The organism is Kineococcus rubinsiae, assembly GCF_011839805.1.
Classification (GTDB): Bacteria; Actinomycetota; Actinomycetes; order Actinomycetales; family Kineococcaceae; genus Kineococcus; species Kineococcus rubinsiae.
Window position 1 is genome coordinate 1 of sequence record NZ_VWPY01000007.1, and the last position, 57,671, is coordinate 57,671.

Below are 57,671 nucleotides of genomic sequence, written 5' to 3' on the forward strand. Positions count from 1 at the left end.
GGCTGCGGGCTGCGGGCGGCGGGCTGCGGGCTGCGGGCTGCGGGCGGCGGCACCGGTTCGCCCGCCGTGCGCCGCGCTGGGACGCTGGGGCCATGTCGTCGGTCCCGGACTTCTCGCAGGCCCCCGCCTCTGCCGCCGTCGAGGACGTCACCCCGCCGGGGAGCGAGCCCCTCTCCACCACGGAGTCGGAACCAGGCGCCGAGGACGCCGCCGAGCCCGCGCCTGACGCGTGAGCCGGGAGGCCACACCGCGCGAGGCCCTCGCGCTGTACTACGACGACTCCGCCCCCTCCTACGTCGCGGGGTGGCGCACGCTGGAGCACTACAGCCCCCTCGTCGCGGAGTTCCTCCTGCACGCCGTGGCGCCGGGCCGCCGGGTGCTCGACGTCGGGTGCGGGCCGGGGCAGCTGACGGCGGAGCTCCCGCCCGGCGTCTCCGTCACGGGCTTCGACGTGTCGCCGGGGATGCTCGCCGCGGCGCGCGCGCGGCGGCCGGACGGCACCTACGAGCAGCACGACCTCCACGACCCGCTGCCCGCGGGGTGGGGCCGCTTCGACGTCGTCGTCGCGGTCGGCTGCCTGGAGTTCTGCCGCGACCTCCCCGCGACCCTGCGCCACCTCGCGGCCGCGTGCGCGCCCGGGGCGCGGCTCCTGGTGGGCGTCGTCGAGGACCGCCGCGCGCCGGCGGGCCGCTCCCGGGAGGCGTTCTCCGACGAGGGCCTGCCGGGGGTGCCGATGTACGCCTACGACGTCACCGCCCAGCTGGCCGCGGTGACGGCCGCGGGGCTCGCCCCGTCGTCCTACCGCGACGTCCCGGCCTGGCGGCACGACGAGTACTCCCGCACGGTGCGCTACGGCCTGTGGGAGCTGCGCGCCGGCGAGGGGACCCCGGGTGCGTGACGTGCTGCCCGCGGTCCTGCGCTGGGCCGGCGAGGGCCGCGGCTGCGCCGTGGCCACCGTGGTCCGGACGTGGAACAGCTCCCCGCGGCCCGCGGGGGCCTCGATGGCGGTCGCCGCCGACGGCGAGGTGGTCGGCAGCGTCTCCGGCGGGTGCGTCGAGGGGGCCGTGCACACCCTCGCGCTGGAGGTCGTCGCGTCGGGGCAGGCCGTCGCCGTCACCTACGGCGTCTCCGACGACGAGGCCTTCGCGGTGGGCCTGACGTGCGGTGGCGTGCTGGAGCTGGTGGTCGCTCCCGTGACGGCGGACGACGTGCCGCTGCTGCAGGCGCTGCAGGACGACCTGACCGGCGAGCGCGCCGCGGCCCTGGTCACGGTGGCGGGCGGGGCCGGGGCGCTCGGCGCGCGCCTCGTGGTCGGGGAGGACGCGACCGCGGGCTCCCTCGGCTCGGCGCGCCTGGACGCCGCGGCCGCGGACGCGGCCCGGGGCCTGCTGGCCGCGGGACGCACGGACGTCGTCCACCTCGGACCGGACGGCGAGCGCCGGGGCGACGAGCTGGCGCTGTTCGTCGAGTCCTGCGCGCCGCCGCCGCGGATGCACGTCTTCGGCGCCATCGACTTCGCGGGGGCCGTCGTGCGGATGGGCAAGTTCCTCGGCTTCCGGGTCACGGTGTGCGACGCGCGGCCGGTCTTCGCGACGGCGGCGCGCTTCCCCGACGCCGACGAGGTCGTCGTGCAGTGGCCCCACCGCTGGCTCGCGACGGCCCCGGTCGACGACCGCACGGTCATCTGCGTGCTGACCCACGACCCGAAGTTCGACGTGCCGCTGCTGGAGGTCGCGCTGCGCACGCCCGCCGCCTACGTGGGGGCGATGGGCAGCCGCCGCACGCACGAGGCGCGGCTGGCGGCGCTGCGCGAGGCGGGGCTCACCGAGGCCGAGCTGGCCCGGCTGTCCTCGCCGATCGGGCTGGACCTGGGCGGGCGCACGCCCGAGGAGACCGCGGTGTCGATCGCCGCGGAGGTGCTGGCCCTGCGCTGGGGCGGCAGCGGCCGCCGGCTCAGCGACGTCCCCGGCCCCGTGCACACCGCGCCCGCGCACGCCGGGCCCGCGCCCGCGGGTCCTCCGGGCGCGGCCGCTCCGGGCGGCGGGGAGCGGCCCGGCGGTTAGGCTCGCCGCGTGGTGAGCCTCCCTGGTCTGAAGAACGTCCTCGATCGCAGCAGCGCCGACGAGACGGTGCCCGCGCGCCGCACGGCGCGGCTGACGGGGTGGGGGCGCACGGCCCCGACGACGGCGACGGTCCTGCGCACGGCCGACCTCGACGTCCTCGCGGAGGCCGTGCGCACCGCCGGCCCGCGCGGCGTCATCGCCCGCGGCCTGGGCCGCAGCTACGGCGACCCGGCGCAGAACGCCGGCGGCCTGGTCATCGACATGACGGCGCTGAACCGCATCCACCGCATCGACGTCGACGAGGCCGTCGCCGTCGTGGACGCGGGGGTCTCGCTGGACACCCTGCTGCGCACGGTCGTCCCGCACGGGCTGTGGGTCCCCGTCCTGCCCGGCACCCGCCAGGTCACCGTCGGCGGCGCGATCGGCGCCGACATCCACGGCGGCAACCACCACACGCAGGGCACCTTCACCCGCCACGTCCTGTCGATGGACCTGCTGACCGCCGACGGCACGGTGCGCACGCTGACGCCGGACGGCCCCGAGCGCGAGCTGTTCCTGGCCACGACGGGCGGCATGGGCCTGACCGGGATCGTGCTGCGCGCGACCATCCGCCTCGACCGCGTCGAGACGTCCTACTTCCTCGCCGACGTCGAGCAGGCCCCGGGCTTCGACGAGCTCCTCGAGCGGCTGCAGCGCAACGACGAGAAGTACACTTACTCCAAGACGTGGTTCGACTCCGTGACCAAGGGCGAGCACATGGGGCGCGGGTTCCTGCTGCGCGGCTCCAGCGCGAAGCTCGAGGACCTGCCGAAGAACCTCCGCAAGGACCCGCTGAAGTTCGACGCCCCGCAGCTCGCGTCCTTCCCCGACCTGTTCCCGTCGGGGATGCTGAACCGGCTCTCGGCGAAGGCGCTGAACGAGTTCTACTACCGCAAGTCCCACACCGAATCCGGTGTGGTGCAGAACATCACGCAGTTCTACCACCTGCTCGACCTGTTTGCGGACTGGAACCGCGCCTACGGCCCCAACGGGTTCCTGCAGTACCAGTTCGTCGTGCCCTTCGGCCGCGAGGACGTCCTGCGCGCCAGCATGGAGGCGATCGTCGAGTCCGGGCACATCTCGGCGCTGAACGTCCTCAAGCGCTTCGGCCCGGGCAACGACGCGCCGCTGTCCTTCCCCACCGAGGGCTGGACGCTGGCCGTCGACCTGCCCGCGCGCGAGGGCCTGGACCGGCTCTGCGACACCCTCGACGAGATGGTCCTGGACGCCGGCGGCCGCCTGTACCTGGCCAAGGACTCCCGCACCACGGCCGAGCGCTTCGCCCGGATGTACCCGCAGCTGCCGGCGTGGCGGAAGGTGCGCGACGCAGTGGACCCGGAGCGGAAGTTCGCCTCCGACCAGTCGCGGCGGCTGGACCTCGTCGTCGGCTGAGGCGCGTCGTCGGCTGAGGCGCACGTCACACCCGGCGCGCCTCGAGGAGCGGCGCCGGGTGGCCGATGGTCCCCTGGAGAGGACGACCGTCGACCGGGGAGGTGCGCGTGCTGGCTGCTGTCGCCCCGGCGCTCCCAGTCGCCGGCCCCTACGACCGCGCGGCCGCCCGCCGCGAGGTCGACGACCTGCTGCTGCGCGTGGGCCTGGACCCCGAGCCCTGCCTCGTGCGGGCGCGGGCGCTGCTCGCCGTGGCCCAGGAGGCCGACGACGACGACGTCGTGGTGCACGCCCTCGTGCTGGAGGCCGACGCCCTGCACCGCCTGGGCGGTGTCGCGGACGCCGCCCGCATCGTCACCGCGGTGCGCGAGACCCGCCCCGACCTCTCGGCGGAGCACCGCGTCCGCACGGGCTGGGTCCTCATGCGGGTCTGCTCGAACATCGGGGACAGCGCGACCGCGCTGGAACACGCCGTCGAGACCGCCCGGTGGCTGGGCGACGACATCCCGCCGCGGCTGCGGATCCAGTTCACCATCAAGTACGGCGACGTCCTGGACGCCGTGGGCGACGTCGAGGGCGCCCGCGAGCGCTACGAGCAGGCCGAGCAGCTCGCCGTCGGCGACCCGGAGCTGCACCTGCGCGCGGTGAATAACCGCGCCTACACGGAGCTGTCCCTGGGCGACACCGAGCGGGCCGTCGCGGGGGCCGAGCACCTGGTGGAGCTGGCGGAGCGCTACGGCCACCCCCTGAACTCCGACGAGCTGGACACGCTCGCGCACATCCACCTCATGCAGCACCGCCCCGAGCTGGCCGTCGCGGCCGCGCAGGAGGCCCTGGGCCTGCTGACGGTCAAGGGGAACAAGGGCCGCGACGACCTGCCGGAGATCCTCCTCACCCTGGGCATCGCCCACCGCCACCTCGGCGACCTCGACACGGCCGCCGGCCACCTCGGCCGGGCCCGCGAGATCGTCGCCTCGCACGGGTTCTCCGAGCTGACGGCCCGGGTCTTCGAGGAGGAGGCCGAGCTGCTGGCCGCGCGCGGCGACTTCCGCGGGGCGCTGGAGGCCCACAAGGCGTTCCACCTGGCCGACAAGGAGCTCGTCTCGCTGCAGCGCGAGGCGCAGTCCCGTGCGCGGCAGGCGATGTACGAGTCCACGCAGGCCCGCGCCGACGCCGCCCGCTTCCGCGAGGAGGCCCGCCGCGACCCGCTGACCGGCCTGCACAACCGGCTGGCGGTGGGGGAGCGGCTGCCCGCGCTGCTGGACGCCCGCACGCGCGGCGGGATGCTCGTCGTCGCCGCCCTGTTCGACCTCGACCACTTCAAGGCCGTCAACGACGTCTACTCCCACGAGGCCGGCGACCACGTCCTCGTGACGTTCGCGGAACTGCTCGCCGCCTCCGTCGCGGACCTGCCGGAGGGTTCCGGCCTGGCCGCCCGGCTGGGCGGTGAGGAGTTCCTGCTGGTGCTGGCGGCGACGACCGCCGCCGAGGCCATGCAGCGCATCGGCGCCGTGCGCCGGGCCGTCGAGGAGCACGACTGGTCCTCGACGACCCCGGGCCGCAGCGTCACCGTCAGCGCGGGCGTCGCGGTCGCCGACGACGACAGCACGCACTTCAGCCTGCTGCGCCGCGCCGACGTCGAGCTGTACGCGGCCAAGGCCGCCGGGCGCAACCGGGTCTGCGGCGGCGTCTGAGCCGACTCGCCGGCGGGGCGGTCGGGCTTTGGTCTCAGACGGTCGCGGTCTCAGACGGTCGTGAAGTACGACGTCGCGAGGTCCTCGAGCAGGCCGGCGTGCGTGGGCCGCCCGCCGAGGAGCTCCTGCGTGCGGACGGAGGACGCGGACAGGTCCGCCGCGAAGAACAGCCCGATCCACCCGAAGTGGGCCGCGGCCTCCTCAGGGGCGACCGACGCGGTCGGCACGCCGAGGTGCTGCCCAATCGCCTCGGCGATCTCCCGGGTGCCCACGCCCTCCTCGGCCACGCCGTGCAGCGTGCTCCCGGCGGGCGCCGCCTCCACGGCCAGGCGGAAGAGCCGGGCCGCGTCGAGCCGGTGCACGGCGGGCCAGCGGTGGGTGCCGTCGCCGACGTAGGCGGAGACGCCGGTCCTGCGGGCGACCTCGACGAGGGTGGGCACGAAGCCCCGGTCCCCGCGGTCGTGGACGGTCGGGGCGAGCCGGACGACGGAGGAGCGCACGCCGTGACCGGCCAGCGCCCGGGCGGCGCGCGCGCTCGTGGCGCGGCCGCCGGCGGGCCCGTCCTCGGCCGGCTGGTCCAGCTCGGTGCCGGGGCGGCCCGTGGCCAGGCCGAGGGTGCCACCCACGATCACGAGCGGCCGGTCGCTGCCGCGCAGCGCGTCGCCGAACGCCTCGACGGCGGCCAGGTCCGTGCGCGCGGCGCCTGCCATGTCGGAGAAGTCGTGGCGGAAGGCCAGGTGGACGACGCCGTCGCTGGCGGCGGCGCCGGCACGCAGAGCGTCGAGGTCGTCAAGGTCGCCCGCGAGCACCTCGGCACCCGCGGCGGTCAGAGCGGCGGCCGAGGCCTCGGAGCGGGCGAGCCCGACCACCTGGTGGCCCGCCGGCGAGGAGTTCGGGGACGACGGCGGAGCCGACGAAGCCGGAGGCTCCGGTGACGAGGACGCGCATGAGCTGGACTCCCGTGGTCGGTGGGCAGGTCTGATGTCACCTGGTGACATGACGGTACACGGTCATGTCACCGGGTGCCATCGCTAAGGTGGGCCCGTGGGTCGATGGCAGCCGGACGCCCGGAACCGGTTCCGGCAGGCGGCCGTGGAGCTCTTCGACGAGCAGGGCTTCGAGGACACGACCGTCGTGCAGATCGCCGAGCGCGCTGGCCTCACCAAGCGCACGTTCTTCCGGCACTACGCCGACAAGCGCGAGGTGCTGTTCGAGGGCTCCGCGCGGCTGCAGGAGCTCATGGTCACCGCGCTCGTCGGCGCCCCGGACGGGGCCACGCCCCTGGAGGCCGTGGTCGCGGCCGTGCACGCCTCCGCCGCGTACTTCCTCCAGGACCGCGACGCGGTCCGGCGGCGGCACGCGGTCGTGACCTCGACGCCGGAGCTGCAGGAGCGGGAACGGGTCAAGCTCGCCACCCTCACCGCGGCGCTCGCCGACGCCCTCCGCGGCCGCGGTGTCCCGGAACCCACCGCGACCCTCGCGGCGGAGTCGGGCGTCACCGTGTTCCGGCTCGCGTTCGACGCGTGGGCCACCCGGGCCGATCCGCCGCCCCTCACCGTCCTCGCGGACGAGCTGTTCACCGCGCTGCGGGGCGTCGCCGCCCCTGGCTGACAAGTGACGGCGACGCCCTTGTTCGGCGGGGGCGGGAACGGTAGGATCGAACACGTGTCCACTACTCCCGCAGCGTCTCCGGTGAAGGAGCTGCGAAACGCGGTCGAGGCGGTGGACCTCTCCGTCCAGTGCGGTTCGTCGGACGCCGAACTCGTCGACGTGATCGCGGCGGCGGAACTCGCGAAGCGGGCACTGGCCGCGGTGCAGGCCCGTGCGACCGCGGTGTTGTCTCGTTCGGTGCGTACCGCTGAGGCGGCGGCCGGAGTTCCCGCGGCGAAGCGGGGGAAGTCGGTGGGCCCGCAGGTCGCGGCCGCTCGACGGGTGTCGCCGCACCAGGGTGGGCGTCTCGTCGGTGCCGCTCTCGCCCTCGTCGATGACCTGCCGGAAACCCTGGCGGCGCTCCGGTCGGGGGTGGTCGAGGAGTGGACCGCGACCAAGGTCGTGCAGGCCACCGTGTGCCTGGCACGGGAGGACCGAGCTCGTGTCGACGCGGCCCTGGCCGGGGAGTTCTCCCGGCCCGGAATCGGTGCCGCCTCGGTCATCGGGTCCGCGCGGGCCCTGGCCCAGCAGGTCGACCCGGCCTCCGCGGTCGCGCGGGCGAGGAAGGCGGCGAACGAGCGCTGCGTCTCGATCCGCCCCGCGCCGGACACGATGACGTACGTGACCGCACTGCTGCCTGTCGCCGACGGGGTCGCGGTCCACGCGGCTCTGCTGACGGCCGTCTCGAAGCACGCCGCCTCCCGGGAGCCCGGCGACGAGCGAGGTCGGGGTCAGGTCATGGCCGACACCCTCGTCCAGCGGATCACCGGCCGGAACCCGCACACCGACCCCGTGCCCGTCGTCGTCCACCTCGTGATGCCGACGGACACCCTCCTCGACGCCGGTGACGTCTCGGCCAGCGTCCCGGGTCACGGACCGGTGCCGGCCGCCATCGCCCGCGAACTCCTCGCCTGCGCCGCCGAAGCCGGCCAGGCGTGGGTGCGGCGGTTGTTCACCAGCCCGGACAGCTCGCAGCTGGTCGCGTTGGAGTCCAGACAACGGGCGTTCCCCGCCGGCCTGGCCGCGTTCCTGCGCGCCCGCGACCAGCGCTGCGCGACCCCGTTCTGCGACGCCCCGATCCGCCACCTCGACCACGTCCAACCCCACGCCCGCGGCGGCCCGACCACCGCGGACAACGGACAAGGGCTCTGCGAGGCGTGCAATCACACCAAGGAACTCCCCGGATTCCGCTCTGTCCGGGATCCCGTCAGCGGCGTCACCACCCTGACCACCCCCACCGGCCACACGTACGCGAGCTCACCCCCACCGGTGCTCGGTCACTCTGTCCTGCCGCCCGAGCGGTACCGGTCGGGCATCGAGGCGGACCTGCGCCGACGCCTAGACCTCGCCGCCTGACGCGTGAGCCGCCGGCTCGCGACCCCGTCAGCGCCCGACGGTGGAGTCCCGCACCACCAGCCGCGTCGGCATCGTCGTCGTCCCCACGCTCGGGCGGCCCGCGACGGCGTCGAGCAGGAGCTCGCCGGCCCGGCGACCCATCGCCTCGAGGCCCAGGGCCACGGTCGTCAGCGGCGGGCGCGAGGCGAGCGCGATGACGTCCCAGTCGTCGAAGCCCACGACGGCGACGTCGTCGGGGACCCGGCGGCCCGCGTCGCGCAGCCCGTCGCACACGCCGCGCGCGATCTGGTCGCTGCCGCAGGTGATCCCGTCGACGTCCGGGTGGCGGCGCAGCAGGATCTCGGCGGCCGTGCGGCCCCAGCGCTCGCTCCAGTCCCCGTGCAGCGCCGGGGCGACGAGGGTGTCGCCCGCCGCGGCGACGGCCGCCTCCCGCCGCACGACGGAGGCGTGGTGGTCGGCGGGGCCGGTGACGTGCGCGAGCCGCGTGCGGCCCAGGTCCAGCAGGTGGCGCACCGCGCTCTGCGCGCCACCGGCCTGGTCGACGACGAGGGAGGTGTCCGCCGGCGACTGCGACGGCGTGAACGCGTAGACGACCGGCAGGTGCTCCGGTGCCGCGACGGGCGTGCGGGGCTCCGTCCGGCGGCCGGTGACGATGATGCCGTCGACGCGGCGGGCCAGCAGGGTCCGCAGGTAGTGCTGCTCGCGCACCGGGTCGTCGCGGCTGTCGCACAGCAGGACGACCATCTCGCCCGCCCCCAGCGCGTTCTCGGCGCCGAGCATCACGGGGATCGAGAACCGCCCGAAGCTGTCCGTCGTGATGAGCCCTACCGTGTAGCTGCGGCCCGAGGACAGCCCGCGGCCCAGGGAGTCGGGCGTGAACCCGAGCTGCTCGGCGGCGCGGCGGACGCGCTCGCGCGTCTCGGCCCGCAGCTGCCCCGTGCCGTTGAGGGCCTTCGACGCGGTCCCGGGCGCGACGCCCGCGAGCGCAGCGACGTCGACGATCCGGGCCGGAACACCGATTTCCGTCACGTTCCGCCCCTCGTCGTCGCGCCCGAAGCGTCATCGTAGCGTCCGGGAGGCGCGAGCTGGGCCGGGGCTGGGAAGTGGCTCCGGTGCCTTGACGGTCCGGAGCCGCGGGCCTACCGTCGTCGCAGAAAACGTGTTCCGTACGTTCCGCGACGTCCTCGTCGCTGCGACTCGATGGAGAGCTCGATGACCACCACCACCTCGGCCGGGCGCACCGCCGTCGCCCCCGCCGCCCCCACCCGCGCCGCGTCCGTCGTGCTGCGCCCCGTCCCGCTCGGCGCCGCGCGCATCGCCGGCGGCTTCTGGGCCGAGCGCCAGGAGGCGAACCGCCGCCAGGCGATCCGCACCGGCTACGAGAAGCTCGAGACCGCCGGCAACCTGCAGAACTTCCGCATCGCCGCGGGCGTCGCCACGGGCGAGGTCCGCGGGCCGATCTTCATGGACTCCGACGTCTACAAGTGGCTCGAGGCCGCCGCCTGGGAGTACGCCCGCGAGGCCGACGAGGAGGTCCTCGGCTGGATCCGCGAGGTGACGAAGGTCGTCGCCGCGGCGCAGGCCGACGACGGCTACCTCGACTCCGTGCAGCAGGTGCGCGGCGAGGGACGGCGCTACACCGACCTGCCGTGGAGCCACGAGCACTACTGCGCGGGCCACCTGTTCCAGGCCGCGGTCGCCATCGTCCGCGGCACCGGCGAGACCGGGCTGCTCGACGTCGCGGTGAAGCTCGCCGACCACCTGGTCGCCACGTTCGGCGAGGGCCGCACGGTCGACGTCGACGGTCACCCCGTCGTGGAGATGGGCCTCGTCGAGCTCTACCGCGAGACGGGCACGCAGGCCTACCTCGACCTCGCGCGCTGGTTCGTGGACGCCCGCGGCCACGGCATCATCGAGAACCACGGCAAGGCCCCGACCTACTTCTCCGACCGGGTCCCCGTGCGGGAGCAGACGACCGTCGAGGGTCACTCCGTGCGCGCCGTCTACCTCACCGCGGGCGCGGCCGACGTGGCCGCCGAGACGGGGGACGCGGAACTCCTCGCGGCCCTGACCACGCAGTGGGAGGGCATGCTCGCCACGAAGACCTACGTCACGGGCGGCATCGGGGCCCGCTGGGACATGGAGCAGTTCGGCGACCACTACGAGCTCAGCCCCGACCGGGCCTACGCCGAGACCTGCGCCGCCATCGGCAGCGTGCAGTGGACGTGGCGGATGCTGCTGGCCACGGGTGAGGCGCGCTACGCCGACCTCGTCGAGCGCACCCTCTACAACGCGTTCCTGCCGGGCGTCTCCCTCGCCGGCGCCGAGTACTTCTACGTCAACGCGCTCCAGCTGCGCGACGGGGCCCACCCCGACGAGGAGCGCAGCGTCGCCAACGGCCGCCGCCCGTGGTTCGACTGCGCCTGCTGCCCCCCGAACATCATGCGCACCCTCTCCAGCCTCGACGCCTACCTCGCGACGAGCTCCGCGGAGGGCGTGCAGCTGCACCAGTTCGCGACCGGCACCGTCCGCGCGGACGTCGCCGGCGGGATCGCCTTCGGCGTCACCACGGACTACCCGTGGGACGGCACCGTCCGCGTCGAGGTGACGGAACCCGGTGCGGGGGAGTGGGAGCTCGCCGTGCGCGTCCCGGCCTGGGCCGAGGGCGCCACCGCCACCGTCGCGGGTTCCTCCGTCGCGGCGACGCCCGGTGAGTACCTGCGCGTCACCCGGGCCTGGGCGGCCGGGGACGTCGTCGAGCTCGTGCTGCCGCTGCAGGTGCGCGTCCTGGAGGCCGACGCCCGCGTCGACGCCGTCCGCGGCGCCGTCGTCGTCGAGCGCGGCCCGCTCGTCTACTGCGTCGAGCAGCCCGACCTGCCCGCCGACCTGTCCGCCGACGACGTGCGGGTCCGCGTCGCGGAGCTGCGCACCGCGGACGCCGAGCACCGCCCCGACCTGCTGGGCGGCGTCACCGTCCTGCGGCTGCCCGTGCGGCACGCGGCCGGCGCCGCGAGCGGCCCGCTGTACCGGCCGGCCGGCGACGAGGCCCCCGCGGCCTCCACCGGTGAGGCCGTCACGGTCGACGCCGTCCCGTACTACGCGTGGGCGAACCGGGACCTGGGCGCCATGCGCGTCTGGCTCCCGCGCGCCTGAGCACCCCACCCGGACCTGGAGGAGACGCGATGGAGCTTTCCCGCAGGAACGTCCTGGGCCTGGGAGGGCTCACCGCGCTCACCGCGCTGCTGCCCTCCTGCGCCTCCACCCTCCCCGAGGCCGACGTCAGCGCGGCCGGCTTCGGGGAGGGCGCCACGGGCACCGTCCGCCTGTGGTGCCGCGCCGCGACCGTCGTGGGCGTGCGGCAGGTCGTCGACGCGTTCAACGCGTCGCAGGACCGCCTGACGGTCGAGGTCACCCCCGTCCTCGACGCCCAGTACGTCACCAAGCTGGCCACCGCGATCCGCGGTGGGAACGTCCCGGACATCGTGGACATCGACGACATCAACTCGATGCTCTTCATCTACCGCGACTCCTTCACCGACCTCACCCCGCTGGTGCAGGGGCTCGACTTCGCGGACAGCATCAACCCCGGGCAGCTCGGGCTGGCCGTCCGCGACGACCGCAACTACGGCGTCCCCTACATCGCGGACAACTCGGCGCTGTTCTACAACACCGAGCTGTTCGACCGGGCCGGCATCGACCCGGTCACGGCGACGGCGGACTTCGACGGGATCCTCGAGGCGGCCCGCGCCATCCACGGCCTGGGGGACGGGACGTTCGGCTGGTCCGTCGACGGCAACGCCGCCGGCATCCTCGGCTTCGTCGTGCAGCCGCACATCTGGGCCGCGAAGTCGCCGAACGTCGTCGGCGAGGTCGGCGCCCAGAAGGGCGACGTGGCCGGCAACGACGCGGTGCGCCGCACGTTCGAGCTCTACCAGACCATGTGGAAGGAGGGCCTCATGCCGCAGACGAACTTCTCCGGTGATGGTTCGCGCTGGGGCGCGGACTTCCGCGAGGGGACCGTCGGGATGTTCCCCGGCAACTTCTCCGTCGCCGCGCTCAACGCGACCCCCGAGATGCGCGCCAAGACGGGTGTCGTCCTGCTGCCCGGCCCCGACGGCGGGCGCGCCACGTTCGCCGGCGGCGACAACCTCTGCATCCCGCGCGGTGCGGGCAACGCCTCCGGCGCGTGGGAGTTCGCCCGCTTCGCCCTCGACCTGCCGCAGCAGACCAACCTGCCGGCCGGCGGGTACATCCCCGTCCGCTCCGACGCGGCGACGCTGGAGTACCGGGCGGAGTTCCCGCTCGCCGTCGCGCCGCTGGAGGACATCGAGGCGGCGTACGCGCCGGTGACCCTGGCCTACAACCTGCTCTTCAACCAGCAGGACTCGCCGTGGATCGCGGCGTTCCGGCGGGCCGTCTTCGACGAGGACCTCGACGGTGCCCTGGCGCAGGGCCAGAAGGACTTCGACCGCATCCTCGAGCAGGCGCAGCTGTGAGCGTCGTCGCGGGTCGTCCCGCCCCCGCCGCCCCCCGCGTGCGCAGCACCCCCGCCGGGAAGCCGGCGTCGCTGACCCACCCGCCGCGCACCGGGGTCCTGCTGACGCTGCCCGCGCTGGCCTTCGTCACCGTCTTCGTCCTGGTGCCGCTCGTCTTCGCCGTCTACATGTCGCTGACGAACTGGCCGCTCATCGGCTCCTACGACTTCGTCGGGTTCTCCAACTACGCCGGTGTGGCGAAGGACCCGGTGTTCTGGAAGTCGGTCGGCTACACCGTGCTCTACACGGCCGTCGTGACGCTGCCCATCCTCGTGCTCGGCTACCTGCTGGCCGTCGTGGTGCGCTCGAACCGGCGCGGCTCCACCCTGCTGCGGACGCTGTTCTTCCTGCCCTACGTCATCGGGCTCACGACGCTGAGCTTCCTGCTGGTCCTCGAGGCGCAGCCCAGCTCCGGGGCCGTGAACCTCGTGCTGCAGGGCCTCGGCATCACCGACGGGACGACGGCCTGGCTGGCCGACGGCCCGCTGGCCACCGGCCTCATCATCGTGATGATCGTGTGGGCCGTGTCCGGGCTCACGATGGTCCTGCTCATGGGCGGCATGCAGGGCATCCCGCGCGACGTCTACGAGTCGGCCGAGATCGACGGCGCCGGCTGGTGGCAGCGCGAGCGGAGCATCACGATCCCGCTGCTGCGCCCGACGATCGCCATAAGCCTGGTCATCTCGGTCATCGGCTCGCTGCTGGCCTTCACCCAGTTCTACGTGCTCACCCGCGGCGGGCCCGGGACGGACACCCAGACCGTCGTCCAGTACGTCTACCAGCGAGGGTTCGTCCAGCTCCAGCTGGGCGCGGCCTCCGCCCTGTCGATCGTCCTGGTCGTCGTCATCGGGCTCGTGACGGCCGTCCAGTTCCGCCTGCTGCGCGAGAAGGACTGAGGAACCCCGATGGCGACCCTGACCGAACGCCCCGCCGCAGTCCGCCCGCGGCGCACCCCGCACGTCGGGACCCGCAGCGACCAGACCCGCTCCGAGAGCCGCACCAAGACCGTCCTCTACGTCGTCGGCGGCGTGCTGGCGGCCCTCGTCTTCGTCGTGCCGCTCGCCTGGTCGATCCTGCGCTCGTTCCAGCCCAACGACGCGATCATCGCGACCGACCCGACGTGGTCGTCGCTGTCGAAGCTCACGACCGCGAACTTCACGGGCCTGTTCTCCGGGGACGCCGACATCTGGCGGGCCGTCGGGAACAGCCTGGTCGTGGCGGTCTCGACGGCCGTCCTCACCGCCGTCCTGGCCACGCTGGCCGGCTACGGGTTCGGGCGCTTCCACTTCCGGGGCAGCAAGTGGCTGTTCGGGCTCGTGGTCGTGACGATGATGGTGCCGTTCCAGGCGATCATCACGCCGCTGTACCTGCAGATGAACGCCATGGGCCTCACGGACTCCCGGCTCGGCCTGGTGCTCTTCTACTCCACGGTCAACCTGCCGTTCGGCGTGTTCGTGATGCGCAACGCGTTCGAGGGCATCCCCGCCGAGATCGAGGACTCCGCGCACGTCGACGGCGCCGGCACCTTCCGGACGCTGTTCTCGGTGCTGCGCCCGCTGCTGGTGCCCGGCATGGCGACCAGTGCGCTGTACGCCTTCCTGGCCTCCTGGACGGAGTTCCTCGGGGCGCTGACCTTCCTCACCGACGACCGGCTCTACACGCTGCCGCTGTCACTGGTGAACCTGCAGTCCGGCGCGTACGGGGCGGTCAACTACGGCTACCTCGTCGCCGGCGCGGTCGTCGCGATGATCCCCTGCGTCATCCTCTACGTCGCGCTGCAGCGCTTCTACGTGGCGGGCCTCGCGTCGGGCGCCGTCAAGGGCTGACCCCCCGCACGACGAGGGCGGGTCCACCGGGACGACCGGTGGGCCCGCCCTCGTGCGTGCCGGGCCGGCGCTCAGGACGGGGGCGGCGCCGTCGTGCCCCGCACGACCAGCCGGGTGGGGAACGGCCCCACGGTGCGCGGGGCCCGGCCCGCCAGGAGGTCGAGCACGACCTGCGCGGAGGCCCGACCGAGGGCCCCCGGGTCCTGCGCGACGGTGGTCAGGTCGGTGAGCTCGGCGAGGGGGTGGTCGTCGATGCTGACGACCGAGAGCTGCCGGGGCACGTCGATGCCCGCCCGCCGCAGGCTGCGGATGGCGCCGAGCGCGACCTCGTCGGAGAAGGCGAACACGGCGCTCGGCGACCGCCGGCCGGACAGCAGCCGGTCCATGCCCTCGGCGCCCCCGCGGGAGCCCTCGGCCCAGGAGACGACCAGGTCCTCGTCGACGGGCACGCCGGCCGCCGCCATCGCCGTCCGGTAGCCGGCCTCCCGGTCGCGCTGGGCCTGCCACGCGCGGTCGGTCGCGGCGATGGTGTTGAGCAGCGCGATGCGCGTGTGGCCCAGCTGCAGGAGGTGGTTCACGGCCTGCTGGGCGGCCAGCTCGTCGTCGATGGCGACCGAGGGCACGCCGTCGCTGTGGCTGCCGGCGGCCACCACGGCGACCCCCCGGTCGTGGAGCTTCGCCAGCTCCGACGGCCGCAGGGCGATGGCGATGACGACGACCGCGTCCACCTTGCGGCGCAGGGGGATCTCGGCGAAGAAGTGCACCCGGTCGTCGGGGTCGTCGACGCAGCGGACGAGGAGGTCCAGGCCGGCGGGCCGCAGCTCCCGCTCAAGGCCGACGATGAGCGAGCTGCTGTACCAGGTGGGCAGGTCGTGGGTCACCACCGCGACCCGGCCCGTGGCCCGTCCGGACAGGGCCGACGCCTCGGGGCTCACGACGTAGTCGAGCTCGGCGGCGACCTCCCGGATCCGCTCGCGCGTGCCCTCGCTGACGCCCTCGAGCCCGCGCAGGGCCCGCGACACCGTGGACAGGGACACCCCGGTCCGCGCGGCCACGTCGGCCATCCGGACCTCCGTCGCCGGGCCGACCGGTCGGCGCAGGGGCCGGGTGGGGTGTCGCGTCGGTGCGGGCATGGCGCGATGCAACACCACGGGGACACCGCCGGTCCAGTGCCGTCGCGGAGCCGCCCTTGCCGCTCGGTGATCCAGTGTTACCACATTGCAACAAAAACGTTTGCGTGCCCCTGACGTGCAGGAACGGTCGAGCAAGCGTTTGCTTGCTTGCGCGTTGCTCGTTGACGGAGGGGGGCCCGGGGTGTTCCATCTCCTCGGTCGGACCGGGCTCGCAGACGAGCCCGGACGGGGACCCGCGCGAGCCACCGGACGTTCCGGTCACGGCCCGCAGGCGCCTCCGCCGACACTCGATGAAGAGGAGAACGCTGTGTTCGGCAAGTCCATGCTCTCTCGCAAGGTCACCTTCGCCGCGGCGGCCGCGGCCACCGGCGTGCTCGTCCTGTCCGCCTGCGGGGGAGGGGGCGACGACGGGGGCAGCGCCACCGACGCCGCGGCCGCCGGCGCCGCGACCGGCCCGATCACCTACGTGCAGGGCAAGGACAACAGCAACATCGTCCAGCCCGCCATCGACAAGTGGAACGCGGCGCACCCCGACGAGAAGGTCACGCTCAAGGAGCAGACCGACCAGGCCGACCAGCAGCACGACGACCTGGTGCAGAACTTCCAGGCGAAGAACGCCGACTACGACGTCGTCAGCGTCGACAACATCTGGACGTCGGAGTTCGCCGCCAAGGGCTGGCTGCAGCCGCTGACCGGGGACTACGCGCTGGACACCTCCACGCTGCTGCCGGCCACCGTCACCGCCGAGACCTACAACAAGACGCTCTTCGCGGGCCCCACGAGCTCCGACGGCGGCCTGCTCTACTACCGCAAGGACCTCGTGCCCACCCCGCCGAAGTCCTGGGACGAGCTGATGTCCATGTGCGACATCGCCACCCAGAACGGCATCGACTGCTACGCGGGGCAGTACGCGCAGTACGAGGGCCTGACCGTCAACGTGGCCGAGGCGATCAACACCTTCGGCGGCTCGATCCTGTCCGAGGACGGCAAGACCGCCACCCTGGACACCCCCGAGGCCAAGAAGGGCCTCGACGCGCTCGTCAAGGGCTTCGCCGACGGCGACATCCCCAAGCAGGCCACCACCTACCAGGAGGAGCAGGGCCGGCAGTCCTTCGAGGACGGCAAGCTGCTCTTCCTGCGCAACTGGCCCTACGTCTACAGCCTGGCCAAGACCGACGGCTCCTCCACGGTGAAGGACACCTTCGGCGTCGCGGTGCTCCCGGGCGACGGCGACGGCAAGCCCGGCGCGTCGAGCCTCGGCGGTCACGCTGCCGGCATCAGCGTGTACTCCGACCACAAGAAGACCGCTCTGGAGTTCATCAAGTTCCTGCAGTCCGAGGAGATCCAGAACGACTGGCTGACCCAGGGCTCCGCGGCCCCGGTCATCGCCTCGCTCTACGACGACCCCGCCCTGGTCGAGCAGTTCCCGTACCTGCCGGAGCTGAAGACCTCGATCGAGAACGCCGTGCCGCGGCCCGTGACGCCGTTCTACCCGGCCGTCACCAAGGCCATCCAGGACAACGCCTTCTCCGCGCTCTCCGGCAGCAAGACCACCGATGCCGCGCTGACCGACATGCAGGCCGCGGTCCAGAACGCCATCAGCGGCGGTCAGTGACCCGGACCCACGCACCGGGGGCGGGACGACGTCGTCCCGCCCCCGGCGCCGAGTCCTGAGGAGGACCCATGAGCACCACCTCCGGTGTGGTCACCGGCGAGTTCGCGCAGGGCAAGCCCCCGCTGGACCCGGGGGCGAAGCGCAAGAGCCTGCACGACGGCTCCGGCCGGCGCGCCGCCGTCCTGATCGCCCCCACGATCGTGCTCCTCGCGATCGTCATCCTCTACCCGGTCGTCACGGCCGTCTCGCAGTCGTTCACCAAGGACGCGGGCCTGGACCCGGCGACGGGGCTCTTCGTCGAGGGCGGCTTCGCCGGGGTCGCCAACTACAAGCTCTGGCTCCTGCAGGACTGCGGGTCCGGCGCGTTCAGCTGCCCCCCGGGCACCCTCGGCTCGCAGTTCTGGACGTCGACCGGGGTGACGTTCCTCTTCACGGTCGTGGCCGTCTCGCTGGAGACCCTGCTCGGGCTGGTCTTCGCCCTCGTCATGAACCGGAACTTCAAGGGCCGCGGGATCCTGCGGGCCAGCGTCCTGGTGCCGTGGGCGATCCCCACTGCCGTGACCGCGAAGCTCTGGTACTTCATCTTCGCCTACGACGGGATCGCCAACAAGGTCCTGGGCACCAACATCCTGTGGACCGGTGACGGCTGGCCGCCCAAGGCGGCCATCATCATCGCCGACACCTGGAAGACCGCGCCGTTCATGGCGCTGCTCATCCTCGCGGGCCTGCAGGTCATCGACGGCGGGGTGTACGAGGCGTCCAAGATGGACGGGGCCTCGGCCTGGCAGCGGTTCCGGTTCATCACGCTGCCGCTGGTCCGCCCCGCGCTCATGGTCGCGGTCCTCTTCCGCACCCTGGACACGCTGCGGATGTACGACCTGCCGAAGATCCTCACCGGCGGGGCCGGCGACACCTCCACCCTGTCGATGCTGGTGGTCGACCAGGTCAGGTCGGGCTTCAACGCCGCCTCGGCGCTGTCGACCCTGACGTTCCTCATCGTGTTCGCGGTGGCGTTCATCTTCATCAAGTTCCTGGGCGCCAACGTCACCGAGCAGCGGGCCCCGAAGACGAAGAAGGCGGGCTGAGATGGCCACCACGACGAGCACCACCAAGGGCGGGTCGCGGAACCGGACGGTCACCAGCTCCGGTGTCCAGATCGTCCAGCGCCGCGACGTGCGCGGTGGGATCCTCACCTACGCCGGTGTCGTCCTCATCTGCCTGTGGGGGCTGCTGCCGTTCTACTGGATGATCGTCACCAGCTTCCGCGACGTGGGCTACACCTTCGACACCACGCCGTGGCCGACGCACACGACGCTGGAGAACTACGCCACCGCGTTCTCGACGTCGCGCGGCAACCACTTCGGGCGCGCCCTGCTCAACAGCGTGGTCATCGGGGCGGCCACCACCGCGGTCGGCCTCGTCGTGGGCGTCTTCACCGCCTACGCCCTGGCCCGGTTGGAGTTCCGCGGGAAGTTCTACGTCCTGGGCCTCATCCTCGGCGCCTCGATGTTCCCCGGCGTCGCCCTGGTCACGCCGCTCTTCCAGCTGTTCACCGACCTCGGCTGGCTGAACACCTACCAGGCCCTGATCATCCCGAACATCTCCTTCGTGCTGCCGCTGACGGTGTACACGCTCACGGCCTTCTTCACCGAGATGCCCTGGGAGCTGGAGGAGTCGGCCCGCATGGACGGGTGCACCCCCGGTCAGGCCTTCGTCAAGGTCATCCTCCCGCTGGCCGCCCCGGGGATCTTCACGACCGCGATCCTGGCCTTCACCGCGGCCTGGAACGAGTTCCTGCTGGCCAGCCAGCTCGGCGGGGACAAGGTGCAGCCGGTGACGGTGGCCATCGCCAGCTTCGCCGGCGCGCAGCCGCACCAGGAGCCGTACACCGCCGTCATGGCCGCCGGGACGATCGTCACCGTCCCGCTGATCATCATGGTGCTCGTCTTCCAGCGCCGCATCGTCTCCGGCCTCACGGCCGGCGGCGTGAAGAGCTGACAGACCCCGAGGAGGAGACCGCCGTGTCCACACCCCGCGACCGCCAGGGCGTCGGCCGGGACCTCGTCCGGGCCCGCCGCAACGCCCAGCACCTCGAGACGTTCGGCGGTCTCCTCGTCGCGATGACGCTGCTCGTCCTCGGCGTCACCGTCCACGCCGAGCTCACCGGCCGGCCCGCCCTCGCCCTCGTGGGCGTGCTCGTCCTCCTGCTGGCGGCCGACGTCGTCGTCGTCAAGGCCGCCCGCGGTCAGCGGCGGCGCGGGACGCCGTCGTGAGTCGCAGCCCGTCCTGAAGCGAGGCCCGTCCTGAGCCGCAGGCCGCCGACGGGGGCGGCCGGGCCCGCCGGGCGGTAGCGTCGCGCCCGTGCCCTACTTCGTCGCCACGTACCAGTACACCGCCGACACCGACACGCGCGACACCGTGCGCCCCACGCACCGCGAGTGGCTCGGGGACCTGGGGGAGACCCTCGTGATCTCCGGGCCGACCGACGCCGACGGCGCCTTCCTCGTGTTCGAGGCGGCGGACGCCCAGGCGGTGCGGACGGTCCTCGAGGAGGACCCGTTCGCCCTGCAGGGCGGGATCATCGCGGAGACCACCGTCGTGGGGTGGACACCGGTCCTGGGCCGGTTGCGCGACTCGTTCTGACGGCCACGCCGGACCGGCCGGTGGGCACCCCCTCGCGGGGGCACCCACCGGCCGGTCGCGTGGTGAGGGGATCAGCCGCTGACGCGGACGTCCCCGTTGACGCCGGCCGGGAAGAACCCGCCGCGGTCGACCTTGCCCGGGTTCAGGTAGACGACGTTCAGCACCTGGCCCGGGGTCCGGCTGAACGCGATGCCGTTCTTGTCGGTCGGCACGATGTTCACCACCGCCTTCTTCCCCTTGCCCAGCACGACGCCCTGGTCGAGGTCGCTCGAGCCGTCCAGGGAGTCGCGCGCGTCGGAGATCTTCACGGTGGCGTCCGCGAGGCCGACGTCGTACAGCACGCCGCGGACCGTGGCCGCGTGGTAGGCCTCGACGGCGAGGATGCCCGCCGCCGCCTCGAGGTAGGTCTTGTTCGTGATCAGCGGCGCCGCGCCCTTGTAGGCCGTGACCCCGACGTCCTCGAAGATGAACGCCGCGAGCAGGAAGTTGTTCTCGTTGGCGTAGGGGTCGAACACCTGCCCCTTGCCGATGAGGCCCGCCGCCTGCGCCGCGGCCGTGAAGCTGTCCCGCAGGTCGATGGCCGGGCGCGAGACCGCGGAGCGCCCGAGGGCGCTGCGCAGGAACTTCACGTGGGCGACCTCGTCACCCGCGATCTCCTTGGCGTACGCGGCGATCTTCTTGCTCTTGAAGGGGACCTGACGGCCTCCCGTCACCCGGCCGCGCTTGCCGGTGCCGGTGGTGCTGGAGTCGTCGAGACCGCGGCCGTACGCGGCGAAGGAGTAGAACTCCGCCTCGAGGTACTCGAGGTTGAGGGCGAAGTTCAGGACGGTGGCGTCGCTGGGACCGCCGCCCCCCGTGGTGGGGGAGGACGCGGACGCCGCGTCGGCGGTACCGGTGCTGACCGCGGCGGCGCCGAGGACGCCCATCCCCATGAGGCCTGCGCCCCGGAGGAACTTGCGTCGGTCCGCGGGGGTCTCTGCGCTGCGGTCGACCATGTCGACGACCAGGTTCTTGCCGAACATCCTGCCACCTCGTCCTTGAGTGAGACGACGCCCGCGTGCGGCGTCGTCCGGCTGCGAGCTCCCGGTGGTTCCCGCGGAGTGCGGGCCGGTGAGCTCCCTTCGGAACGGGTGGACGGGTGGATGGGCCGAACGGGTGAGAACTTCGCTGTGCGACCGACGTTCACGGTTGCGTGACGACGGGTCCCGGGCCGGCCCTGCCCCGGCCCGGGACCCCGAGGTCAGCTCCCGGCCGAGAACGCCGAGGCGTCGACCCGCACGACCTGACCGGCACCGGACTGCCCGAGGAACGCGCCCGCGACGCTCCAGGCCGTGGAGTACAGCGCCCCGTCGGCCCAGCGCAGGCCCAGGGGCATGGTGACCTGGGCGACCGAGCGCGCGCCATCGGGCGCGACGCGGACGATCCGGCCGACGGTGGAGAGGTCGAAGCCGGCAGGGGGAGGCCCCTCCCCGGGAGGTGCTCCCTCCAGCAGTTCCGAGACGTAGACGGAACCGTCGTCGCCGACGGCCACCCCGGTCGGGCCCGACAGGCCGGTGAGCGTGCGCCGCAGCTCGCCGGTGCGGGCGTCGAGGACGTAGACGCGTCCCTCGCCCGGGACCTGGCTCGTCAGCGCGGAGACGTACAGGGAACCGTCCGGCCCGAACGCGAGCCCGGTCGGCACCGCGTCGCACCCCGTGTGCTCCGGGTCGTTGTTGGGCGCGCCCGCGCAGCCCCCGCTGGTCACGACGGGCGGGACGAAGAACGTGCTCACCGTCCCGTGCCGGTCGACGGCGAGCACGGCGTTGGCGCCCGCGTCGGCGACGTAGGCGAACCGCTCGTGCCCGCCCCGGCCGCCGAGGACGGCGAAGGGGTTGCTGAGGGCGTCCAGCGGCTGGCCGTCGTCGCCGAACTGCCGCTGGCCGTCGGGGTTCTCGGCGAGCTCGTACGCGGCCAGGTCGGCCAGCGGCCGCGGCGCGCTGCTCGGTGAGGAGACGTAGAGGGTGGAGGCGCCGGCAGTTCCGGGTTCCCCCTCGCCGGTGACCGTGAGCAGGTCGTGCGCGGTGCGGTCGACGCCGGCGGGACCGGCGAAGCCGCTCGCCCGCACGACGGGTCCGCTGCCGCCGCGGACGAAACCGCTGACCTCCCCGGTGGTGTTCTCGGCCGCGTAGAACTTCCCCGCGCGGAACGAGAGGCCGTACGGGTCGTCGAGCCCCTGCGCCACGACGGTCAGGGGTGGGGGAGCGGGTGTCGGTGGCGCCGCCGTCGCCGGGGCCGCGAGCGCGGCGCCCGCGACGGCGGCGAGCGTGATGACCAGTGCTGAACGACGACGGTGCGACATGACGCCTCCGGTCCGCGGGGCCTCCGTCGGCCGCCGCTGCGGGCGGGACGCTACTCCGACCGGGTGACGCCCCACCAGGAGTTCTGCTGAGTGCCGACTGTGGGTCACCTGTGCTGGACGCTCGGTGTCCGGTGGACGTGCCCGCGCGGTCGGAGCGGGTCCGCCCGCGTCAGCCGCGCAGCAGCGGCGGGTGCAGGGAGGTGGCGGGACCGCGGCGGAACAGCTGCGCGGGGCGGCCGCCGTCGCGCGCGGTGGTGGCGCCGACGGGTTCGAGGAACCCCGCCGCGCCCGTCACCTTGCGGTGGAAGTTCCGCGCGTCCAGGGCCCGGCCCCAGACGGCCTCGTAGACGCGCCGCAGCTGCGCGACCGTGAACTCCGGGGGGCAGAACGCCGTGGCCAGCGGCGTGTACTCCAGCTTCGCGCGGGCGCGCTCGACCGCCTCGGCGAGCAGCCGGGCGTGGTCGAAGGCCAGGGGTCCCGCTTCGGCCAGCGGAACCCAGCGGGCGTCGGCGGCGTCGGTGCCGGCGACGGGGAGCGGGAGGTCGGGGGCCAGCGCCAGGTAGGCGACGGTCACGACCCGCTGGCGGGGATCGCGGCCCGGTGCGCCGTAGGTGGCGACCTGCTCCAGGTGGACCGTGCCCGCGGGCAGGCCCGTCTCCTCGGCCAGCTCGCGGTCGGCGGCCTCGGGCAGGTCCTCGTCGGCGCGGACGAAACCGCCGGGCAGGGCCCAGCGGCCCGCGAAGGGCTCCTCGCCGCGCTCGACGAGGAGCACGGCGAGCCCGCCGTCGCGGACGGTCAGGACGACGAGGTCGACGGTCACGGCGAAGGCGGGGAAGCCGGGCACGCCGTCAGCCTAGCTCCTTCTCGTCGTCTTGACGACAAGCGCGGGAGCCACTTATCGTCAACCCGACGACAACAACCCCAGGAGGACCCGATGGCCGACATCACGCGCTACCCCTTCACCCGCCACCTGCGCAGCACCCCGACGGCGCACGTCATCCACCACCGCGCCGGCCGCCTCGCCCACTCCGGCACCGGGCAGGCCTTCTGGTTCCGGCCCCTGGTCGCGGTGCTCTCGGAGGTCCCCGTCGACGACCGCGAGCTGCCGCTCGTCGTCCACGCCCGGACGGCCGACTTCCAGGACGTCACCGTCCAGGCCACCGTGACCTTCCGCATCGCCGACCCCGAGCTGGCCGCGACCCGCGTCGACTTCTCCCTCGACCCCGGCACGGGCCGCTGGCGCGCGGCGCCGCTGCAGCAGGTCGCCGGGCTGCTGACCGAGACGGCGCAGCAGCACGTGCTGGACGTCCTCGCGGGGATGCCGCTGCGCGAGGTCCTGCTCACGGGCGTCGCCCTCACCCGCGAGCGCATCACCGCGGGCCTCACCGACGACCCCCGCCTGGCGGGGACCGGGATCGCCCTCGTCGACGCCCGGGTCGTCGCCGTCCGCCCCGAACCCGAGGTCGAGCGGGCGCTGGGCACCCCGACCCGCGAGCAGCTGCAGACCGAGGCCGACCACGCCAGCTCCCAGCGGCGCGCGCTGGCCGTCGAGCGCGAGCGGGCCATCAGCGAGAACGAGCTGCAGAACCAGATCGAGCTCGCCCGCCGCGAGGAGCAGCTCGTCGCCCAGCGCGGCGCCAACCAGCGCCGCACGGCCGAGGAGGCCGCCGCCGCCGACACCGTCCGCGCCGCGGCCGAGGCCGAGCGCGAGGAGCGCCTGGCCCAGGCGCACGCCACCGCCGCCCGCCTGGTGGGCGAGGCGGAGGCCGGGGCGGAGGCCGCCCGGCTGGCCGCCGTCGCCGGCACGTCGCCCGAGGTGCTGCTGGCGCTGGCGGTCCGGCAGCTGGCGGGTCAGCTGCCCGACATCGGCACCCTCGTGCTCAGCCCCGACGTGCTGACCACCGCGCTGGCCCGCTTCGGCGCCGCCCCCGGGACCGCCGCGTGAGCCTCGCCCCGCGCGTCGTCCTCGTGCACCGGCGCACCCCGTACGCCGACGCGCTCGCCCGCCACGGCACCCGCGGCCAGGCCGAGTTCTTCCTGCGCAGCCGCGGCCGCGAGCTCGGCGACCTCGAGGCCGCCGACGAGCGGCAGCGCGACGTCCTCGCCCGGGTGGCCGCGGCCGTCCCGCTGGACTGGCGCTCCGGGCGGGTGGAGCGCGCCGACCTGCCGCGCTTCCTCTTCGCCCCCGAGGACGTCGTCGTGGTCGCCGGGCAGGACGGCCTCGTCGCCAACGTCACCAAGCACCTGCAGGGCCAGGTCGTCGTCGGGATCGACGCCGACCCCGGCCGCAACCCCGGCGTCCTCGTCCCGCACCCCGTCGACCGGATCGCGGACCTGCTGCGCCGCAGCGTCTCCCGCCCGGCCTGCGAGGAGCGGACCATGGTGCGCGCGGTCACCGACGACGGGCAGGAGCTGCACGCCCTCAACGAGGTCTACGTCGGGCACCGCAGCCACCAGACGAGCCGCTACCTGCTGACGACCCCCGGCGGGCGCAGCGAGGAGCAGGCCTCCAGCGGCGTCGTCGTCGGCACCGGCACGGGGGCCAGCGGCTGGCTGGCCTCGCTGGCCCGCCAGCGCGGCGGCGACGTCGCCCTGCCGGGCGCGACCGAGGACCGCCTGGCGTGGTTCGTCCGCGAGGCGTGGCCCTCGCCCACCACGGGCGCGGACCTGACCGCGGGGCTCCTCGACGGCGACGACGGCGCCGACCTGGTGCTCGACGTCCTCAGCGACGAGCTCGTCGTCTTCGGCGACGGCCTGGAGGAGGACCGCCTGCTGCTGACCCGCGGGCAGCGCCTGCGCGTGGGCCGGAGCCCCCGCCGGCTGCGGCTGCTGCGCTGAGCGGCCGCCGTCAGCCGCCGAGCCGGCTGACGGTGAAGGCGACCAGGAAGCCCAGCGTCGTGATGAGCCCCGTGAACAGCTGCGTCCGCTCGAACGCCTCGGGGATCATCGTGTCCGCGACCATCGTGAGGATCGCGCCCGCGGCGAGCGCGGTGATGCCGGCGACGAGCTCGGGCGGAGCGCCGCCGAGGGCGGCGTTGCCGACGGCGGCCGCCACGGCGCTGATCAGCGCGATGCCCGTCCACACGCCGAACACGTAGCGGGCGCTGCGCCCGGCCCGCTTCATCCCGGCCACGCTCGAGAGGCCCTCGGGCACGTTCGAGATCACCACGGCGGCGACCACGGCGGCGCTGACCCCACCGCCGCCGAGCAGGCCCACCCCCAGGACGACCGACTCGGGGACGCCGTCCAGCAGGGCTCCGACAGCGATCGCCGCCCCGCTGCCGCCCTGCTGCCCCTCGGAGGGCTGCTGGGCCCCCGAGCGCTTGCGGTGGCGGGCGCCGCGGCGGGCCAGCACGGCGTTCGCGGCGACGTACAGCAGAGCGCCGGCGAGGAAGCTCAGCGTCGTCGCGACCAGCCCGCCCTCGTCGGCGGCCTCCTCGGCCAGGTCGAAGGCCAGGGCGGAGATCAGGACGCCGGCGCCGAAGGCCATGACGGCGGCCACGACCCTCGACGGCACCGTCGCGAACCACGCCACGGCGGCGCCCACCACGAGCGCGGCCCCGCCCAGCAGGCCCCACCCCCCGGCTTCGAGCCACTGCGGCACGCGTGCCTCCTCCGTCGCGGGCCGCCCGGCGCGGGTCCCGGCGGGGGGGTACCCGCTCACGCGCCTGCGGAAACGGCCGGGCGCCACCGGGGTGTGCCCACCGTCACGCGGGGAGCCGGCGGTCGGCGTCGGCGAGGACGCGGGCTGCTTGCGACACTGGGCACGTGACGCTCACCGAACCCGCCCCCGTGCGCAGCGACGCCGCTCCGGACGCGCTCGGCGCCCGCCTCGTCGCCGCCCTGGGGGCCGGCGGGGCCGAGGTCGTCGACGTCAGCACCCGCCGGCGCGCGGAGTACACCTCCGACGCCTCGAACTACCGGGTCGTGCCGGGTGCGGTCGTCTTCCCCCGCAGCGCCGCCGACGTGGAGGCCGTCTTCGCCGTCTGCCGCGAGCTCGGCGTCCCCTTCACCAGCCGGGGCGCCGGCACGTCGGTGGCCGGCAACGCCGTCGGGACCGGCGTCGTCCTCGACTTCTCCCGGCACCTGAACCGCGTCCTCGAGATCGACCCGGAGACCCGCACGGCGCTCATCGAGCCGGGGGTCGTCCTGGACGACCTGCAGCGGGCCGCGGAGCCGTTCGGGCTGCGCTTCGGCCCGGACCCGTCCACCCACGCGCGCTGCACCGTCGGCGGGATGATCGGCAACGACGCGTGCGGTTCCCACGCCCTGGCCTACGGCCGGACCAGCCACAACGTCGTCCAGCTCGAGGTGCTCGACGGCCACGGCCGCCGCTACTGGACCGACGCCGCGCCCGCGGAGCTCACGGCCCCGCTCGAGGCCGTCGCCGGCCGCCACCTCGCGACCATCCGCACCTCCTTCGGCACCTTCGGCCGCCAGGTGTCCGGCTACGCGCTGGAGCACCTGCTGCCCGAGACCGGCGGGCCGCGCGGCACCGCCCTGGCGCGGCTGCTGACCGGGTCGGAGGGGACGCTCGCGACGATCCTGCGGGCCCGCGTGCGCCTCGTGGCGCAGTCGCCCGCGACGACGTTCGTCGTCCTCGGCTACGCCGACATGGCCTCGGCCGCCGACGCGACCCCGGCCCTGCTGACGCACTCCCCGCTGGCCGTGGAGGGCATCGACCGCCGCCTCGCCGACGTCGTCGTGCGCCGCGGCGGGTCCGTCGCCGGGCTCCCCGGCGGCGACGGCTGGCTGTTCGTGGAGATGGGCGGGCAGACGCCCGAGGAGGCGCTCGCGGCCGCGCACGCGATGGTCGCCGACTCCGCCGCGCTGGACTCCGTCGTCATCCCCACGGCCGCCGAGGCCCGCGCTCTCTGGCGCATCCGCGAGGACGGCGCCGGGCTCGCCGGGCGCTCGCCCGAGGGGCAGCCGGCGTGGCCGGGCTGGGAGGACGCGGCCGTGCCGCCCGCGCGCCTGGGCGCCTACCTGCGCGAGTTCGAGGCGCTCATGGCGAGCCACGGCGTCGACGGCCTCGCCTACGGCCACTTCGGCGACGGCTGCATCCACGTCCGCATCGACTTCCCCCTCTACGAGGACGGTTCGCCGGCCCGGACGCGGGAGTTCCTGGAGGACGCGGCCCGGCTCGTCGCCTCGCACGGCGGTTCCCTCTCCGGGGAGCACGGCGACGGCCGCGCCCGCGGCGGGCTGCTGCCGCTGATGTACGAACCCGAGGCGATCGCCGCGTTCGAGGAGGTCAAGCGCGTCTTCGACCCGGACGACCTGCTGAACCCCGGCGTCATCGTGCGGCCCAGCCCGGTCGACGCCGACCTGCGGGTTCCCGCGTCGCGCAGCTCCCACGTCCTCGGGATGCCGCTGAAGTTCGCCTACTCCCACGACGAGGGCGACCTCACCCGCGCCGTGCACCGCTGCGTCGGCGTCGGCAAGTGCCGCGCGGACTCCGGCGGCGTCATGTGCCCGAGCTTCCTCGCCACGGGCGACGAGAAGGACTCCACCCGCGGGCGCGCCCGGTTGCTGCAGGAGATGGCGAACGGCCAGCTCGTCACGGACGGCTGGCGCTCGGAGGAGGTCCGCGAGGTCCTCGACCTCTGCCTGTCCTGCAAGGGGTGCACGGTCGACTGCCCCGCGGGCGTGGACATGCCGACGTACAAGGCGGAGTTCTTCGACAAGTACTACGCGGGCCGGCTGCGGCCGATGAACCACTACCTGCTCGGGTGGCTGCCGCGCTGGGCGAAGCTCGTGTCGCTCGCCCCGAAGCTCGTCAACGCCCTCACCGCGGTGCCCCTCCTGGCCCGCGTCGCGAAGGCCGCCGGAGGCATCGACCAGCACCGGCCGCTGCCGCGGTTCGCGGAGACGACGTTCCGGGCCTGGTTCCTGCGGCGCGCCCGCCGCACCGGGGGCCAGCCCGTCGTGCTCTGGGTCGACTCGTTCACCGACTCCTTCTCGCCCGAGGTCGGGCGGGCCGCGGTGGAGGTGCTGGAGCACCTGGGCTTCGACGTCAGCATCACCACGGAGCGGGTCTGCTGCGGGCTCACCTGGGTCTCGACGGGGCAGCTCGACGGGGCCAAGCGCCAGTTGCGCAGCTCGCTCGACGCGCTCACGAAGCCGTCGCTGCCGCAGGACGTCCCGATCGTCGGGCTCGAACCGTCCTGCACCGCGCTGCTGCGCGAGGACGCGGCGGAACTGCTGCCCGACGACCCGCGCGCGCACGCGCTGAAGACCCGGGTGCGGACGCTCGCGGAACTCATCGCCGAGCAGCGCCCCGAGTGGGTGCCGCCGCGGATCGACGCGAAGGCGGTCGTCCAGCCGCACTGCCACCAGCACGCCGTCATGGGTTTCGCGCCCGACCAGGCGCTGCTGGCCAAGGCCGGCGTGGACGCGACGGTGCTCTCGGGGTGCTGCGGGCTGGCGGGGAACTTCGGCGCCGAGAAGGGCCACTACGACGTGTCCGTCAAGGTCGCCGAGCACCGGTTCCTGCCGGCGCTGCGCGAGCGCGGCGACGCGGTCGTCCTCGCCGACGGCTACTCCTGCCGCACGCAGGCCGACAACCTCGCCGACGTCCGGCCGAAGCACCTCGCGGAACTCCTGGCGGACGCGCTGCGCGACCGCTGAACCCCCGTCCCCTCCGTGATCATGCAGGTATTACCTGCATGATCACGGTGGGAGTGGCGGTGCGTGGCCGCGGGTGCACCGTGGGTGGGAGGATGCCCAGGTGTCCCGCATGCGTCAGGTGCTGCTCGTGGTGGTGGTCGTCGGCGTCGGCCTCACGGTGGTCTCCGCCGTGCAGCGCGACTGGGTGTCGGTGGCGATGTTCGCGGCCTTCACCGGGTTGCTGCTGCTCTACCGCCGCTCCACGACGTCCCCCGGCGCGGTGCGCCAGCGCCGGCAGGCGGAGGACGCGGCGCGGGAGTGGGACGAGCACCGCATCGACGTCCTGGCGCGCTCGCGGCGGCTGGACCCCGCGAACCCCAAGCACCACGTCCGGCTCGTCAAGGCGCTGCGGGAGAGCGACCGGCGCCTGGACCTGCTGACGGCGAAGAACCTCGTGACCGACCGCCGCGGGGACTGACGGCGACCGGTCACGAGGTTCTCCGGGGGCGGTACCCGCGTCAGCTGGGGCTGGGGTCGTTCGACTCCGCCGCCTCGCGCAGCGCGGGGATGATCTCCTTCTGCGCGGCCTCGAGGAACGCCGACTGGTGCTCCCCGCCGATCTGCACGAGCGCGAGGTCGGTGTACCCCGCCTTGAAGTACTCCGTCGCGGCCGTGACGATCGCCTCGACGTCGTTCCCGCACGGGATCGCGTCGGCCACGTCCTCGGGGCGGACGAACTGCGTGGCGCCCGCGAAGCCGGCCGTCGTCGGCAGGTCCGCGTTCACCTTCCAGCCCCCCGCGAACCACCGGAACTGCTCGTGCGCGCGGGTGATGGCCACGTCGCGGTCGGAGTCCCAGCTGACGGGCATCTGACCGACCTTGCGGCCGGCCGTGGCCCGCGCGCCGTCCCACGCCGTCGCCAGCGACGGGTCCGGGTCGACGCCGATCATCACGTCGCCGAGCGGGGAGAACCGGGCGCAGGACTTGTCCCCGGACACCGCGATGCCGATCGGCACCCGCTGCTCGGGCAGGTCCCAGATCCGGGAGGAGTCGACGCGGAAGTGCTCACCGGAGTAGGTGAGCAGCTCGCCGTCGAAGAGCGCCGAGATGATCTCGACGGCCTCCACGAGCATCTCCTGCCGCTCCTCCACGGCCGGCCAGCCGTGGCCCGCGGTGTGCTCGTTGAGGTTCTCCCCCGAGCCGAGGCCCAGGGTGAAGCGGCCCTCGGACAGCAGCCCCAGCGTCGCCGCGCCCTGCGCGATGACCGCGGGGTGGTAGCGCATGGTCGGGCACGTCACGTAGGTCATGAGCTCGACGCGGGAGGTCGCCTGCGCGACGGCGCCCATGACGCTCCACGCGTAGGCCGCGTGACCCTGCGACGCGAGCCACGGCGAGTAGTGGTCGGAGAAGGCGACGAGGTCGAAACCCGCCTCCTCGGCGGCCGCCGCGTCGCGCACGAGCCAGCGCGGGTCCGACTGCTCGCCCATGCAGGTGTAGCCGATGCCGGGGGTGGCCACGCTCAGGCCCCCACGTGCTCGAGCAGGGCGGCGTTGAAGGCGGGGATGTCGTCGGGGTTGCGGCTGGTGATGAGGGGGCCGGGGCCCGAGACGTCCACGACGACCTCCTCGTCGACCCACTCGGCGCCCGCGTTGCGCAGGTCGGTGGCCAGGCTCGGCCACGACGTCATGCGGCGCCCGCGGACCGCGTCGGCCTCGATGAGCGTCCACGGGGCGTGGCAGATGGCGGCGACCGGCTTGGTGGAGGCGGCGAACTGCCCGACGAAGGCGACGGCCTCGCGGTCGGTGCGCAGCGCGTCCGGGTTGGCGACCCCGCCCGGCAGCACGAGCGCGTCGTACTCGCTGACCGAGGCGTCGGAGACGACGACGTCGACGTCGAAGGTGTCGGCCTTGTCGAGGTGGTCGAACGCCTGGACCGTGCCGGCCTGCGTCGACAGCAGCACCGGCCGGCCCCCGGCCTCCTGCACGGCCTGCCACGGACCCGTCAGCTCGGCCTGCTCGATGCCCTCGGGAGCGACGAGGAACGCGATCTTCTTGCCCTGCAAGCTGGTGTCTGCCATGCCCCCACCCTCGCCCCGCACGCCTCGTTCGGCATCCGGAGGACCGGCTGCCGCACTGCGGGGAGGCGTGGAAGGATCGCCCCGCCAGTGCCGCCACGACGAGGAGTCGCCATGCCCATCGCCACCCCCGACGTCTACGCAGAGATGCTGGACCGTGCCAAGGCAGGGTCGTTCGCCTACCCGGCGATCAACGTGTCCTCGTCGCAGACGCTCAACGCCGCGATCCGCGGCTTCGCCGACGCCGAGAGCGACGGGATCGTCCAGTTCTCCACGGGCGGCGCGGAGTACGCCTCCGGCCCGGCCGTGAAGGACATGGTCCTCGGCGCCCAGGCCCTCGCGGAGTTCGCCCACCACGTGGCCAAGGGCTACGGCGTGAACATCGCGCTGCACACCGACCACTGCCCGAAGGACAAGCTGGACAGCTTCGTCCGCCCGCTCGTCGCCATCTCCGCCGAGCGGGTCGCCGCCGGCCGCGAGCCGCTGTTCCAGTCGCACATGTGGGACGGCTCGGCCGTGCCGCTGGACGAGAACCTGCAGATCGCCGAGGAGCTCCTGGAGAAGTGCGCCGCGGCGCGCATCATCCTCGAGATCGAGGTGGGCGTCGTCGGCGGCGAGGAGGACGGCGTCGCGCACGAGATCAACGACAAGCTCTACACGACGGCCGAGGACGGCCTGGCGACCGTGAAGGCGCTGGGCACGGGGGAGAAGGGCCGCTACCTGACGGCGCTGACCTTCGGCAACGTCCACGGCGTCTACAAGCCGGGTGGCGTGAAGCTGCGCCCGGAGATCCTGAAGCAGATCCAGGACGAGGTCGGCAAGGCGATCGGCAAGGAGAACCCGTTCGACCTCGTCTTCCACGGCGGCTCCGGCTCGGCGCCCGAGGAGATCTCGGCGGCCGTGGACTTCGGCGTCGTGAAGATGAACGTCGACACCGACACCCAGTACGCGTTCACCCGCCCCGTCGTGGAGCACATGCTCCGCAACTACGACGGCGTGCTGAAGATCGACGGTGAGGTCGGCAACAAGAAGCAGTACGACCCGCGCGCGTGGGGCAAGGCCGCCGAGGCGGGCATGTCCGCCCGCGTGGTCGAGGCCGCGCAGAGCCTGCGCAGCGCCGGCAAGTCCGTCCGCTGAGGCTGGCCGGCTGAGCGGGGTGCCCCGCGGTGGCGCGAGCCGCCGCGGGGCACCGCCGTCTCAGGCGGGCTGAGGCCCGTCGTCCTCGCCGACGAGCGCCGGCTCCTCGTCGACGACGTCGAGGAGCTGGACGATGTTCGTCGTCTCGATGAGGAACTTGACCACGGCCGGCGGCCGGATCAGGGTCACCCGGCGCCCGCGCGAGCGGGACGCCAGCCGGGCGAGGAAGGCCAGGCCGGTGGAGTCCATGAAGGTCACGTGGTGGGCGTCGACCTGCAGTGGACGTCCGGAGGTCAGGGCGTCCTCAGCCGCTTCGAGGAGGTCCGGGCCGAGCTCGGCGTCGATCTCCCCCGTGAGCACCACCCGGGTCGCACGCGGCTCGTAGAGCACGTGCACGGACCCCGGGTCGACGGACCGCACCTCGGGCAGGCGTGGAGCACCCCCCGTCGGCGTCGTGTCTCTCGTCATCTTCCCTCCGCAGGCAGCGCAGACGCTCGTCGGCCACCCGTTTCTCTGCAGGCGGCGGTCGAACCCGAACGATGCGTCGCTCGCACCGTAGGACACACCGGCCACCCGAGGGAACGCCGCGTCCCCTCGGGAGCGGTCACCCTCGACGCGCGAGCCGTCGCACCCCCCTGCATGCTACTGATCGAGGTCCGCGCCGCCGCCGCGCACCCGCGACACCGCAGCGCGCCCAGAGGAGAGACCACCGATGCACGTCAGAGGCCCGCTGCCGCTCGCCCTGCGCGACGCTCCGGCAGCCGTCCTCCTCGTCCAGCGGCACGCCGGCGCGAGCCCCCGGCTCGTGGCCGCGGACGCGGGCGCCCTCGCCCTGGCCGGCGGCTCCCTGCCCGCGGACCTGGCGGCCTGGTGCCGGGCGGCCGGCTTCAGCGCCGGCGAGGGGCCGTGGGGGCGGCTGGCCGACGGCGAGCGCCTCGGCGGGGTCCTGCTCCCGGACCACCTGTGGCTGACCGCCACGCCCGCGGGTGGCGACCGCGTCCTGGTCGCCCTACAGCACCTCGAGACGCCGCCCGCCACGCCCGGGGCGGGGGACGACGACGTGGTCACCGCGAGCCCGGGGATGGCGCTGAGCGAGCGCGGGCCCGAGGCCGGCGCGACCCTCACCGTCACGTGGGCCGGGCCCGGCTACGCGCGCGCCACGGGCCGCTCGGCGGCCGACGTCGTCGGGCAGCCCGTGCGCGCCCTGGTGCCCGCGGGCGACGAGGCGTCCCTCGCGGAGCTGGCGGACGGCCTGGAGCGCGCCGAGCCGGTCGCGGTGACCGTGCTGGACCGTCGCAGCGACGGCACGTCCTTCCTGCACCGCGTGGGTACCTCGCCCCTGCTCGACGCGACCGGGCGCGCCGGCCACGTCGTGTCCTGGCACGCCGACGTCACCGGCCGGGTCGCCGCCGAGGCGGGCCTGCGCGCGGCGCAGGAGGCCGGGGAGCGCACCGCCGCCCGGCTGGAGCTGCTGCGCCGCCTCGACGAGGTCGTCGTCGCCGACGACGTCGCGGCCGGGCTGCAGGCCGTCGTCGACGTCCTGGGCGAGCACGTCGTCGCCGACGCCCTCGTCCTGCTCACCGTGGCCCGCCCCGGCGGCCCCCGCGGGGTCGACGCCGAGCTCGCGGCCGCCGCGGGGCCGGTCCTCGCGCCCCTGACCGGCCGCCGCCTGCGCCGCGCCACGGCCGACGGGGCCGACGACCCGCTGCTGCGGGTCGCCCTGTCCGGCGCCGTGCACCCCCTGACCCCGCCGGTGCCCGACCCGCAGGAGGCGACCACCGCCTCCGGGTGGGTCGCCGCCATGGTCGCGGCGGTCACCGCCACGCCCGCGCTCGCGGTGCCCCTGCTCGGCCGCGACCAGGTCGTGGGCCTCCTCGTGGTCCTGCCGCGCGACGGGGCGCTCAGCGAGGACGCGGCGGCCGTCGTCGTGAGCGCGGCGCGCCGCGCCGGCCTGCTGGTCGAGACGGCCCGCTCGCACGCCCGCGAGCACGCCCTCGCCGAGACGCTGCAGCGCAGCATGCTGCCGCAGCAGGCCAGCGTCGACGGCCTGGACGTGTGGACGTACTACGCGCCCAACGTGGACCGCGCCCAGGTGGGCGGCGACTGGTACGACGTCCTGCAGACCGCACCCGACGTCGCGGCGGTCGTCGTCGGCGACGTCGTCGGCCACGACGTCGAGGCGGTCGCGGCCATGGGCCAGATCCGCTCCGTCGTGCGCTCCTACGCCCACGAGCTGGACGACCCGGGCAGCGTCCTCATGCGCGTGGACCAGCTGGCCAGCGGCATGCGCATCCCCCGGATGGCGAGCCTCGTGTACGCGATGCTCTCCCGCCTGGACGACGGCGAGTGGGAGCTGTCGTGGTCCAGCGCCGGGCACCTGCCGCCCCTGCTGCGCCGCGGCGGCGCGGGCGCGGCGACCGTCGAGGTCCTCAGCGACGGCACCGGCACCCTCGTCGGCCTCGGCAGCCGCCCCCGGCCCACCCGCGACCGGTCGCTGTCGCCCGGCGACGTCCTCGTCCTCTACACCGACGGCCTCATCGAGACGCGCGAGCGGGCCATGCGCGACGGCCTGGGCGTCCTCGTCGGCGTCCTGGAGCAGGCGGGGGCCGCCGACGCGGCCGGCATCGGCGAGGAGCTGCTCACCGCGCTCGGCGAGTCGCCCGACGACGACACAGCGGTCGTCGTGGTGCGCATCCCCGACCAGGTCTCCGACGTCCCCACCACGGCCGCCGACACCCCGCGGCGGCGGCGCTGGCAGCTGCCCTCGGAGCCGTCGTCCATCGGCAAGGCCCGCCACGCGACCCTGCGCGCCTGCGCCGTGTGGGGCCTCGGCTGCGGGCCGCAGGCCGAGATCGTCGTGTCCGAGCTGGTCGCCAACGCCGTCCTGCACGGCTGGGGCACCGTCGGCCTGCGGCTGTTCGAGACCCCCGAGGGGCTGCGCATCGAGGTCGAGGACGACAGCCCCGAGGCCCCGCGCGTCGTCGATGCCCGCCCCGACGGCTCCGGCGGGCACGGCATGCGCGTGGTCGCCCGCCTGGGCCGGTGGGGCTGGCAGCCGACCCGCAAGGGCAAGATCGTGTGGGTGGAGCTGGCCGCGGCCGGCCTCTGAGGCCGCCCCCTCCCGCCCGACCCGCCCGCACGCGCAGACCCGCACGAGCACGAAGCACGAGCACCACCGACGAGAGGAACCACCGTGGCCCACAACCTGCTCCCCGGCCCGCCCGAGACCCTGCTGCCCGCCGTCCCCGAGGTCGACGCGGCGCTCGCGGGCGGTGCGGACCCGGCCCAGGTCGCCGCCGGGCACCCGTCGGCGTCCCTGCCCTGGGCCCTGCTGGCCGAGCGCGCCTTCGGGGCGGGCGACGACATCGCCGCCTACGCCTACGCCCGCACCGGCTACCACCGCGGCCTGGACGCGCTGCGCCGCGCGGGCTGGAAGGGGCACGGCCCGGTGCCGTACTCGCACGAGCCGAACCGCGGCTTCCTGCGCGCGCTGGCCGCCCTGGCCCGCGCCGCGGGGGCCATCGAGGAGACCGAGGAGCTCGTGCGCTGCACCGAGTTCCTCGCCGACTGCGACCCCGCCGCCGCCCAGGCGCTGCTGGCATGACCGCGGCCGCCTCCAGCAGCGGGGGTCAGCCGTCCGGGAGCGACCGCGCCCCCGTCGTCGTCGTCGGCGCCGGCATCTCCGGCCTCACGTGCGCGCGCGTCCTCGTCGAGGCCGGGGTGCCCGTGCGGGTGCTCGACCGCGGCCGCCGGCCCGGGGGCCGGATGAGCGGGCGCCGCGTCGAGACCGCCGCCGGGGTCCGCGTCGTCGACCTCGGGGCGTCCTACTTCACCGCCTCCAGCGACGAGTTCACGGCCCAGGTCGCCGACTGGCAGGCCCGCGGCCTTGCGCGGCCCTGGACCGACCGCTTCGAGGTCATCGACGGCAACCCCGACGTCGCGGCGCGCGAGGACCAGCGGACCTCCTCCGGGCCGGTGCGCTACGGCGCCGCCGCCGGACTGCGCAGCCTCACCGACGACCTCGTCGCCCCGCCGGGGAAGCCGGCGCTCGTCGTGGAGAGCGAGACCGACGTCGAGTCGGTCGACGCCACGCAGACGGGCCCGCAGGTCGACGGGGTGGACGCCGCGGCGGTCGTCCTGGCGATGCCCGACCCGCAGGCGGCCGACCTGCTGCCCCGCATGGTGGCCATGCGCCTCGACGTGTCGGCCCGCTGGAACTACCGCCCGTGCATCGCGGTCTACGCCGCGTGGTCGAAGCGCTGGTGGCCGGACTTCCACGGCGCGTTCGTCAACAACTCCGACCTGGTGGTCTTCCTGGCCGACGACGGCGACCGGCGCGGCGACGCGGCTCCCGTCCTCGTCGCGCACGCCGCGCCCGACTTCTCCGCCGACCACCTCGACGACCCGGCCTCGGCCGTGGCGCCCGTCATCGCCGAGCTCGGGCCGCTGCTCACGGGCGGGCCCACGCCCGCCCCGGAGTGGAACCGCGCGCACCGGTGGTCGCTGGCGGAGCCGCTGCGCCAGCACGAGGACCAGCCGTTCGGGCTCGACGAGGGTTCGCTCATCGGCGTCTGCGGTGACGCCTGGGGGCCCGCGTCGAAGGTCGAGGCGGCCTGGCTGTCCGGGCGCCGGCTCGGTCTCGAACTGCTCGAGCGCCTGGGCTGAGCGCGGCCCCGGGCTCCGGGGAAACGCCGGAGCCGGGGAGTCCGGGTACTCTCGACGCGGTCTGTTCACGAGGTGGAAGCAGGGGATGGCATGCCCGCGATCGTGCTCGTCGGCGCCCAGTGGGGGGACGAGGGCAAGGGCAAGGCGACCGACGCCCTCGGCGCCCGCGTCGACTACGTGGTCAAGTTCAACGGCGGCAACAACGCCGGTCACACGGTGGTCGTCGGCGACGAGAAGTACGCCCTGCACCTGCTGCCCTCGGGCATCCTCACGCCCGGGGTCACCCCGGTCATCGGCAACGGGGTCGTCGTCGACCTCGGGGTGCTGTTCGAGGAGATCGACGCGCTCGAGGCCCGCGGGGTGGACTGCTCGAAGCTGCTGGTCTCGGCGTCGGCGCACATCATCGCGCCGTACAACCGCGTCCTGGACCAGGTGACGGAGCGCTTCCTCGGCTCGCGCAAGATCGGCACCACGGGCCGCGGCGTCGGCCCGACCTACGCCGACAAGATCAACCGCGTCGGCCTGCGCATCCAGGACCTCTTCGACGAGAGCATCCTGCGGCAGAAGGTCGAGGGCGCCCTGACGCAGAAGAACCACCTGCTCGTGAAGGTCTACAACCGCCGCGCGGTCTCGGTCGACGAGACGGTCGAGGTCCTGCTGTCCTACGCGGAGCGCCTGCGGCCCATGGTGCGCGACGTGAGCCTCGAGCTCAGCCACGCGCTGGACCGCGACGAGATCGTCCTGTTCGAGGGCGGCCAGGCCACGCTGCTGGACATCGACCACGGCACCTACCCGTTCGTGACGTCGTCGAACGCGACGGCCGCCGGGGCGTGCACGGGCTCGGGGATCCCGCCGAACCGCATCGACCGGATCGTGGCCGTCGTCAAGGCGTACACGACCCGCGTCGGCGAGGGCCCGTTCCCGACGGAGCTGCTCGACGACGACGGCGAGAAGCTGCGCCAGGACGGCGGGGAGTTCGGCACCACGACCGGGCGCCCGCGCCGCACCGGCTGGTACGACGCCCCCATCGCGCGCTACGCCGCGCGCATCAACGGCGTGACGGACTTCGTCCTCACCAAGCTCGACACCCTCACGGGCTGGGAGCGGATCCCCGTGTGCGTCGCCTACGACGTCGACGGCGTCCGCTTCGACGAGATCCCCATGTCGCAGAGCGACTTCCACCACGCGACCCCGGTGTACGAGTTCTTCGACGGCTGGACCGAGGACATCACCACGGCCCGCACGATGGCCGACCTGCCGAAGAACGCGCAGCGCTACGTCGAGGCGCTCGAGGCGATCAGCGGGGCGCGGATCTCCGCGGTCGGGGTGGGCCCCGACCGCGAGCAGACCGTCGTGCGCCACGACCTCCTCGGATGAGCACGGCCCCCGCGACGAGCACGGCCTCCGACCTGCAGGTCCGGCACGCCCCGCTGGGTTCCGTCGACCCGCTCGTCCTCTACCGGGTCCTGCGGCTGCGGGTCGACGTGTTCGTCGTGGAGCAGGAGTGCCCCTACCCGGAGCTCGACGGGCGTGACGCCGAACCCGGCGCGGAACTGCTGTGGGTGCAGGCGGCGGACGGTGCGGTGGCCGCCACCGCGCGCCTGCTCCGCGACGCCGACGGGTGCGCCCGCATCGGCCGGGTCGCGACGGCGCGGGAGTTCCGCGGGGCGGGCCACGCCGCCCGGCTGATGGGGCTCGGCATCGAGCTCGCGGGTGACGTCGAGACGGTCCTGGACGCCCAGGCCCACCTCGCCGGCTGGTACGCCCGGTTCGGGTTCGCGATCGACGGCGAGCCGTTCACCGAGGACGGGATCCCCCACGTGCCGATGCGGCGCCGCCCCGCCTGAGCACGGGTCAGGGCAGCACCTCGGCCACGCAGCGGGTCCGCTGGGCGCCGAGCCCGGAGATGGCCGTCTCCAGGACGTCGCCCGGGCGCAGCCAGCGGTTCCAGTACCCGCCGTTGCCGACGGGGCTCCCGGTGAGCAGCAGGTCGCCGGGCAGGAGCCGGGCCCCTGCGGAGGCCGACGCGATGAGCTGGGCGACGTCGTGGAGCATGCCGCCGGCGACCTCGTCCTGCATGCGGCGCCCGTTGAGGTCGAGGGTGATGCGCAGCTCGCGGTGGTCGGGGACCTGCGAGGCGGGCACGAACCAGGGACCCGTGGGCAGGAACGTCGGCCGGTTCTTCGCGCTCACCCAGTCCCCGCCCAGGCGCCGGTGCTCGGCGGAGAACTGCAGGTCCCGGGCGCTGACGTCGTTGCAGACGGTGTACCCGGCGACGTGGCGCATCGCGTCCTCGCGGGACACCCGGTGGGCGGGGGCGCCGATGACGACGGCCAGCTCGGCCTCCCAGTCGACCTGAGACGACTCGGGGGGCAGCACGACGTCGTCGTACGCACCGGACAGGGCCGAGGGCAGGGCGGCGAAGATGAACGGGCGGCCGTTGCGCGCCCGCTCGTCCATGCTCCGCACGACGGCGCGGCGCACCTCCTCCTCCGGCCGCCGGTCGCCGCGCGCACGGGCGGCGAGGTTCAGCTCGGCCACGTGCGTGCGGTAGTTCGCCCCGGCCTGCAGCACCTGCCGGGGCTGGACCGGGACGAGGACGCGCAGGCCGTCGAGGGAGCGGCCCTGCTCGGGCCGCCTGGCCGCCGCGAGCTGCTGCAGGCGCGGTTCGGTGGCGTCCCAGTCCTCCAGGAGCGCCGGCACGGTCGCCGGGCCGTCCACGACCTCGCCGGGGAGCAGGGGGTGGACGACCTCGTCGACGACCAGCCCCGTGAACTCCTCGGTGCCGTCGGAGAACCGGCCCAGGGCGTACCCCGTGGCGGACGTGCTCATCGCTGCTCCCGTGTTCTCGCCCGGACCGCGGGGCGCCACCGGGGCGGCCAGGGTAGCGACCGTTCCGGAACCGCCGGTACCGGAACGGCGACGACCTCCCGGATCAGGCCGGCGTCGTGACCTGAGGTTCCGGGGGCAGCACCGCCTGCAAGGACGCCGCCGCCTTGAGCAGGAGTTCCTCGAACTCCCCGACCGGGTCGGAGTCGAGGACGATCGCGCCGCCGGCCCCCGCGGTCCACTCGCCGCCCTGCGCGACGAGGGTGCGGATGACGATGTTCAGATCGGCCGTCCCCGTGAGGGAGAGGTACCCGAGAGCGCCCGAGTAGATCCCCCTCGGCCGCTGCTCGAGCTCGTCGATGATGCGCAGCGTGCGCTCCTTCGGGGCGCCCGTCATCGAGCCGCCCGGGAAGCAGGCGCGCACGGCGGCCACCACGGACGTCCCGGCGCGCAGCCGGCCACGCACGGTGCTGACGAGCTGGTGCACCGTCGCGTAGGTCTCGGTGACCATCAGTGCGGGAACGGACACGGAACCCACCTCGCACACCCGGCCCAGGTCGTTGCGCAGCAGGTCGACGATCATGAGGTTCTCGGCGCGGGTCTTCGCGCCGCGCTCCAGCGCCCCGCGGAGCTCCTCGTCCTCGGCCGGGGTGGCGCCGCGGGCGGCGGTGCCCTTGACGGGCCGCGCCTCCGCCCAGCGGTCGCGGTCGACGGTGAGGAACCGCTCGGGGGAGGCGCACGCCACCTCGACGTCGTCGAAGCGCAGGAACGCGGCGTACGGCGCGGGGTTCGCCCGCCGCAGGCGTCGGTACGTGCTCAGCGGGTCGGCGGTGACGGGCAGCCGCACCTCGTCCGTCAGGCAGATCTCGTAGCTCTCCCCGGCGCGCAGCAGCTCCCCGCACCGTGCCACGTCGGCGAGGTAGCCGGCGCGGTCCCGGCGCAGCAGGGGTTCCACGGCCGCCCCGGTGACGGCGGTCACGGATGCGCCGGGTTCGGACGACGGGCGGGTGTCGTCGGGGAGGTCGGCCAGCGCGGCCTCCGTCGCGTCGAGCCACGCCCGGGCCGCGGTGGCCGGCTCCCCGGCACCGAGGTCGCTGCGGGACAGGGCGAGCAGGTGCGTGCGGCCCTGCTCGTGGTCGACGGCGAGGAACCGGTCGGCGAACACCCACGCGGAGTCGGGGGTGCTCGCCGTGCGCGTCGTCGGGTACCCGCAGTCGGCGCGCAGCTCGTAGCCGAGGTAGCCGACGTAACCCCCCGCGAAGTCGAAGGGCAGGTCCTGCGGCCGGTCGGCCGGGTCGATCCGCCGGGCGGCGAGCTCCGCCTCCAGCAGGTCGAACACCGACCCCGGGACGAGGCGCTCCCCGTCGCGGTCGCGCACCCGCACCGCAACGTCGGCGACGCGGTAGGTCAGGAACTCCGCCTCGGGCCCGGCGGCGTCGCCGAGGAAGGAGAACCGGCCGGTCGCGGGGCTCGTGCGGGCGCTGTCGAGCCAGAACGCCTGCGCGCTGCGGGCGTTCAGCCGGTCGAACGCGGCCTCGGTGTCCACCGCGCGGGGCAGCGTCCGCACGTGGAGCCGGTAGGTCCGCCGGGCGGCCGCCGGAGTTCCGCTGCTCGTCGGCGGTCCGGACGATGTCGTCCGGGCCGGCGGGTGGGCCGCGCGGAGGAAGTTCCGGACGAGGACCGCCCCGTGCTCGCTCTCGATCGACTCGGGGTGGAACTGGACGCCGACGAAGGGACGCTCGGTGTGCCGCAGCGCCATCACCACCCCGTCCTCGGCCCACGCGGTCGCCACGAGCGTCGGCGGCAGGGGTTCGGGGACGGCGAGGGAGTGGTAGCGGACGGCCGCGAACTCCTGCGGCAGCCCGGCGAACAACCCGGTGCCGTCGTGCGTGATGCGGCTGACGTGCCCGTGCCGGGCCCGGGGTGCGCGGACGACGGGCGCGCCCGCGGCCAGGGCGATCCCCTGGTGCCCGAGGCAGATGCCGAGCACCGGAACCCGCGCCCGGGCGAGCACGTCGGCGCAGAGGCCGAAGTCCGCAGCCACCCCCGGGTGGCCCGGGCCGGGGGAGAGGACGACCGCGTCGAAGCCCTCCAGGTCGAGCTCGCCCGGGGCCGCGCCGTCGTTCAGCACGACGACGGGCTCCTCGCCGGTGACCTCGGCGAGGAGCTGGAACACGTTGAACGTGTACGAGTCGTGGTTGTCGACGAGCAGGACGCGCATCAGCGTCCCCCGCCCGCGAGCGGGGTCAGCGGCGGCCGGCGGGGCGCCGGCGCGACGCCACGGCCAGGCCGATGCCGACGATCGCCACGATCGGGCCGACGACGGCCCACGTCGTCTGGCCGGACATCACGCTGCCGCCGAGGACGCCGATGCCCTGCAGGAACCACAGGACGCCGAGGAGGGCCATGACCACACCGAGGACGAGCATCGCGATCTTCATGCGGTGATCGTCACCCGGCCCCGCCGATCCCGCGCGGTGGACCTGCTCAGCCGACCGTGTCGGTGGGGGCGACCGTGTCGGTGCGGATGACCAGGGCGTCGAGGTAGCTGCGCACGTTGGCGCGCACCTGCGCCACGGTGTCGCCACCGAACTTCTCCAGCACCGCGTCGGCCAGCACGAGGCTGACCATGGCCTCGGCGACGACCCCGGCCGCGGGGACCGCGCACACGTCCGAGCGCTGGGCGATGGCCTGCGCCGCCCCGCCCGAGGACGTGTCGACGGTGTCCAGCGCCTTCGGCACGGTCGAGATGGGCTTCATGGCGGCGCGGACCCGCAGGACCTCGCCGTTGCTCATGCCGCCCTCGATGCCGCCCGCGCGGTCCGTGCGCCGCCGCACGGTCAGGCCGGCCGCGTCGCTGCCGTCGTCCGTGCGCTCGATCTCGTCGTGGGCCTGCGAGCCGCGCCGGCGGGCGGTCTCGAAGCCGTCGCCGACCTCGACGCCCTTGATCGCCTGGATGCCCATGAGGGCCGCGGCCAGCCGGGAGTCGAGCTTGCGGTCCCAGTGGACGTAGGAGCCGAGGCCCGGCGGCAGCCCGTGCACGACGACCTCGACGACGCCGCCGAGGGTGTCGCCCTCCCCGTGGGCCTTGTCCACCTCGGCCACCATGAGCGCGCTGGTCTCCGGGTCGGTGCAGCGGACCGGGTCCGCGTCGATGCGCTCGCGCGCCCCCCGCTCGGGCACGACGCCCGCGGGGGCCTCGACGGAGCCGAGCGAGACGACGTGCGAGACGACCTCCGCGCCGACGGTCTGCGCGAGGAAGAGGCGGGCGACCTCACCGAGCGCGACGCGCGTGGCGGTCTCGCGGGCGGAGGCGCGCTCGAGCACGGGCCGCGCGTCGGTGAAGGAGTACTTCTGCATGCCCGTCAGGTCGGCGTGGCCGGGCCGGGGCCGCGTCAGCGGGGCGGAGCGACCGCGCGCGGGCAGGCGGCCGGGCTCGTCGTAGCGGCGGCCGTCGGCGTCGGCCGGGTCGGCCGACATGACGTCGGACCAGCGGGGCCACTCGGTGTTGCCGATGCGCAGCGCGACCGGCCCGCCCTGGCTGAGGCCGTGGCGGATGCCGCCGATGACCTCCAGCTCGTCCTGCTCGAAGCCCATGCGGGCCCCGCGGCCGTAGCCCAGGCGCCGCCGGGCGAGCGCCGCGCGGAGGTCGTCGGAGGTCACCTCGACCCCGGCGGGCAGGCCCTCGAGGATCCCTGCGAGCGCCGGACCGTGGGACTCGCCTGCCGTCAGCCACCGCAACACGTCACACAGTCTGCCGCACGGGTGACGCCCGGCCGTCCCCGCGGTGACGCTGCCCCTCCGCGGGGGGCCCCGAGGCTGCGCCAGCCGGGTGAACCACGGCTTCTAGAAGACCTTCCGGTTCAGGTTGGCCGACCTGTGGTCCGAGTCACAGGTCTAGAAGTTCTAGCTGTCGTGCGGCCACGTGGCCGCGCGGTGCCGTCGTCCAGTCCTGGGCGCGGTCGGAGGGGGATCGTGATGGAACCGACGCAACAACCACGGGTCGTGCACCTCCGGCACCCCCGCCTGGCCGCGCCCGGGTCGCTGGCCGGCCTGACGCGCCGCGGTCAGCAGGCGCTCACCGGCGTCGTGGCCCTGGCCATCGGCGCCGGCCTGCTCGGCGGCCCCTTCGCGCCCGCGGCGTCCGCGAGCCCCGTCAGCACCCCCTTCGCGACCGCCGCCACCGGCAGCATCGCCAACATCAGCGTCGGCGCCCTCGGCGCCGAGACCCTCAAGGCCCAGGTCGGCGTCTCGGCCGGCACCAGCAGCAGCACCGCCGCCAACCGCTCCGACGCCTCCGTCGCGGTCCTCGGCCTCAACGCGCTGGGTCTCCCCGTCGGGGCCCTGCCGCTGGAGCAGCACGGCGACAACGCCGCGTCCACCTCCGCGGACGGGGCGGCCGTCAACGCCGCCAACGTCCTGTCGCTCGGCACCCTGAAGCGCTCCGCCTGGGCCCGCTGGCCCGGGGACCAGGTCTGCGTGCCGCTGAGCAGCTCGACCCTCACCCAGACCACCTCCGCCACCGCGGGCCTCAACGTCCCGCTCATCGGCCTCGGCGTCACCTCCGCCTCGGGCGGCCAGACCCTCGGCACGACGACCACCACGTCGCTGACCGCCGGTCCCGGCGCCACGCGCCGCGGGACCACCTCCACGGCGACCTCCAGCGCGGCGCGGATCACCCTGCCCAACGGCCTGCTCGGCGACATCACCGTCGACCTGCCCGCGGCCACGCTGACCGCCGTCTCGACGGGCGCGGCCGGTGGGTCGACGGTCACCTACTCCCGCACCGCGGCCACCATCACGGTGCCGAAGACGGTCGGCAGCACGATCACCACGCTCAACCCCGGTGACGGTCCCAAGACGCTCGGGGGCTTCACCTTCGGCTTCAGCGCCCTCGACGCCGGCCCGGCCCCCGCCGCCGGCGGCACCGCCGCCGCGGCCTCCACGAAGGGCGTCCTGTCGATCAGCAGTCCCGGCCTCCTCGGCCTGGCCGCCTTCTCCGTCAACCTCTTCCCGCTCTCGGTGTCCACCACCACGCCCGCCGGCGGTGTCGACTGCTCGCTGCCGGCGCCCGTCATCTCCACGCCCGTGGACCAGGCCCTCGTGCGCACCCGCGCCGTCGGCGTGACGGGCACCGGCATCCCCGGCGCGGTCGTCACCGTCACCTCCGGCGGCACCGCCGTCGCGACGGCGACCGTGAGCGCCGGCGGCACCTGGAGCGCCACCGCGACCCTGCCCGCCGACGGCACCCAGGTGCTCGTCTCGACGCAGACCATCGGTGGCCAGACCACGGCCCCCTCCAACCAGGTCACCGTCCGGGTGGACACCGCCGCCCCGGCGCGCCCGGTCATCACCACGGAGGTGCCGACCGGGCAACTGCGCGCCTCCGCCTTCCAGCTCTCGGGGAAGGCCGAGCCCGGCAGCCGGGTCCTCGTCAGCGACGGGGCGAACCCCGCGCACACGTGGGGTCCCGTCACCGCCGACGGCAACGGGGTCTGGACCGTCCAGCTCACGCTGCCCGAGGGGCCGAGCACGGTCACCGCGGTCGCGACCGACGCAGCGGGCAACGCCTCGCCGGCCTCGGCCCCGTGGTCGGCGACCGTCGACACCGCCGCGCCCACCACACCCGTGGTCACCGCTCCCGCCAACGACTCCTCCACCAAGCAGCGCCGTCCCGTCGTCTCGGGCACGGGCGAAGCCGGCTCGAGCATCACCGTCACGACCGACCGGGGCACCTCGCTCGGCAGCACCACGGTCGGCGGCGACGGCAGCTGGAGCCTGACCCCCACGGCCGACCTGGCCGAGGGCGGCAACGTCCTGGTCGCCACCTCCCGCGACCAGGCGGGCAACTCCGCCGAGGCCGACGGCGTGCGCGTCGTCGTCGACACCACGGCCCCCGCCGTGCCCGTCATCCTCACCCCGCAGGACGGCTCCACCGCGGGCGCTGCGGCCACCGCGGTCTCCGGCACCGGCGAGCGCGGCACCACGGTGACCGTGACGCTGGACGACGCGCCCTTCGGCACCGCCCGCGTCGACGACGCCGGCCACTGGACCGTGCCCGGCACGCTGCCGGTGGGGACGCACACCGTCACCGCGAAGCTCACCGACGCCCTCGACAACGCCTCGGCCGCCGTCCCCTCCACCTACACGGTCGAGGTCGACGCGGCGCTCCCGGCCGTGCCCGTCCTGGACGCCCAGCCCGTCACCTGGCCCGTGGACACCAGCGTCATCAGCGGCACCGTCGCCACGTCCGCGCCCGGCGACAAGGTCGTCATCGACGTGTCCCCCGCCTCCGGCACCACGGGCAGCGGGGCCCGCCTCACCGTGGACGTGGTGAACGGCTCCTTCGCGGGGACCTTCAGCGTCGGCGACGGCTCGTGGATCGTCACGGCCGTCCACCTCAGCGGCGGCCTCACCTCCAGCACGTCCGCCCCGGTCCTGCTCATGGTCGACTCCCAGGCTCCCGAGCCGCCCGTCGTGACCTCCCCAGCCGGTGGCGCCGTGGTGCAGACCACCACCCCGCTCCTCGTGGGCACCGCCGAGCCCGGGGCCCGCGTGGACGTCACCCTCGGTGGTGACCTGGTCGGCAGCGGCTACGCCGACCCCACCGGCGCCTTCCAGGTGCTGCTCGACCCGATCACGCCCGACGGTCCCGTCGTCCTGGTGGTCAACGCCGTCGACAACTCCACGCACAACTCCCTGCCCACGACCCTGTCGCTCACGATCGACGCCGCCGGCCCGGCGGCCGTCACCATCACGGCCCCCACCGCGGGCCAGATCGTCAACGGGCCCGTGGTGCCCCGCGGCGCCGGGGCGGACCCGGGCGCCCAGGTCACCGTCACCGACGAGACCGGCGCCGCCGTCGGGACCGTCCCGGCCGACGCGCAGGGCGAGTGGGAGCTCGCGTCCTACCTGCCCACCGACGGCACCCACACCCTCAACGCCACCCAGGTGGACCGCTTCGCCCGGTCGTCCCCGATCGCGTCGGTGACCTGGACGACCGACACCACCGCCCCGGCGGTTCTCGCGGTCTCCAGCCCGGACCCGCGGTTCACGCTCACCGTCAAGGACACCGTGCCCGTCGTCACCGGCGCCGGCGCCGAGCCGGGCGCCACCGTCGTCCTGCGCGACGGGGACGGCCGCCGGGTCGCGACCACCACCGCCGCCCAGGACGGCACCTTCTCGCTCCCCACGTCCTCCGCGGGCACCGCCGAGGGTCCGCTCGTGCGCAAGGTCGTGCAGCTCGACGCGGCCGGCAACGAGTCCCCGGCCGTGCAGCTCGACCTCGCGGTCGACCGGCACGCGGACGTCCCCGTCGTCCTGGCCCCGTCCCCGGGCCTGATCTCCAACGACGACACCCCGACGATCACCGGCACGGCCGAGCCCTTCGCCTCCGTCGACGTCACGCTGGACGGCACCCCCCTCGACCGCGTCATCGCCGACGGGACCGGGACCTGGATCGCCCAGGTCACGGTCCGCGTCGCCGACCGTCAGCACACCGTGAGCGCCCAGCAGACCGACGTCGTCGGCAACGTCTCGCCGCGCTCGGCGGACGTCGCCTTCACGACCGACACGGTCGTCGCGCCGCCCGTCATCGACCCCATCGCGGACGTCACGGCCGACCCGCTGGTCCTCACCGGGACCGCGGAGCCCGGGGCGTCGGTCGTCGTGACCGCGACGCCGCTGATCGGCGCCGTCACCACCGCCCCGGCCGTCCAGGCCGACGGCGGCGGTCGCTGGACCGTGACCCTGCGCCTGGCCGCCGACCTGCACCGCTTCTCCGCGGTGCAGACCGACCTCGCCGGCAACGTCTCCGAACCCGGCGAGCGGGGTGGCGTCACCGTGCCCGTCCCCACCACCCCGGGCACCCCGTCCCCGTCCGGCTCGTCGAGCAGTTCCTCCAGCAGCTCGTCGACCAGCTCGTCCAGCAGCTCGTCGACCAGCTCGTCCAGCAGCTCGTCGACCAGCTCGTCCAGCACCTCGACCAGCCCGTCCTCGACCACCTCGTCCTCGACCACCTCGTCCCCCTCGAGCAGCAGCAGCTCTGCCAGCTCCTCGTCCAGCAGTTCGTCGGACCCGGTCCCCACGACCCTGCCGACCACCCTGCCGCCGATCCCCACCACCGTTCCGACCACCCTTCCCACGGGCTCGTCCAGCAGCTCCACCACCAGCAGCTCCTCCACCACCAGCAGCTCCCCGAGCACGAGCAGCAGTTCCTCCACCACCAGCAGCAGTTCCTCGAGCACCACGAGTTCCCCGAGCAGCACCAGCAGTTCCCCGACCACCAGCAGTTCCCCGAGCACCACGAGTTCCCCGACCACCACCTCGACCCCGACCACCACGCCCACGGGATCGCCGACGACGACCAGCTCGCCGACGACCACCAGCTCTCCCAGCAGCTCCAGCTCCCCGACGGCCACGGGCTTCCGTCGCCCGACGATCGTCACGCCGGCCAACGGCGCGTCGAGCTCGAACGGGAACCTGATCATCGTGGGCTACGGCGAGCCGAACACCACGATCACGATCAGTGACGGCACCCAGGCCATCGGTGCCGCGGTGACGGACTCCGAGGGCCGCTACTACCTCGCGCCCACCACCGCGCTCAAGCCCGGGGGGCACCGCCTCGTCGCGCGGCAGTTCGGTGCCGACGGGATGACCGCGCTGTCCACCGTGACCCAGGTGACGATCACCGCGACCGCCGGCATCGTGCCGACGATCATGGGCCCGATCGACCGCACGGTCACGCCGACCGCCCGTCCGCGCTTCGGCGGGACGGCGGCCACCGGGTCGATCATCACCCTGCGCACCGTCGACGGGGAGTTCCTCGGGACCGCCGTCACGGGTTCCTCGCCCAGCGACCCGACCACGGGGCTCTGGTACATCACGCCGAACATCGACCTGCCGGCGGGCGACTACACGAGCGTCATCGCGACCCAGCAGGTCGGGTCCGTCCTGACCACGTCGAACATCTCCAGCGTCCTGTACGACCCGAACGCGCCGGTCCCCGTGGAGATCAGCACCCCGGTCGACCTCTACCAGACGGACCAGGAGACCGAGACGGTCACCGGCAAGGGCCAGCCCGGCGGTTTCGTGTCGCTGCGCACCAACAGCGCCGAGGACGACCTGCACAGCAACATCCCGGTCGACTCGACCGGCACCTGGACGGCCACGGGCGTGAACTTCGACCAGGGCACGCACTGGGTCGTCGCGCTCCAGACCGTCGCCTTCTCGGGCGGCACCGCGGCGGCCACGATGGCCCGCACGCCGTCGACGGTGAAGCTCCAGAGCAGCCGGTACGCGCTGCTCGACGCGTCCCCGACCATCTACCAGTCCACGTCGCAGATGGTCCGCGTCGTGCGCCTGGCGGACGCGGACACCATCGCGAAGCCCGTCATCACCAGCCCCGCCGAGGGGTCGGTCTTGAAGGACGGTCGTCCCACGGTGGCCGGCACGGGTGAACCCGGTGCCCAGGTCGTCGTCAAGGACAGCAGCGGCCGGTTCATCGGTGCGGCCACGGTCGACGTCAGCGGCCGGTGGAGCTTCGTGCCCGAGGCCGCGCTGCCGGCGGGCACGGTGGCCCTCACCGCCTTCCAGTACGCCGACGGCGGCCCCAGCACCTTCAGCACCGTCCGCACGGTCGTCGCCCCGGCCTCGGCCTCGGCCGCGGACCCGACCCCCGCACCGAGCCCGTCGGCCTCCGCACCGACGGTGACGCCCGCCCCCACCACGCCGGTGACGCCCACGCCGGCGCCGCCCGGCAGCCCGACCACCCCGGTCGCCGGGGCGGCGGGGTCCGACGGGACCAACGGCTCGAACGGCACCAACGGCACGGGGTCGGGCCTCGGCCAGGCCGGCCAGACCGGCAGCGCCACGGCGCGCACCGGCACCGCCACGGCGCGCACCGGCGGCACCGGGGTCACCACCGGCACAGCGGCGGCGTCCCGCTCCACCGCCCGCACGGGTGTCGCGTCCACCGTGGCCGCGACCACCGGCAGGCTCGCCCACACCGGCGCCGGCCTCGCGCCGCTCGGGATCGGCCTGGCCCTGCTCCTGGCGGGTGCCGCGGCCATCGTCCTGGCCCGTCGGGGCAGCTCGTCCGGCCCCCGGGTCGCGACGTCCAGCTCGGCTCCCGGGCCGCGCTGGTCCGGCCCGGACGCGCTCGGTGGCCTGGACCTGCTCCAGAGCCCCGCGCGCCCCGCGGCGCCGCGCTCGTCCGGCAGCACCACCCGGGCCCGCACCCGGGACCACCTGCCCTCGACCGGGCGCCGCGCCGGCGCCCGGGCCGGGGCCCCGGCCACCCGCACCGCGCGGTCCGGTGGTGCCCGCCCAGCCTCGGCCCGCCAAGGTTCAGCCCGCCAAGGCTCAGCCCGCCCGGGCTCAGCCCGCCGGGGCGCCGGGGGAGCGGTGGGGGCACCACCGGGACGGTCCGCCCAGCCGGGACGGTCGGCTCAGTCGGCCAGACCGGTGAGCAGCGGGTCGATGCGGTAGGGCACCAGCTCCCGCATCGCCAGGGAGGTCCGGGTGCGCACGACGCCGGGGATGGCCAGCAGCGACTGACCGACGCGGTAGAGGTCGTCGGCGTCACGGGCGACGACGCGGCACATGAGGTCGCCGTCACCCGTGATGCCGTGGACCTCGAGCACCTCCGGCGTCGCGCGCAGCTGCAGGAGCGTGTCGTCCTGCTGACCCTGGTGGATCTCGATCATGACGAAGGCGGACACGGAGAAGCCCAGGGCCGCCGGCGCGAGCCGGCGGGAGAAGCGGTGCAGGACACCGTCGGACTCCAGGCGCTCCAGGTGCGTCTGGACGGTGCCCCGGGCCAGGTTCAGCAGCCGGGACAGTCCGAGCACCGTGGCGCGCGGATCCTCGTCGAGAGCGAGGAGGATCCGGGCATCGATGGGATCGAGACGGCGCACGGCGGACATCCTGTCCTATGCGGCGGGTGTCGCGGCGCGCAATGTGCCCAACCGACCTCGCCGGGTGTGGGCAGGGCGCTCGCCGGCCCGGCGCGGCGTCCTGCGGGCGGGAGGGTCAGAGGACGGCGCGGACCTCGCGCTCGAAGCGGGTGACGTGCTCGTGCGCCAGGCGGGCGGCGTCGTCGGCGCGGCCGTCGACGATGGCCCGCAGCAGCTCGACGTGCTCGCCGACGTGCCCGCCGAAGCGCGGGAGGCGGTCCAGCACGAGGCACCAGATGCGGGTCGCCAGGTTGTCGTGGCGCACGAGGACGTCCTCGAGGAAGGGGTTGCCGCACGCGCGGTAGACACCGCGGTGCACCGCCACGTCGTGGCGCATGAGGGTGCGCGCGTCCAGCGTCGCCGGGTCGAGGGCCTCGATGGTCGCGGCCAGGCGCCGCAGCTCCTCGCGGGCCGCGGGGCCGGCGCGGCGGGCGGCGCCCTCGGCGGCCAGCGGCTCCAGCGTCCTGCGGATCTCCGAGAGGTGGGCGAGGTCGGTGATGTCGACGGCCGTGGCGAACGTGCCGCGGCGCGGGTAGGCGACGACGAGCCGGTCGGCCTCCAGCCGCTTCAGCGCCTCGCGCACGGGGGTGCGCCCGACGCCGAGCTCGCGCGCCAGCGCCTCGTCGTTCAGGGGGTCACCGGGGCGGATGTCGAGGACGAGGAGGGCGTCGCGCAGGGCCTCGTAGGCGCGGTCGGCCATCGTGGCGGGGCCCCGCTCGGCCGTCGTGCCCTCGGCCGTGCCGTCGTCCCCGAGCGTCTCGAGCGCTGCGCTCACTGCTCCTCCTTGACCCTGGTTCGTCCCCGACCATACAGTCGCGAACTGACATATCAGTCAGTTGAGCAGGTCGGAGGACTCGGTGAGCACAGCACCCGCGACGGGCGTGCCGGAGCACCCGGCCCTCCTCTGGCGCAACCCCGACCCCAAGCCGTCCTACGACGTCGTCATCGTCGGCGGCGGCGGCCACGGGCTGGCCACCGCGCACTACCTGGCGAAGAACCACGGCATCACGAACGTCGCCGTCCTGGAGAAGGGGTGGCTCGCCGGCGGGAACATGGCGCGCAACACCACCCTCATCCGCTCGAACTACCTGTGGGACGAGAGCGCCGCGATCTACGAGCACTCCCTGAAGCTCTGGGAGACGCTCGAGGAGGACCTCGACTACCCGATCCTCTTCAGCCAGCGCGGCGTGCTGAACCTCGCCCACACGCTGCAGGACGTGCGCGACTCCGTGCGCCGCGTCGGCGCGAACGTGCTGAACGGCGTGGACGCCGAGTGGGTCGACACAGCCGGCGTCGCGGAGCTCTGCCCGATCGTCAACACGTCCCCGGACATCCGCTACCCCGTCCTCGGCGCGACCTACCAGCCGCGCGCCGGCATCGCCAAGCACGACTACGTCGCGTGGGGCCTGGCCCGACGCGCGGACGAGGCCGGCATCGACCTGATCCAGGACTGCGAGGTCCTGGGGTTCACCACCGACGGCGACCGCGTCACGGGCGTGCGGACCTCGCGCGGGGACATCGCGTGCGGAACCCTCGCCCTCTGCGCCGCGGGCCGCACCTCGACCCTCACCGACGAGCTGGGGTTCCGTGTCCCGCTGCAGAGCCACCCCCTGCAGGCGCTCGTGTCGGAACTGCTGGAACCCGTGCACCCCACCGTCGTCATGTCGAACGCCGTGCACGTCTACGTCTCGCAGGCGCACAAGGGCGAGCTCGTGATGGGTGCCGGCGTGGACAGCTACAACGGCTACGGCCAGCGCGGCTCGTTCCACATCGTCGAGCGGCAGATGGCCGCGGCCGTGGAGCTGTTCCCGGTGTTCGCCCGGGCCCACGTGCTGCGGACCTGGGGCGGTGTCGTCGACGTCACGCCCGACGCGTCCCCGATCGTCGGGCGCACGCCGTACGAGAACGTCTACCTCAACTGCGGCTGGGGGACAGGCGGTTTCAAGGCCACCCCCGGGGTGGGCTGGTGCCTCGCCCACACCATCGCGACCGGGGAACCCCACCCCTACAACGCCCCGTTCACCCTCGACCGCTTCGTCACGGGGCGGCTCGTCGACGAGCACGGCGCCGCCGCCGTGGCGCACTGAGAACCCGAGGAGACGACGCCGTGCAGCTCATCGAGTGCCCCTGGTGCGGTCCCCGCGAGGAGGCCGAGTTCTCCTACGGCGGCCAGGCCCACGTGCCCTACCCGGCCGACCCGTCCGCCCTCAGCGACGAGGAGTGGGCCCACTACGTGTTCTTCCGCGACAACACCGCGGGGGTGTGGGCGGAGCGCTGGATGCATGCGACCGCGTGCCGCCGCTGGTTCAACGCGGTGCGCGACACCCGCACCCACGCGTTCCTCGCGACCTACCGCCCGGGCGACCCCTCTCCCGACCTGACCGCCGCCGGGACGGGGGCCGGTCGTGGCTGAGCGCATCGAGGGCCGCGGTCGCCTGGACCGCTCGCGCACGCTGCGCTTCACCTTCGACGGCAGGGAGTTCACGGGGCACCCCGGCGACACCCTGGCGTCGGCGCTGCTCGCCGCCGACGAGCTGGCCGTCGCCCGCAGCTCCGCGCGCGGCCGCCCGCGCGGCGTCCTGGCCGCGGGCGCGGAGGAGCCGAACGCCCTCGTCCAGGTCGAGCACCCGTTCCCCGACCCGATGCAGCTGGCCACCACGCTCGAGCTGTTCGACGGCCTCGTCGCCCGGGGCCTCGCCGGCCGCGGCCGCCTCGCCGACGTGCCCGACCCGGCGCGCTACGACACCCGCCACGCGCACGCCGACGTCGTGGTCGTCGGGGCCGGCCCCGCGGGGCTCGTCGCGGCGCTCACCGCCGCGCGCGCCGGGGCCCGGGTCGTGCTCGTCGACGAGAACCCGGAACCCGGCGGGTTCCTGCTCGGCACCGACGACGTCCTCGACGACCGCCCGGCGCTGGAGTGGGTCGCCGCGGCCCGCGCCGAGCTCGCCACGCACGAGGACGTGCTGCACCTGCAGCGCACCACGGCCGTCGGCAGCTACGACGACGGGCTCGTGCTCGCGCTGGAGAAGCGCACCGACCACCTCGGCGCCGCGGCCCCGCGCAACCTCGCTCGGCAGCGCGTCTGGCGCGTGCGCGCCCGGCACGTCGTCACCGCGACGGGTGCCTACGAGCGGCCCGTCGTGTTCCGCGACAACGACCGGCCGGGCGTCCTGCTGGCGTCCTCGGCCCGGACGTACCTGCACCGCTACGGCGTCCTCGCGGGGCGCGACGTCGTCGTGTTCACCTGCGACGACGCCGCCTACGCCGCGGCGCTGGACCTCGCGGCCGCCGGTGCCGCCGTCCGCGTCCTCGACGCGCGCCCCGCGGCCCCGGCCGCGTGGGCGTCGCGGTGCACCGCCGCCGGGGTCCCCGTGCGGGCCGCGGTCGTGGTGACCGGGACGCTGGGGACCGACCGCGTCGAGGGCGTGCGCGTCGCCGACATCACCGGCGGTGCGGTCGGCACGGGCGGGGAGCTGGCCTGCGACCTGCTGCTCGTCAGCGGGGGCTGGAACCCGGCCGTGCAGCTGTTCAGCCAGTCCGGCGGGGCCCTGCGCTACGACACCGAGCTCGGCGGCTTCGTGCCCGCCGCGCCCCTGCCCACCGTCCACGTCGCGGGCGCCGCCCGCGGCGAGCTGGGCCTGGGCCAGGCCCTGCGCGACGGCGAGCGCAGCGCCGTCGACGTCCTCACCGCCCTGGGGCTGCCGGCCCCCGCGTCGTCGCTGCCCCGCCCGCCCCGCGGGCCGGAGCGCTCGCCCGGGCTGCTGCTGTGGCGGGTGCCGCAGGACGGTGACGGGACCGAGGAGTTCGTCGACCTGCAGCGCGACGCGACCGTCGCGGACGTGCGCCGCGCGGTCGGCGCCGGGCTGCGCTCCGTCGAGCACGTCAAGCGGTACACGACGATCGGGACGGCGCACGACCAGGGCCGCACCTCCGGGGTCATCACCTCGGGCCTCGTCGCGGAGCTGCTCGGCCGCACCGTCGCGGACCTGGGCGTCACGAAGTACCGGCCGCCCACCGTCCCCGTCGCGTTCGCGGCGTTCGCCGGCCGCAACCGCGGCGACCTGTACGACCCGGTGCGCCGCACCGCCGTGCACGCGTGGCACGTCGAGCACGGGGCCGTCTTCGAGGACGTCGGGATGTGGAAGCGGCCGCGGTACTACCCGCGCCGCCGGCCCGACGGGACCACCGAGGACATGGACACCGCGGTGCTGCGCGAGTGCGCCGCCGTCCGCACGGGCGTCGGGATCCTCGACGGGTCGACGCTCGGGGGCATCTCCGTGCACGGCCCGGACGCCGGTGAGTTCCTCGACCTGATGTACACGAACGTCATGAGCAGCCTGAAGGTCGGCTCGGTGCGCTACGGCGTCATGTGCGGCGTCGACGGCACGGTCCTCGACGACGGCACCGTGCTGCGGCGGGGCGAGGAGGAGTTCCTCGTCTCCACGACCACCGGGGCCGCGGCGAAGGTGCTCGACTGGATGGAGGAGTGGCTGCAGACGGAGTGGCCGCACCTGCACGTGCACCTCACGTCGGTGACCGACCAGTGGGCCGTGTTCCCGGTCGTCGGCCCGCTCTCGCGCGCCGTCGTCGGGGAGTTCGCCCCGGGCGTCGACGTCGCCAACGACGCCTTCCCCTTCATGACCTGGCGCGCCACCGAGGTCGACGACGTGCCGGTCCTGCTCTCCCGCGTCAGCTTCTCCGGGGAGCTCGCCTACGAGGTCATGGTCGACTCCCGCTACGCCGCCGCGGTCTGGGAGCGCCTCGTCGCCATCGGTGCGCCGCACGGCATCACGCCCTACGGGACCGAGACGATGCACGTGCTGCGGGCCGAGAAGGGCTACCCGATCATCGGGCAGGACACCGACGGCACCGTCACCCCGCACGACCTGGGGCTCGGCTGGGCGGTGTCGAGGAAGAAGGTCGACTTCGTCGGCAAGCGGTCGTTCTCCCGCCCCGCCAACCTCGACCCGGCGCGCCGGCAGCTCGTCGGCCTGCTGCCGCTGGAGGCGGGCGTCCTCGTGCCCGAGGGCAGCCAGCTCGTCGCGGCCGCGGAGATCCCCCCGCCGCCCGTGCCCATGCTGGGCTTCGTCACCTCCAGCTACCGCAGCGCGGCCCTCGGCCGGACGTTCGCCCTGGCGCTGGTCGCCGGCGGCCGCGCCCGCATCGGCGAGCAGGCGTACGCCGTCGTCGACGGCCGGACGGTCGCCGTCGAGATCACCTCCTCCGTCCTCGTCGACCCCGAAGGAGCCCGCCGTGACGGCTGAGCTCGTGCGCCCCGCGACCCTGCCCCGGCTCGCGCTGCGCGGACCCCTGGACGACTGGGCGGAGCGCCTCGCGGCGCTGCCGCCCGGGCTCTCGGCGGCGCCGGACGCGACGCTGCAGCAGCTGGCGGTGCGCGTCGACCCGGCCTCGCCCGGAGCCCGCGCCGTCGAGGCCCTGGTGGGGGCCCGGCTGCCCGGGCCGTCCTCGTGCAGCACCTCCCCGGACGGCGTGGACGTCGTCTGGCTCGGCCCCGACGAGTGGCTCGTCCTGGCGCCCGCGGCCCGGCCCGTGCCGGTCGTCGCCCTGGCCGACGCCGTCCTCGCCTCGGGCGGGACCGTCGTCGACGTCTCCGCGCAGCGCACGACGCTCCGACTGCGCGGGGAGCACGTCCCCGACCTGCTGCGCGGCGGGTGCGCGGTCGACCTGCACCCCGGCGTGTTCGACCCGGGCACCGCGGTGCAGACCAGCATCGCCCAGATCGGGGTCCTGCTCGTCGCCCGCGCCCCCGGGGGCGGCGACGTCATGCTCGTCGTGCGCTCGACCTTCGCGGGCGCGCTCGCCGACTGGGTCCTCGACGCGGCCACCGAGCACCTCGAGGACGCCGAGCACCTCGAGGACGCCGAGCACCCCGACACCACCCCCGACGCGCAGGAGCCCTCGTGAGCACCACCCCCCGGGTCGTCGTCATCGGCGCCGGCATCGTCGGCGCCAACCTCGCCGACGAGCTCACCGAGCGCGGCTGGAGCGACGTCACCGTCCTGGACGCGGGCCCGCTGCCGCTGCCCGGCGGGTCGACCTCGCACGCCCCCGGCCTGGTTTTCCAGACGAACGCGTCGAAGACGATGGCGGAGTTCGCGCAGTACACCGTGCGGAAGCTGTCGAGCCTCGACGTCGACGGGGCGTGGTGCTTCAACCCCGTGGGCGGGCTTGAGGTCGCGACCACCCCGGAGCGGCTGCACGACCTGCAGCGCAAGATCGGCTGGGCGCAGTCGTGGGGCGTCGAGGGCGCCCGGCTCGTCGACCCCGACGAGGTCGTCCGCCTGCACCCCCTCGTCGACCGCGAGCGGGTCCTCGGCGGCCTGCACGTCGCCACCGACGGCCTCGCGAAGGCGACCCGCACCGTCGTCGCCCTGCAGCGCCGCGCGGAGGCCCGCGGGGCGCGCTTCGTCGGCTCCACGAAGGTCACGGGCGTCGAGCACGAGCACGGGCGCGTCACCGGTGTCCGGACGCCGACGGGGGTCGTCCCGGCCGACGTCGTCGTGTCGTGCGCGGGGTTCTGGGGCCCGGCCGTCGGCGACCTCGTGGGCATGACGGTCCCGCTGCTGCCGCTGGCCCACCAGTACGCCCGGACGGGACAGGTCGCCGCGCTGCGCGGCCGCAACACCGAGGCCGCCGAGGCCGGGCTGCCGATCCTGCGCCACCAGGACGCCGACCTCTACTTCCGCGAGCACGGCGACCGCCTCGGCATCGGCTCCTACGCGCACCGGCCGATGCCGGTGAACCTGGCCGACCTCGACGACTCCGCGGGCGCGACCCCGGAGTCCATGCCGTCGATGCTGCCGTTCACCGAGGAGGACTTCGCCCCCTCGTGGGCGGACGCGGTCGCCCTGCTGCCGGGGCTGGCGGACACGAAGGTCGAGGAGGCGTTCAACGGCATCTTCTCGTTCACGCCCGACGGGGGTTCCCTCGTCGGCGAGAGCCCCGACGTTCGGGGGTTCTTCATCGCCGAGGCGGTCTGGGTCACGCACTCCGCGGGCGTCGCCCGCGCCGTCGCCCAGCTCCTCGTCGACGGTGGCACCGACACCGACCTGCACGAGCTGGAGGTCAGCCGGTTCGAGGCCGTCCAGACCACGCCGGAG

General features: G+C 74.6%; 47 protein-coding genes and 1 pseudogene (1 of these 48 running past the window's edge). 32 read left to right on the plus strand and 16 right to left on the minus strand.

Annotated features, from left to right (window positions below):
• The 5 genes from F1544_RS23390 to F1544_RS06025 form a co-directional block, all read left to right on the plus strand.
• Nucleotides 1-233 (plus strand): hypothetical protein (locus F1544_RS23390; RefSeq protein ID WP_208971370.1); only part of this gene is annotated, 233 nt, incomplete at its 5' end.
• On the plus strand, nucleotides 230-898 hold the full coding sequence (locus F1544_RS06010) for a class I SAM-dependent methyltransferase (RefSeq protein ID WP_208971371.1): 669 nt from the start codon (nucleotides 230-232) through the stop codon (nucleotides 896-898). The genes F1544_RS23390 and F1544_RS06010, both read left to right, overlap by 4 nt.
• Nucleotides 891-2,063: an XdhC family protein gene (locus F1544_RS06015; protein ID WP_167583282.1), complete on the plus strand. Its 1,173-nt coding sequence runs from the start codon at nucleotides 891-893 to the stop codon at nucleotides 2,061-2,063. The genes F1544_RS06010 and F1544_RS06015 overlap by 8 nt, the downstream gene beginning before the upstream one ends.
• A gap of 66 nt (nucleotides 2,064-2,129) precedes the next feature.
• The gene (dprE1, locus tag F1544_RS06020; RefSeq protein WP_167583491.1) at nucleotides 2,130-3,494 is read left to right on the plus strand and encodes a decaprenylphosphoryl-beta-D-ribose oxidase; all 1,365 of its coding nucleotides are present in this window, start codon (nucleotides 2,130-2,132) and stop codon (nucleotides 3,492-3,494) included.
• A 107-nt stretch (nucleotides 3,495-3,601) separates the two neighbouring features.
• Nucleotides 3,602-5,185: a diguanylate cyclase gene (locus F1544_RS06025; protein WP_167583284.1), complete on the plus strand. Its 1,584-nt coding sequence runs from the start codon at nucleotides 3,602-3,604 to the stop codon at nucleotides 5,183-5,185.
• Nucleotides 5,186-5,235: 50 nt separating this feature from the next.
• Here F1544_RS06025 and F1544_RS06030 read toward each other — a convergent pair.
• Nucleotides 5,236-6,133: pseudogene (locus F1544_RS06030) on the minus strand (SDR family oxidoreductase).
• 96 nt (nucleotides 6,134-6,229) lie between these two features.
• On the opposite strand from F1544_RS06030, the gene F1544_RS06035 reads away from it, so the two are divergent.
• Together F1544_RS06035 and F1544_RS06040 are read left to right on the plus strand one after the other, a co-directional pair.
• Complete coding sequence (locus F1544_RS06035; protein ID WP_167583286.1) at nucleotides 6,230-6,796, plus strand: TetR/AcrR family transcriptional regulator; 567 nt, start codon at nucleotides 6,230-6,232, stop codon at nucleotides 6,794-6,796.
• Between the two features lie 81 nt (nucleotides 6,797-6,877).
• Nucleotides 6,878-8,191, plus strand: coding sequence for an HNH endonuclease (locus F1544_RS06040; protein ID WP_208971372.1), 1,314 nt, complete (start codon nucleotides 6,878-6,880; stop codon nucleotides 8,189-8,191).
• Nucleotides 8,192-8,218: 27 nt separating this feature from the next.
• On the opposite strand, the gene F1544_RS06045 is transcribed toward F1544_RS06040, so the two are convergent.
• The gene (locus F1544_RS06045; RefSeq protein WP_167583288.1) at nucleotides 8,219-9,220 is read right to left on the minus strand and encodes a LacI family DNA-binding transcriptional regulator; all 1,002 of its coding nucleotides are present in this window, start codon (nucleotides 9,218-9,220) and stop codon (nucleotides 8,219-8,221) included.
• Between the two features lie 183 nt (nucleotides 9,221-9,403).
• On the opposite strand from F1544_RS06045, the gene F1544_RS06050 reads away from it, so the two are divergent.
• Genes F1544_RS06050 through F1544_RS06065 form a run of 4 tightly spaced genes read left to right on the plus strand, consistent with a single transcriptional unit; the run spans nucleotide 9,404 to nucleotide 14,552 of the window.
• Entirely contained in the window at nucleotides 9,404-11,344 is a 1,941-nt protein-coding gene (locus F1544_RS06050) for a glycoside hydrolase family 127 protein (RefSeq protein WP_167583290.1), read from the plus strand.
• 29 nt (nucleotides 11,345-11,373) lie between these two features.
• A complete protein-coding gene (locus F1544_RS06055; protein ID WP_167583292.1) occupies nucleotides 11,374-12,687 on the plus strand; it encodes an ABC transporter substrate-binding protein in 1,314 nt (437 codons plus the stop codon).
• Complete coding sequence (locus F1544_RS06060; protein WP_308469901.1) at nucleotides 12,684-13,622, plus strand: carbohydrate ABC transporter permease; 939 nt, start codon at nucleotides 12,684-12,686, stop codon at nucleotides 13,620-13,622. The genes F1544_RS06055 and F1544_RS06060 overlap by 4 nt, the downstream gene beginning before the upstream one ends.
• 9 nt (nucleotides 13,623-13,631) lie before the next feature.
• Complete coding sequence (locus F1544_RS06065; protein WP_167583294.1) at nucleotides 13,632-14,552, plus strand: carbohydrate ABC transporter permease; 921 nt, start codon at nucleotides 13,632-13,634, stop codon at nucleotides 14,550-14,552.
• Between the two features lie 71 nt (nucleotides 14,553-14,623).
• On the opposite strand, the gene F1544_RS06070 is transcribed toward F1544_RS06065, so the two are convergent.
• Nucleotides 14,624-15,685, minus strand: coding sequence for a LacI family DNA-binding transcriptional regulator (locus F1544_RS06070; protein ID WP_167583296.1), 1,062 nt, complete (start codon nucleotides 15,683-15,685; stop codon nucleotides 14,624-14,626).
• A gap of 322 nt (nucleotides 15,686-16,007) precedes the next feature.
• Between F1544_RS06070 and F1544_RS06075 the strand changes: the two genes are divergently transcribed.
• The 5 genes from F1544_RS06075 to F1544_RS06095 all read left to right on the plus strand — a co-directional run bounded on the left by F1544_RS06075 (nucleotide 16,008) and on the right by F1544_RS06095 (nucleotide 19,943).
• Nucleotides 16,008-17,300: an ABC transporter substrate-binding protein gene (locus F1544_RS06075; protein WP_167583497.1), complete on the plus strand. Its 1,293-nt coding sequence runs from the start codon at nucleotides 16,008-16,010 to the stop codon at nucleotides 17,298-17,300.
• A gap of 68 nt (nucleotides 17,301-17,368) precedes the next feature.
• Nucleotides 17,369-18,385: a carbohydrate ABC transporter permease gene (locus F1544_RS06080; RefSeq protein WP_167583298.1), complete on the plus strand. Its 1,017-nt coding sequence runs from the start codon at nucleotides 17,369-17,371 to the stop codon at nucleotides 18,383-18,385.
• Between the two features lies 1 nt (nucleotide 18,386).
• Nucleotides 18,387-19,298, plus strand: a complete 912-nt coding sequence (locus tag F1544_RS06085; protein ID WP_167583300.1) for a carbohydrate ABC transporter permease — start codon at nucleotides 18,387-18,389, stop codon at nucleotides 19,296-19,298.
• A 23-nt stretch (nucleotides 19,299-19,321) separates the two neighbouring features.
• Entirely contained in the window at nucleotides 19,322-19,573 is a 252-nt protein-coding gene (locus F1544_RS06090; RefSeq protein WP_167583302.1) for a hypothetical protein, read from the plus strand.
• An 88-nt stretch (nucleotides 19,574-19,661) separates the two neighbouring features.
• A complete protein-coding gene (locus F1544_RS06095; RefSeq protein WP_167583304.1) occupies nucleotides 19,662-19,943 on the plus strand; it encodes a YciI family protein in 282 nt (93 codons plus the stop codon).
• A 71-nt stretch (nucleotides 19,944-20,014) separates the two neighbouring features.
• Here F1544_RS06095 and F1544_RS06100 read toward each other — a convergent pair whose 3' ends face one another.
• The 3 genes from F1544_RS06100 to F1544_RS06110 form a co-directional block, all read right to left on the minus strand.
• Nucleotides 20,015-20,965 (minus strand): ferritin-like domain-containing protein, encoded by a 951-nt coding sequence (locus F1544_RS06100; protein WP_167583306.1) that lies wholly within the window; start codon nucleotides 20,963-20,965, stop codon nucleotides 20,015-20,017.
• 218 nt (nucleotides 20,966-21,183) lie between these two features.
• Entirely contained in the window at nucleotides 21,184-22,281 is a 1,098-nt protein-coding gene (locus F1544_RS06105; RefSeq protein WP_167583308.1) for a ScyD/ScyE family protein, read from the minus strand.
• A 169-nt stretch (nucleotides 22,282-22,450) separates the two neighbouring features.
• Nucleotides 22,451-23,125: an NUDIX hydrolase gene (locus F1544_RS06110; RefSeq protein WP_167583310.1), complete on the minus strand. Its 675-nt coding sequence runs from the start codon at nucleotides 23,123-23,125 to the stop codon at nucleotides 22,451-22,453.
• Between the two features lie 90 nt (nucleotides 23,126-23,215).
• Here F1544_RS06110 and F1544_RS06115 point away from each other — a divergent pair, with 90 nt between their 5' ends.
• Complete coding sequence (locus F1544_RS06115; RefSeq protein WP_167583312.1) at nucleotides 23,216-24,226, plus strand: SPFH domain-containing protein; 1,011 nt, start codon at nucleotides 23,216-23,218, stop codon at nucleotides 24,224-24,226.
• Complete coding sequence (locus F1544_RS06120) at nucleotides 24,223-25,119, plus strand: hypothetical protein (RefSeq protein ID WP_167583314.1); 897 nt, start codon at nucleotides 24,223-24,225, stop codon at nucleotides 25,117-25,119. Before F1544_RS06115 ends, F1544_RS06120 begins: the two co-directional genes overlap by 4 nt.
• A gap of 10 nt (nucleotides 25,120-25,129) precedes the next feature.
• On the opposite strand, the gene F1544_RS06125 is transcribed toward F1544_RS06120, so the two are convergent.
• Entirely contained in the window at nucleotides 25,130-25,885 is a 756-nt protein-coding gene (locus F1544_RS06125; protein WP_167583316.1) for a ZIP family metal transporter, read from the minus strand.
• Between the two features lie 164 nt (nucleotides 25,886-26,049).
• Between F1544_RS06125 and F1544_RS06130 the strand changes: the two genes are divergently transcribed.
• The gene (locus tag F1544_RS06130) at nucleotides 26,050-28,911 is read left to right on the plus strand and encodes an FAD-binding and (Fe-S)-binding domain-containing protein (protein ID WP_167583318.1); all 2,862 of its coding nucleotides are present in this window, start codon (nucleotides 26,050-26,052) and stop codon (nucleotides 28,909-28,911) included.
• Nucleotides 28,912-29,011: 100 nt separating this feature from the next.
• On the plus strand, nucleotides 29,012-29,368 hold the full coding sequence (locus F1544_RS06135; protein ID WP_167583320.1) for a hypothetical protein: 357 nt from the start codon (nucleotides 29,012-29,014) through the stop codon (nucleotides 29,366-29,368).
• A 40-nt stretch (nucleotides 29,369-29,408) separates the two neighbouring features.
• Here the strand turns inward: F1544_RS06135 and F1544_RS06140 are convergent, their stop codons facing one another.
• Nucleotides 29,409-30,407, minus strand: coding sequence for a TIGR03557 family F420-dependent LLM class oxidoreductase (locus F1544_RS06140; RefSeq protein WP_308469903.1), 999 nt, complete (start codon nucleotides 30,405-30,407; stop codon nucleotides 29,409-29,411).
• A 2-nt stretch (nucleotides 30,408-30,409) separates the two neighbouring features.
• Nucleotides 30,410-30,967: a type 1 glutamine amidotransferase domain-containing protein gene (locus F1544_RS06145; protein WP_167583322.1), complete on the minus strand. Its 558-nt coding sequence runs from the start codon at nucleotides 30,965-30,967 to the stop codon at nucleotides 30,410-30,412.
• A gap of 111 nt (nucleotides 30,968-31,078) precedes the next feature.
• Here F1544_RS06145 and fbaA point away from each other — a divergent pair, with 111 nt between their 5' ends.
• Nucleotides 31,079-32,101: a class II fructose-bisphosphate aldolase gene (gene fbaA / locus F1544_RS06150; RefSeq protein WP_167583324.1), complete on the plus strand. Its 1,023-nt coding sequence runs from the start codon at nucleotides 31,079-31,081 to the stop codon at nucleotides 32,099-32,101.
• A gap of 60 nt (nucleotides 32,102-32,161) precedes the next feature.
• Here the strand turns inward: fbaA and F1544_RS06155 are convergent, their stop codons facing one another.
• Nucleotides 32,162-32,569 (minus strand): STAS domain-containing protein, encoded by a 408-nt coding sequence (locus F1544_RS06155; RefSeq protein WP_208971373.1) that lies wholly within the window; start codon nucleotides 32,567-32,569, stop codon nucleotides 32,162-32,164.
• Between the two features lie 244 nt (nucleotides 32,570-32,813).
• Here F1544_RS06155 and F1544_RS06160 point away from each other — a divergent pair, with 244 nt between their 5' ends.
• From F1544_RS06160 to F1544_RS06180, 5 genes are all read left to right on the plus strand, one after another.
• Complete coding sequence (locus tag F1544_RS06160) at nucleotides 32,814-35,210, plus strand: ATP-binding SpoIIE family protein phosphatase (RefSeq protein ID WP_167583326.1); 2,397 nt, start codon at nucleotides 32,814-32,816, stop codon at nucleotides 35,208-35,210.
• Nucleotides 35,211-35,294: 84 nt separating this feature from the next.
• The gene (locus tag F1544_RS06165) at nucleotides 35,295-35,705 is read left to right on the plus strand and encodes a DUF3151 domain-containing protein (RefSeq protein WP_167583328.1); all 411 of its coding nucleotides are present in this window, start codon (nucleotides 35,295-35,297) and stop codon (nucleotides 35,703-35,705) included.
• Entirely contained in the window at nucleotides 35,702-36,766 is a 1,065-nt protein-coding gene (locus F1544_RS06170; protein ID WP_167583330.1) for an NAD(P)/FAD-dependent oxidoreductase, read from the plus strand. Before F1544_RS06165 ends, F1544_RS06170 begins: the two co-directional genes overlap by 4 nt.
• 90 nt (nucleotides 36,767-36,856) lie before the next feature.
• Nucleotides 36,857-38,143: an adenylosuccinate synthase gene (locus F1544_RS06175; protein WP_167583332.1), complete on the plus strand. Its 1,287-nt coding sequence runs from the start codon at nucleotides 36,857-36,859 to the stop codon at nucleotides 38,141-38,143.
• Complete coding sequence (locus F1544_RS06180) at nucleotides 38,140-38,613, plus strand: GNAT family N-acetyltransferase (protein WP_167583334.1); 474 nt, start codon at nucleotides 38,140-38,142, stop codon at nucleotides 38,611-38,613. The genes F1544_RS06175 and F1544_RS06180 overlap by 4 nt, the downstream gene beginning before the upstream one ends.
• 7 nt (nucleotides 38,614-38,620) lie before the next feature.
• Here F1544_RS06180 and F1544_RS06185 read toward each other — a convergent pair whose 3' ends face one another.
• From F1544_RS06185 to aroC, 4 genes are all read right to left on the minus strand, one after another.
• Nucleotides 38,621-39,598: a fumarylacetoacetate hydrolase family protein gene (locus F1544_RS06185; protein ID WP_167583336.1), complete on the minus strand. Its 978-nt coding sequence runs from the start codon at nucleotides 39,596-39,598 to the stop codon at nucleotides 38,621-38,623.
• Between the two features lie 103 nt (nucleotides 39,599-39,701).
• Nucleotides 39,702-41,816: an aminodeoxychorismate synthase component I gene (gene pabB / locus F1544_RS06190; RefSeq protein ID WP_167583338.1), complete on the minus strand. Its 2,115-nt coding sequence runs from the start codon at nucleotides 41,814-41,816 to the stop codon at nucleotides 39,702-39,704.
• Nucleotides 41,817-41,841: 25 nt separating this feature from the next.
• Nucleotides 41,842-42,036 carry a hypothetical protein gene (locus F1544_RS06195; protein ID WP_167583340.1) on the minus strand — a complete coding sequence of 65 codons (195 nt, stop codon included), beginning with the start codon at nucleotides 42,034-42,036 and terminating at the stop codon, nucleotides 41,842-41,844.
• Nucleotides 42,037-42,082: 46 nt separating this feature from the next.
• Nucleotides 42,083-43,339 carry a chorismate synthase gene (gene aroC / locus F1544_RS06200; RefSeq protein ID WP_167583343.1) on the minus strand — a complete coding sequence of 419 codons (1,257 nt, stop codon included), beginning with the start codon at nucleotides 43,337-43,339 and terminating at the stop codon, nucleotides 42,083-42,085.
• Nucleotides 43,340-43,573: 234 nt separating this feature from the next.
• Between aroC and F1544_RS06205 the strand changes: the two genes are divergently transcribed.
• On the plus strand, nucleotides 43,574-50,083 hold the full coding sequence (locus tag F1544_RS06205) for an Ig-like domain-containing protein (RefSeq protein ID WP_244308015.1): 6,510 nt from the start codon (nucleotides 43,574-43,576) through the stop codon (nucleotides 50,081-50,083).
• On the opposite strand, the gene F1544_RS06210 is transcribed toward F1544_RS06205, so the two are convergent.
• Nucleotides 50,044-50,520: an Lrp/AsnC family transcriptional regulator gene (locus F1544_RS06210; RefSeq protein WP_167583347.1), complete on the minus strand. Its 477-nt coding sequence runs from the start codon at nucleotides 50,518-50,520 to the stop codon at nucleotides 50,044-50,046. The genes F1544_RS06205 and F1544_RS06210 overlap by 40 nt on opposite strands.
• 106 nt (nucleotides 50,521-50,626) lie before the next feature.
• Complete coding sequence (locus F1544_RS06215) at nucleotides 50,627-51,325, minus strand: GntR family transcriptional regulator (protein WP_208971374.1); 699 nt, start codon at nucleotides 51,323-51,325, stop codon at nucleotides 50,627-50,629.
• Nucleotides 51,326-51,407: 82 nt separating this feature from the next.
• Between F1544_RS06215 and F1544_RS06220 the strand changes: the two genes are divergently transcribed.
• The 5 genes in view from F1544_RS06220 to F1544_RS06240 are tightly spaced (at most 20 nt apart) and all read left to right on the plus strand, a layout consistent with a single transcriptional unit that may run on beyond the window.
• Nucleotides 51,408-52,637, plus strand: a complete 1,230-nt coding sequence (locus F1544_RS06220; protein ID WP_167583349.1) for a sarcosine oxidase subunit beta family protein — start codon at nucleotides 51,408-51,410, stop codon at nucleotides 52,635-52,637.
• Between the two features lie 20 nt (nucleotides 52,638-52,657).
• The gene (locus F1544_RS06225) at nucleotides 52,658-52,963 is read left to right on the plus strand and encodes a sarcosine oxidase subunit delta (RefSeq protein ID WP_167583351.1); all 306 of its coding nucleotides are present in this window, start codon (nucleotides 52,658-52,660) and stop codon (nucleotides 52,961-52,963) included.
• Nucleotides 52,956-55,814: a 2Fe-2S iron-sulfur cluster-binding protein gene (locus F1544_RS06230; RefSeq protein ID WP_167583353.1), complete on the plus strand. Its 2,859-nt coding sequence runs from the start codon at nucleotides 52,956-52,958 to the stop codon at nucleotides 55,812-55,814. Before F1544_RS06225 ends, F1544_RS06230 begins: the two co-directional genes overlap by 8 nt.
• Nucleotides 55,804-56,475, plus strand: coding sequence for a sarcosine oxidase subunit gamma (locus tag F1544_RS06235; protein WP_167583355.1), 672 nt, complete (start codon nucleotides 55,804-55,806; stop codon nucleotides 56,473-56,475). The genes F1544_RS06230 and F1544_RS06235 overlap by 11 nt, the downstream gene beginning before the upstream one ends.
• Nucleotides 56,472-57,671: the beginning of a GcvT family protein gene (locus F1544_RS06240; RefSeq protein ID WP_167583357.1), read on the plus strand. Its footprint extends 1,299 nt past the window's final position; only the first 1,200 of its 2,499 coding nucleotides appear in the window; the start codon lies at nucleotides 56,472-56,474; its stop codon lies beyond the right edge, outside the window. Before F1544_RS06235 ends, F1544_RS06240 begins: the two co-directional genes overlap by 4 nt.

Coding starts and splice junctions, on each gene's coding strand:
- F1544_RS06050 (WP_167583290.1), top strand. CDS start 9,404: ATGACCACCACCACCTCGGCCGGGCGCACCGCCGTCGCCCCCGCCGCC.
- F1544_RS06055 (WP_167583292.1), top strand. CDS start 11,374: ATGGAGCTTTCCCGCAGGAACGTCCTGGGCCTGGGAGGGCTCACCGCG.
- F1544_RS06065 (WP_167583294.1), top strand. CDS start 13,632: ATGGCGACCCTGACCGAACGCCCCGCCGCAGTCCGCCCGCGGCGCACC.
- F1544_RS06070 (WP_167583296.1), bottom strand. CDS start 15,685: ATGCCCGCACCGACGCGACACCCCACCCGGCCCCTGCGCCGACCGGTC.
- F1544_RS06075 (WP_167583497.1), top strand. CDS start 16,008: ATGCTCTCTCGCAAGGTCACCTTCGCCGCGGCGGCCGCGGCCACCGGC.
- F1544_RS06080 (WP_167583298.1), top strand. CDS start 17,369: ATGAGCACCACCTCCGGTGTGGTCACCGGCGAGTTCGCGCAGGGCAAG.
- F1544_RS06085 (WP_167583300.1), top strand. CDS start 18,387: ATGGCCACCACGACGAGCACCACCAAGGGCGGGTCGCGGAACCGGACG.
- F1544_RS06100 (WP_167583306.1), bottom strand. CDS start 20,965: ATGTTCGGCAAGAACCTGGTCGTCGACATGGTCGACCGCAGCGCAGAG.
- F1544_RS06105 (WP_167583308.1), bottom strand. CDS start 22,281: ATGTCGCACCGTCGTCGTTCAGCACTGGTCATCACGCTCGCCGCCGTC.
- F1544_RS06115 (WP_167583312.1), top strand. CDS start 23,216: ATGGCCGACATCACGCGCTACCCCTTCACCCGCCACCTGCGCAGCACC.
- F1544_RS06145 (WP_167583322.1), bottom strand. CDS start 30,967: ATGGCAGACACCAGCTTGCAGGGCAAGAAGATCGCGTTCCTCGTCGCT.
- fbaA (WP_167583324.1), top strand. CDS start 31,079: ATGCCCATCGCCACCCCCGACGTCTACGCAGAGATGCTGGACCGTGCC.
- F1544_RS06155 (WP_208971373.1), bottom strand. CDS start 32,569: ATGACGAGAGACACGACGCCGACGGGGGGTGCTCCACGCCTGCCCGAG.
- F1544_RS06160 (WP_167583326.1), top strand. CDS start 32,814: ATGCACGTCAGAGGCCCGCTGCCGCTCGCCCTGCGCGACGCTCCGGCA.
- F1544_RS06170 (WP_167583330.1), top strand. CDS start 35,702: ATGACCGCGGCCGCCTCCAGCAGCGGGGGTCAGCCGTCCGGGAGCGAC.
- F1544_RS06175 (WP_167583332.1), top strand. CDS start 36,857: ATGCCCGCGATCGTGCTCGTCGGCGCCCAGTGGGGGGACGAGGGCAAG.
- F1544_RS06180 (WP_167583334.1), top strand. CDS start 38,140: ATGAGCACGGCCCCCGCGACGAGCACGGCCTCCGACCTGCAGGTCCGG.
- F1544_RS06185 (WP_167583336.1), bottom strand. CDS start 39,598: ATGAGCACGTCCGCCACGGGGTACGCCCTGGGCCGGTTCTCCGACGGC.
- pabB (WP_167583338.1), bottom strand. CDS start 41,816: ATGCGCGTCCTGCTCGTCGACAACCACGACTCGTACACGTTCAACGTG.
- F1544_RS06195 (WP_167583340.1), bottom strand. CDS start 42,036: ATGAAGATCGCGATGCTCGTCCTCGGTGTGGTCATGGCCCTCCTCGGC.
- F1544_RS06205 (WP_244308015.1), top strand. CDS start 43,574: ATGGAACCGACGCAACAACCACGGGTCGTGCACCTCCGGCACCCCCGC.
- F1544_RS06210 (WP_167583347.1), bottom strand. CDS start 50,520: ATGTCCGCCGTGCGCCGTCTCGATCCCATCGATGCCCGGATCCTCCTC.